We start from the raw sequence: 56694 nt of genomic DNA, 5'->3' as shown, positions 1-56694 counted from the left end.
CGTGACCACCGCTGAGACAAACGCAAACAGCGAAACACCGGCGATCAGTTGCGTGGCGTTCTCGGCGAAAACCTTCGGCAGCGCAAATTGGGCGACTGCACTGCGCGACCACACATAAACGCCGAACAGCGCAAACAGCAGGCCCAATTCCAACGGGTTTATCAGCGGCACGTAAGGCAGCGGTTCGGCGGTGCCGTCGCTGACGCCGTTCGCCAGCCAGAACCAACCGAGCATCAGCAATGCCAGCGGCGCGGCGGCATAGATCCGGTATTCGCGCGAATACGCCGACACCGGCCACGGCCAGTTGCGCGGCGCAGCGGCGAGCACCAGGTACAGGCTCGGCAGAATCGCCCAGCCCAACCAGCGCCAGGCGTTGTACTGCTCGGACAACAGCAGCAAGCCGTAACGCAATTCCAGGGCCAGCACCCCGATCAATAGCCAGCAGCCGAGCACATGGGCGGTGCTGAGGGCGCGGGCCGGCAACATCGACGCCAAACGCCGCAGGGAAATAAAGTGCACGACAAACACCGCCGCCCACACCAGCCAGCCGAAATCGGCCGCCGGGTGATAACGCGATTGCCACGCCGCGAGCAATATCAAGCCGGCCACCGGCATCAGGAAGGTACAGAGCAGGCCCAGCGCCGGCCATTTCAAGCGCAGCGCCAGCACCGACCACAACGCCACACTCAGCGCCGCGACGGCCAGCAGCAGGGTCGCTTGCAGGTTCGACGGGGCAAAGCGCAGCACTTCACTGAGCCACGCCAACGCCCACCAACCCGCGCCCCACACCAGCAGCAATTCGGACAGGCGATTCAGGCTCAGCGCGTCGAACGCCGATCCGTGATTGCCCAACTGCAAGCGCCAGGCACCGACCAGTGCGGCCACGCCAAGCACCAATGGCGTCCAGAAACCGCTATGGGCTAAAGGTTTCAGACCTTCGCTGGCCAACGGGCCCAGCAAATCCGGCCCGGCATACAGGAACGCCGCCCCACCGATCACTTGTAACAGCAGGCCAAAGACAAAACTCACGCGCTGCTTCAGGTACAGGCTCAACCAAATGATGAACAACCCGCTGGCCGCCCACACCGCGCTCGCGGTTGGCCACGGCAGCACGAACAGCACCGCGAGGTTGATCAGCACCAGCCCGGCCAGCAACACCACCGACAAGCCGCGCAGCAAGCGCACGTCGTTGCGCACCATCTCATCGCGGGCCGCCAGCAACATGCCGGCGATCAACGCCAGGCCAATCAGCGAGGCACTGAGCAAACCGCTCCAACCGGCGCTGAACACCGCCGCAGAATCGCCCCCCGCCCCTTTCAGCCGCAGCAGGAACAACGCGCCGCCGAGCAATTGCACGGCAAACGCGGTGAACAGGAACGTGCGTGATTGCAGGCGCAGGCCGACGAACAACGTCACCAACCCGGCCAGCGCCCAACTGATCGCCGTGCCGTGGGTGAAGAAGTGCAGCGGCGCCAGCAGATAAAGGAACGTCAGCCCCAGGCTGGCCAACACCGGCAGGCCTTTGCGCTCCCAAACCGAGGTCTGCTGCGGCGAGGCATTGCGCAATTGGTAGAAGCTGAACAGCAACGCCACGCCGAGCATCAACGCCCCCAGCAAAGAGCCGTCCAACAGGCTGCTTTCGCCGATGCGCAACTCGCTGAGAAACGCCAGCGCCGAACCCAGTTGCAGCAGCAAAGCGAAGGCACGGGCCAGCGGTCGTTGTTGACGCAAGCCGAGCCAGAAAATCCCCGCCCCTTCCACCGCCCAAGCGGCTGCGGTCCAGCGTGCATCGAGGCCCAACGGGATCGCCAGGCTGGCGAAAATCACTCCGAGGGCCAGGCAGGTTTCCGCCAGCAACAACGCGCGCCCGCCCATCAGCAACCGGGCCAGCCCCATGTAAATCATGCCCAGCGCCAATGCGCTGAACGCAGCGGCCAATTCCAGGTGCTGGACCAGCGCGAATTGCAACCCGAAACCCACCAGCGGCGGGCCGAACAGCATCGTGCCGTCAACGTAATCGCCCTTGCGCGCCGACCAGAGCAACAACGCCTGACGACTGTCGTCTGCCGGCGCGTCGGTCAACGCCAGCAACTTGCGCCGGGTAAACAGCAGGCCAATGCCCAGGTACATCAGGAAGAACAGAATCAGGAACGGCTCGGTGCTCCACAGCAATTCCGGCGTGTAGGAGCGCACGCCCCAGGCGAAACCGATGCCGAAGGTGCCGACAAACCCGATCAGGTTGAGCAGGCGCCAGGCCTTGAACCAGGCAATCGCGAGGATGCCGGTGTTGAGCAGGGCAAAGTAACTGAACAGCGCGACGTGATTACCGGCGCCGGTGGAGGTCAGGATCGGCGCGGCGAACCCGCCGAGTGCGGCGGCGCAGGCCAGCGCCAGGGAATCCTGGGTGATTGCCAGAATCGCCGAGAACACCGTCACCGCCACCAGCAAGCCCAGGGCCGCCGTCGGGTCGAGCAACGGGTGCAAACGCATCGCGGCGAACACCGTCAGGTACAACACGGCAATCCCGGTGCCTTGCAACATCAGCGCGTATTGCGGGTTGCGATGACGCAACCACCAGCCCAAGGCGAGCAGGCCCAAGGCACTGGCGGCGACCCCGGCGTAACGCATCTCGATCGGCACCACCATGCCTTCAGTGGCATAGCGCAGCAGGAACGCCAGGCCGAGGAACAACAGCACCACGCCGACTCGCAGCACAGTGTTGCCACCGAACAGCCAATTGCGCGCAGCGTTGACGGCGCGGTCGAACACGTTGGGTTCGCGCGGGGCTGCCGGCTCACGTGGTTCGCGGGCGACCGGCTCCGGTGTCCAGACATCGGCGGGCAGCGGACGGCTGGCTTCGGTGGCCGCCGCAGCGGTGATCGGCTCGAGCTCGGGCGGCAGGTCCCAGACCAGCTCCGGGGCGGCGACAGGGATTTCGTCGAGGATAAATTCGGGAACCACAACGGGTTCGCTGACTTCAGGTTGACTGGCCTCTGGCGCCTTGACGCCGGACGACTCCAGCGAAATCAGGCGTTGCAGCAAGGTATTGAGCGCCACCTGCGTCTGCTCAAGCAAACGGTGCTGCTCGTCCGCTTGCTTGCCCAAACGGGCAATGCGAATGGCCTGGCCAATACCCAACCCGAGCAGCGCGCCCAACAGCGCATCGCTGAACGACTCGTCGAGCACCCAGCCCAGCACCAGGCCAATCAGCACGAAAATCCATTGCATGGTCGATATCCCTAAGCGCAGTGGCCAATCCGAGAAGATTAGCGCAGCCCGTTGCGAAAAGATCGCAGCCTTCGGCAGCTCCTACAAAGGCGCGGTGTGACGCGGTCCTGTAGGAGCTGCCGAAGGCTGCGATCTTTTCCGGGGCGCTAGTATATCGATCCGATCAGAAAGTTACTCCAAAGCCTTCCAGATCTCCGTGGCGTACTCACGAATCGTCCGGTCCGAGGAGAACCAGCCCATCCGCGCCGTGTTCAGCACCGCCGAACGCCACCAGGCTTGCGAATCGTGCCAGTGCGCCTCGACCCGCATCTGCGCGTCCCAGTAGGAATCGAAATCGGCGCAGACCAGGAAGCGGTCGTAGTCGATCAGCGAATCGATCAGCCCGGTGTAGCGGGACGGATCATCCGGCGAGAACACCCCGCCGCGAATCGCTTGCAGCACGTCACCCAGCCGATGGGACGCGGCGATGTCCGGCGTCGCGTTGAACTCATGGTTTTGCTTACGCGCTTCCACCTGCTGCGCGCTGAGGCCGAAGATAAACATATGCTCGGCGCCGATGCGTTCGCACATTTCGACGTTGGCGCCATCGAGGGTGCCGATGGTCAACGCACCGTTGAGCCCGAATTTCATGTTGCTGGTGCCCGAGGCCTCGAAACCGGCGGTGGAAATCTGCTCCGACAAATCCGCCGCCGGAATAATGCTTTCCGCCAGGCTGACGTTGTAGTTGGGCAGGAACACCACCTTGAGCAAGCCACGCACCGTCGGGTCGTTGTTCACCACCCGGGCGATGTCGTTGGTCAACTTAATGATCAACTTGGCTTGGTGATAACTGGCCGCCGCCTTGCCCGCGAAGATCTTCACCCGTGGCACCCAGTCAATTTCCGGCTCGGCACGAATCGCCTGATACAGCGCGACGGTGTGCAGCAGGTTGAGCAACTGGCGTTTGTATTCGTGGATGCGTTTGACCTGCACGTCGAACATCGCCGCCGGGTTGACCGCGATGCCCAGTCGCTCGTGAATCAGGTACGCCAGGGCTTTCTTGCTGTGCAGTCGCTGATCGGCGAAAGCTTTGCGGAACGCAGGCTTCTCGGCGAACGGTTCCAGCTCAATGAGACGCTGCTCGGCGTTATCCAGCAGATCGGGGCCGAGGGCATCGACCATCATCGCCGTGAGTTCGGAGTTGGCCTGATAGAGCCAGCGGCGGAAGGTGATGCCGTTGGTTTTGTTGTTGATCCGCTCCGGATAGAGCTTGTGCAGTTCGGAGAACACGGTTTTGCGCATCAGTTGCGTGTGCAACCCGGACACGCCGTTGACGCTGTGGGAACCGAGGAATGCGAGGTTGCCCATGCGCACACGACGACCGTTGTCTTCTTCGATCAGCGACACCGCGCGCAGCACGTCAAAATCGTGAATACCTTTGGCCCGCAGCGAATCGATGTGCTGGGCGTTGATCAGGTAAATGATCTGCATGTGCCGGGGCAACATGCGTTCCATCAAACCGACCGGCCAGGTTTCCAGGGCTTCCGGCAGCAGCGTGTGGTTGGTGTACGACAGCGTGTCGACCGTCACCTGCCATGCGGCATCCCACGCCACGTCGTAGACATCGACCAACTGACGCATCAGCTCGGCCACGGCAATCGACGGGTGGGTGTCGTTGAGCTGGATGGCCGCGTGATCGCCCAGGGTCAGCACCGAGGTGTGCATGTTGCGATGCCGGCGCAGCAAATCCTGCAGGGACGCGGCGACGAAAAAGTATTCCTGACGCAGACGCAGTTCCTGGCCTGCTTCGGTGCTGTCCGCCGGATACAGGACGCGGGAAATGCTTTCGGCCCGGGCCACTTCGGCCACGGCGCCCAAGTGGTCGCCGGCGTTGAAGCGTTCCAGGTGCAAATCTTCGACGGCCCGGGCGCGCCACAGGCGCAAGGTGTTGACGCTCGCCCCGCGCCAGCCGACCACCGGGGTGTCATAGGCAATCGCCCGTACGGTTTCGGCCGGGGTCCAGACTTGTTTGGTCTTGCCAGTTTCGTCGGTGACGGTTTCGACGCTGCCGCCGAAGCCGATCGGGTAGACGACTTCCGGCCGTTCGAACTCCCACGGGTTGCCGAAATCCAGCCAGTGTTCGGTCTGCTCCTGCTGCCAACCGTCGACGATAGCCTGGCGGAACAAGCCGTGCTCATAACGAATGCCGTAACCATGGCCGGCGATGCCAAGTGTGGACATGCTTTCCATGAAGCACGCCGCCAGACGACCGAGGCCGCCGTTACCCAGCGCTGCGTCAGGCTCCAGCAGGCGAATGCGTTCCAGGTCGACACCGAGTTCGGTCAACGCTTCGCGGGCGACGTCCAGCAAGCCAAGGTTGCTCAGGCTGTCGTAGAGCAAGCGGCCGATGAGGAATTCCAGGGAGAGGTAGTAAACCCGTTTCTGGCCTTTGCGGTAGATCTGCCGCGTATGGTCCATCCAGTGCTCGACCATGTGATCGCGCGCGGCCAAGGCAATGGCTTCGAACCAGTCGTGGTCGAAGGCGTGATCCGGGTCTTTGCCCACCGCGTAGGTGAGTTTGGTCAAGACGGCGTCGCGGAATGCGGCCACCTCTGCTTCGCGAACAAGTGGTTCTTGAGTCATCGATAGGACCTCGAGCGAGCTTGGAGTTGTCTGAGCCTAGACGGTCTGACAGGCGGTATGGGCTCTGGTTCGGCAGTTTTTCCTGATAGTGCGAGATAGCTCGTTATTACGTTGGCGTGTGGCTGAATCAATGCAGGGGCCGTGCCGAAACACACGGGGGATTTGGTGAAATCGTAAAAAATCTGGCGAAAGGTTGTTCAAAAATCCACCAGTCCCGGTATGATCGCGCGCCCTGATGCACGCTGGTAACAACCGATGATGAAGTCCAACCTGATCGCCGCCGCGGAGATCGACCGCCTCGATACCTGGGCCAAGTACTCTGCCCCGATGTGCGGTTCCTGCGTGTCGAGCTGCTGCACCTTGCCGGTCGAGGTCAAGATCAAGGATCTGATCCGCATCGGCATCGTCGACGAGTTCGAGCGCGGCGAGCCGGCGAAGAACATCGCCAAGCGCTTGCAGAAGGAAGGGATCGTCGAGCGTTACAACCAGAAGTCCGAGATCTTCACCCTCCAGCGCATGAGCAACAACGATTGCCTGTACCTGGATCGTAAGAGCCGTCTGTGCACTATTTATGAAAAGCGTCCGGATACTTGCCGCAATCACCCGAAAATCGGCCCGCGACCGGGGTATTGCGCTTACAAGCCCAAAGAAGTGGCGCGTGAGAGCAGCGAGAGCCGGCGTACCCTCGAGAAGTTCTGATCCGGAATCTCGTTGCCTGACAGATCGCTTTCGCGGGCAAGCCTCGCTCCTACAGGGGAATTACGTCGTTCGCGGCAATCGCGTATCGCGCAATCCCGTAGGAGCGAGGCTTGCCCGCGAAGAGGCCAGTACAAACACCGCAGATCGCCCAAACCCCAGACAAACAAAAACGCCCCCGACCTTGCGGTCGGGGGCGTTTTTTTTGCCAGCTAACTAAATGACTTAGTTACCGGACTTCTTGGCAGCGCGGGTACGCTCGCTTTCGCCCAGGATCTTCTTACGAAGACGGATGGACTTAGGAGTGACTTCGCACAATTCGTCTTCCTGAACGAATTCCAGCGCTTGTTCCAGGGTGAAACGGATAGGCGGAACCAGAGCGATGGTTTCGTCTTTACCCGAGGCACGCATGTTGTCGAGCTTCTTGCCTTTGGTTGGGTTGACGCCCAGGTCGTTGTCGCGGCTGTTGATGCCGACGATTTGACCTTCGTACACGTCTTCGCCGTGACCCAGGAACAGTTTGCCGCGAGCTTGCAGGGTTTCCAGCGAGTAAGTCAGAGCCTTACCGGTAGCAACCGACACCAGCACGCCGTTCTGACGGCCGGACATGTCGCCGGACTTCATCACGTCGTAACGGTCGAAGATCGAGGTCAGGATGCCTGCACCGGAGGTCAGGGTCAGGAACTCGTTACGGAAACCGATCAAGCCACGAGCCGGGATGTTGTACTCAAGGCGCACACGGCCCTTGCCATCCGGAACCATGTTGGTCAGGTCGCCTTTACGGATACCGATCTGTTCCATGATCGAACCTTGGGATTCTTCCGGCAGGTCGATGGTCACGTTTTCGTACGGTTCGTGCTTGACGCCGTCAACCATGCGGATGATCACTTCCGGACGACCAACACCCATTTCGAAGCCTTCGCGACGCATGGTTTCGATCAGTACGGACAAGTGCAGCTCACCACGGCCAGACACTTTGAACTTGTCAGCGGTGTCGCCTTCTTCAACGCGCAGGGCAACGTTGTAGAGCAGTTCTTTGTCCAGACGTTCCTTGATGTTACGGCTGGTGACGAACTTGCCTTCACGGCCGCAGAACGGCGAGTCGTTAACCTGGAAGGTCATCGAAACGGTTGGTTCGTCAACGGTCAGCGGCTTCATCGCTTCAACGTTCTGTGGGTCGCACAGGGTGTCGGAGATGAACAGCGACTCGAAGCCGCTGATGCAGACGATGTCGCCGGCAGCTGCTTCTTCAACGTCAACGCGGTGCAGACCGTGGTGACCCATCAGCTTCAGGATACGGCCGTTGCGGCGCTTGCCGTCAGCGTCGATCGCAACAACCTGGGTGTTCGGCTTGACGCGACCACGAGCGATACGGCCAACGCCGATGATGCCCAGGAAGCTGTTGTAGTCCAGTGCCGAGATTTGCATCTGGAACGGGCCGTCACGGTCAACTTTCGGTGCTGGTACGTTGTCGACGATCGACTGGTACAGCGGGGTCATGTCTTCAGCCATGTCGGTGTGTTCCAGACCGGCAATGCCGTTCAGGGCCGAGGCGTAGACGACTTTGAAGTCCAGCTGTTCTTCGGTAGCACCGAGGTTGTCGAACAGGTCGAAGATCTGGTCCAGAACCCAGTCCGGACGCGCGCCTGGACGGTCAACCTTGTTGATCACCACGATTGGACGCAGGCCGGCTTCGAAAGCCTTCTTGGTCACGAAACGGGTTTGCGGCATAGGGCCGTCTTGAGCGTCAACCAGCAGCAGAACGGAGTCAACCATCGACATTACGCGTTCAACTTCGCCGCCGAAGTCGGCGTGGCCCGGGGTGTCCACGATGTTGATGTGGTAGCCGTTCCAGTTGATGGCGGTGTTTTTCGCCAGAATGGTAATACCGCGCTCTTTCTCCTGGTCGTTGGAGTCCATCACGCGCTCGTCGTTGAGCTCGTTGCGCTCCAGGGTGCCGGATTGACGCAAGAGTTTGTCTACCAGGGTGGTCTTACCATGGTCAACGTGAGCAATGATGGCGATGTTGCGTAGATTTTCGATCACTTGTGTATCTCGATCAGAGGATTCGGTGTGCTGACAAGTCTTGGCAGCGATTAACAGTAGAGTCCGGCAAAGCCGTTACAGCTTGACGGCGGCGTCGGGGGGCCGGTGACGCAGGCCACAGGCAAACAGCCCCGGGCACTTAGCTCGGTCGATAAACGCGCACATTGGCATGCCCCTCACTGAGCAAATGGTGGGCATGCAGGCGACTCATCACGCCTTTGTCGCAATACAGCAGGTACTGGCGAGTAGGGTCCAGTTCCTTGAAACGAGCGTTCAATGCATAAAACGGCATCGTCTGTACCTCAATGCCAGCAAGCTCCAGCGGCTCGTCTTCAGCGGCATCCGGGTGACGGATGTCGATGATGATCTGGCCCGCCAGAGCGTCACTGACTTCTTCGATCTGCAAGTCCTGGCCCAATTCGTCGATCACGCGATCGATCGGCACCAGTTTGGCGTTCTCAAGCGCACGCTCGAGGACTGCCATGTCGAACTGTTGTTCTTCGTACTCCACGCGGTTGCGCTTGGCGTGGGTCTTGGGGTTCACCGAGATGACCCCGCAGTATTCCGGCATGTGCTTGGCGAAGTCGGCGGTGCCGATTTCGTTGGCCAGGTCGATGATGTCCTGCTTGTGGCTGGCGATCAGCGGGCGCAAGACCAGCTTCTCGGTCACACAGTCGATCAACGACAGGTTCGGCAATGTCTGGCTCGATACCTGGGAGATCGCTTCACCGGTCACCAGCGCATCGATGTCGAGCCGATCGGCAATCTTCGACGCAGCGCGCAACATCATACGCTTCAAAACTACGCCCATATGACTGTTATCGACTTTCCCGAGAATTTCTCCCAGTACTTCCTCGAACGGCACACTGACAAATAACACGCGTTGGGAGCTGCCGTACTTCTTCCAGATGAAGTGCGCGACTTCCATGACGCCCAGTTCATGGGCCCTGCCGCCCAGATTAAAGAAGCAGAAATGGCTCATCAGGCCACGGCGCATGATCTGGTAGGCGGCGACTGTCGAGTCAAAGCCGCCGGACATCAATACGAGCGTCTGTTCCAGCGCTCCCAGCGGATAACCGCCGATGCTGTTGTGCTGGCTGTGGATCACATACAACCGTTGGTCGCGAATTTCGATGCGAACTTCGATTTCCGGCTCTTTCAGGGAAATCCCGGCGGCACCGCACTGACGACGCAACTGGCTGCCGACGTATTTCTCCACGTCCATGGACGTGAAGGTGTGATGCCCGCCGCGCTTGCAGCGCACCGAAAAGATCTTCCCGGCCAATGCATCGCCGTAGTGCTGTTTGCACTTGGCAACGATGTCGTCGAAGTCGCCCAACGGGTATTCATCGACCTGCAGGAAATGCGCGATGCCCGGCATGCAGCTCAGGCGCTCGGTCATCTCCTTCAGGGCTTTGGGCTCAGTGACGCGGGTTTCCAGCTCGAGGTTGTCCCACACACCGTTCACCACCACAGCCGGGTCCAGATCGCGGAGCACGGCACGGATGTTCTTGGCCAACTGGCGGATGAAACGCATCCGTACCGGGCGGCTCTTGATGGTGATCTCGGGAAAGACTTTTACGATTAGTTTCATGAAAACAGCGCGCGCAGGGCCAGCCGAAAAAGGGGGGCGCGGATTATAGCGGAAATTGCTCAAGGTTTAACCAGTTAATATGCAGAAGGTTTCGAACGCACCAAAACGGGTCATTTGTAGAAATTGACGCTACATTACAGGGCGGTATTTTCAGCTTTGCGGGGCGATAAGCCTTTATAAGCGTGATATTGGGGCAAAAAACCCATGGTGGGGCACTGGCATGCAATTTGCTCCCTTGTGAGGCAGGTTGCCTTGGCCGAGTATTCGCGCCGGCATCACCCACATTCTAAGGGCATCCACTACTAAGCCCGAAGCCACCCGGAGGACACTATGTCGAAGTCGGTTCAACTCATCAAAGATCATGACGTCAAGTGGATTGATCTGCGCTTCACGGACACCAAAGGCACTCAGCACCACGTGACCATGCCGGCTCGCGATGCGCTGGATGAAGCTTTCTTCGAAGAAGGCAAAATGTTCGACGGTTCCTCCATTGCTGGCTGGAAAGGCATCGAAGCTTCCGACATGATCCTGCTGCCGGACGACAGCACTGCCGTGCTCGACCCGTTCACCGAAGACCCAACGCTGATCATCGTCTGCGACGTCATCGAGCCTTCGACCATGCAAGGCTACGATCGCGACCCACGTGCGATCGCCAAGCGTGCCGAGGAATACCTGAAGTCGACCGGTATCGGCGACACCGTATTCGTAGGCCCGGAGCCTGAGTTCTTCATCTTCGATCAGGTTAAATTCAAGTCGGACATCTCCGGCTCGATGTTCAAGATCTTCTCCGAACAAGGTTCGTGGATGTCCGACCAGGACATCGAAGGCGGCAACCACGGTCACCGTCCAGGCATCAAAGGCGGCTACTTCCCGGTTCCTCCGTTCGACCACGACCACGAAATCCGTACCTCCATGTGCAACGCCATGGAAGAAATGGGCCTGGTCATCGAAGTTCACCACCACGAAGTGGCGACTGCCGGCCAGAACGAAATCGGTGTGAAGTTCAACACCCTGGTGGCCAAGGCTGACGAAGTTCAGACCCTGAAATACTGCGTGCACAACGTAGCTGTGGCTTACGGCCGCACCGCGACCTTCATGCCTAAGCCTCTGTACGGCGATAACGGTTCGGGTATGCACGTTCACTTGTCCATCGCCAAAGATGGAAAGAACACCTTCGCTGGCGAAGGCTATGCCGGCCTGTCCGACACCGCCCTGTACTTCATCGGCGGCATCATCAAGCACGGTAAGGCACTGAACGGCTTCACCAACCCGTCGACCAACTCCTACAAGCGTCTGGTCCCAGGTTTCGAAGCTCCGGTCATGCTGGCCTACTCGGCTCGCAACCGTTCCGCTTCGATCCGTATTCCTTACGTGTCCAGCCCTCGCGCTCGCCGTATCGAAGCACGCTTCCCGGACCCGGCAGCCAACCCGTACCTGGGCTTCGCTGCACTGTTGATGGCTGGCCTGGACGGCATCCAGAACAAGATCCACCCTGGCGACGCAGCTGACAAAAACCTGTACGACCTGCCGCCTGAAGAGGCGAAAGAGATCCCACAAGTTTGCGGCAGCCTGAAAGAAGCCCTGGAAGAGCTGGACAAAGGTCGCGCATTCCTGACTAAAGGCGGCGTGTTCTCCGACGACTTCATCGACGCTTACATCGCTCTGAAAAGCGAAGAAGAAATCAAGGTCCGCACCTTCGTACACCCACTGGAATACGAGCTGTACTACAGCTGCTGATCCGGTAGCGCCGCGCTACGCGGCGTGACAAAAAGAGGCCTCCTTCGGGAGGCCTTTTTTGTGGGCAAAGTCAAAAGATCGCAGCCTTCGGCAGCTCCTACGCTGGACCGCGTACACCCTGTAGGAGCTGCCGAAGGCTGCGATCTTTTGATCCCGCTTTTCAATACCAAAATGTTAACGACTTGGGTCTATCGCCAGCCCTGACCTATGCTGCAACCCAACCCCCTTCGCTACCGGTCGATTTTATGGGTCGTGGTTTTCTCCTGATGCTGCTGTTGATCGCCCTGCCCGCCGCCGCGCAGATCTATAAGTACACCGACGCCTCCGGCAACACCGCCTACAGCAATCAGCCGCCCGATGGCGTCAAGGCGCAGCCGGTGGAGTTGCCGCCGCTCAACAGTGTCGCGCCCTCGGCGCCTGTGACACCTCCCGCCGAAGCCAACAGCCGCGAACAATCCCACAGCGCCTACGAGGTGCTTGAACTCACCGGCCTGCCCACCACCGAAGCCCTGCGCGCCAACAACGGCACGTTCACCGTCAGCGTGTTGATCAAACCGCGCCTGCAAGGCCCGCATCTGTTCCGGTTGTTGCTGGACGAACAACCTTACGGCCAGCCGAGCAACGTGCCGATTCTGCAACTGGTGAACATTGATCGCGGCGAGCACAGCCTCGCCGTGCAGGTGATCAATGGGGAAAGCGTCGTGCAACAAAGCCCCAGCGTGACCTTCACCGTGCAACGGGTGCACACACCTTGAAGGCCTGGCTGCTGATCGCCTGCCTGATCGCTTTTCCGGCGATGGCGGACGTCTATACCTACGTCGATGCCCAGGGCAATCGTGTCTACACCGACCAACCGCGTCCCGGCAACGCCAAGCGCGTTCCGCTGGCCACCAGCAATCGCATGTCGGCCAACCCGACCAAGGCTGCGCCGATAATCGCCGCGCAAAAGCCGGAAGAACAACCGCTGTTTCACTACGACATGCTGCGGGTTCTGGTGCCGGAACCGGACGCCACCATCCGCAGCAGCGCCGGCGAGCTGATCGTCAGCGTTACCAGCGAACCCGGCCTGCAACGGGGCCACCGCTACCGTTTGTTACTCGATGGCCAGCCGACCGCCGAACCTGGCGTTAGCCCGGTGTTTGCGCTGACCAATATCGACCGTGGCAGCCACAACCTGTCGGTGGAGATCCTCGACGAACAGGGTCGCACCGTCGAGCGCACGGCCAATCAGCCGTTCCACATGCTGCGCATCTCCCTGGCGCAGAAGCGCCAGGTAAAGCCCTGCACCCTCACCGACTACGGCCAACGGCCGGAATGTCCGCTCAAAGACAAGCCACCCGAAGAAAAGAACCCCTTCTTCAAGTTCTTTTAACCTCGTTCAGGTTTGCGCACTATATTGGTGCAAACCCTTGCACCGTACCCACTTCAAAATCCATTTTGGTTCGAAAGTACCCGCGAAAGCTGGCAGAACGCCACGCGATCGAGCGTAAAACGCCCGTTTCAGGCCTTAAACGCTTCTTTTCGGAGCTTTGGTTTGTTTTTTGCATTTTCCCCGCATCGGCGCTTTATCCATGCGCACGCCCTGCTCCAAAAGAGGTCCTGATGACCATTAGCGACGCACTGCATCGACTGCTACTCGACAACCTGACCACCGCCACCATCCTGCTCGATGCCGAATTGCGCCTCGAGTACATGAACCCGGCGGCGGAAATGCTCCTGGCCATCAGCGGCCAGCGCAGCCATGGGCAGTTCATCAGTGAGTTGTTCACCGAATCCACCGAAGCGCTGAATTCCCTGCGCCAGGCTGTCGAGCAGGCGCATCCGTTCACCAAGCGCGAAGCGATGCTCACCGCCCTGACCGGCCAGACCCTGACCGTCGATTACGCGGTCACGCCAATCCTGAGCAATGGCGCAACCATGCTGCTGCTGGAAGTCCACCCCCGTGACCGCTTGCTGCGGATCACCAAGGAAGAGGCGCAGCTGTCCAAGCAGGAAACCAGCAAGATGCTGGTGCGCGGCCTCGCTCACGAAATCAAGAACCCCCTGGGCGGGATTCGCGGCGCGGCGCAATTGCTCGCCCGGGAATTGCCGGAAGAAAGCCTGCGCGATTACACCAACGTGATCATCGAAGAAGCCGATCGCCTGCGAAACCTGGTGGACCGGATGCTCGGCTCGAACAAACTGCCGTCCTTGGCCATGTGCAACGTCCACGAAGTGTTGGAGCGCGTCTGCCACCTGGTCGAAGCCGAAAGCCAGGGCTGCATCACCTTGGTGCGCGATTACGACCCAAGCATTCCCGACGTCCTGATCGATCGCGAACAGATGATCCAGGCCGTCCTTAATATTGTGCGCAATGCGATGCAGGCCATCAGCAGCCAGAACGAACTGCGCCTGGGCCGCATCAGTTTGCGCACCCGCGCCATGCGCCAGTTCACCATCGGCCACGTGCGCCATCGCCTGGTGACCAAGATCGAGATCATCGACAACGGCCCGGGCATCCCCACGGATTTGCAGGAAACCATCTTCTTTCCCATGGTCAGCGGCCGCCCGGACGGTACCGGGCTGGGCCTGGCCATTACCCAGAACATCATCAGCCAGCACCAGGGCCTGATCGAGTGTGACAGCCACCCAGGCCACACCACTTTCTCGATCTTTCTGCCACTGGAACAAGGAGCCACATCGACATGAGCCGTAGTGAAACCGTGTGGATCGTCGATGACGACCGTTCTATCCGTTGGGTCCTGGAAAAAGCCTTGCAGCAAGAAGGCATGACCACGCAAAGCTTCGACAGCGCCGATGGCGTGATGAGCCGCCTGGCGCGCCAGCAGCCGGACGTGATCATCTCCGACATCCGCATGCCCGGTGCCAGCGGCCTGGACCTTCTGGCGCGGATTCGCGAACAACACCCACGGCTGCCGGTCATCATCATGACCGCCCACTCCGACCTGGACAGCGCGGTTGCCTCCTATCAGGGCGGCGCGTTCGAATACCTGCCCAAGCCGTTCGATGTCGATGAAGCGGTGTCCCTGGTCAAGCGCGCCAACCAGCACGCCCAGGAACAGCAAGGCCTGGAAGTCCCGGTGGCCCTGACCCGCACCCCGGAAATCATCGGTGAAGCGCCGGCGATGCAGGAAGTGTTTCGCGCCATCGGGCGCTTGAGCCACTCCAACATCACCGTGCTGATCAACGGCGAATCCGGCACCGGTAAAGAACTGGTGGCCCACGCCCTGCACCGCCACAGCCCACGGGCGGCCTCGCCGTTCATTGCGTTGAACATGGCGGCGATCCCCAAAGACTTGATGGAATCCGAACTGTTCGGCCATGAGAAAGGTGCGTTCACCGGCGCGGCAAACCTGCGTCGCGGGCGTTTTGAACAAGCCGATGGCGGCACGTTGTTCCTCGATGAAATCGGCGACATGCCGGCGGACACCCAGACCCGTTTGCTGCGGGTGTTGGCGGACGGCGAGTTCTATCGCGTCGGCGGTCATACGCCGGTGAAGGTCGACGTGCGGATCATCGCCGCGACCCACCAGAACCTGGAAACCCTGGTGCATGCCGGGAAATTCCGTGAGGACTTGTTCCACCGCCTCAACGTGATCCGCATTCACATCCCACGCCTGTCGGACCGTCGCGAAGACATCCCGACCCTGGCCAAGCACTTCCTCAGCCGCGCCGCGCAAGAACTGGCGGTGGAGCCGAAGCTGCTGAAAAGCGAAACCGAGGAATACCTGAAGAACCTGCCGTGGGGCGGCAACGTGCGTCAGCTGGAGAACACCTGCCGCTGGATCACGGTGATGGCTTCGGGTCGCGAAGTGCACATCAGCGACCTTCCGCCGGAGCTGCTGAGCCTGCCGCAGGATTCCGCGCCAGTGACCAACTGGGAACAAGCGCTGCGTCAGTGGGCCGATCAGGCCTTGGCACGCGGTCAGTCGAGCCTGCTCGACAGCGCGGTGCCGGCGTTCGAACGGATCATGATCGAGACCGCCCTCAAACACACCGCCGGCCGCCGCCGCGATGCTGCAGTTTTGCTGGGTTGGGGGCGTAATACCCTGACGCGCAAGATCAAGGAATTGGGGATGAAGGTGGATGGTGGGGATGACGATGAGGGGGAAGAGGGTTAACGCTCTCAGATGATCGTTCCCGCGCTCCCGCGGGGGGAATGATCGAAAAGATCGCAGCCTTCGGCAGCTCCTACGGGTGTACGCAAACCCTGTAGGAGCTGCCGGAGGCTGCGATTTTTTTTCGGCTGGAAACAAAGATCATGCACCGCCGCAATGCACCGTGAACCGCAATCGCGCACGGAAATCGCTCCAGCGTTCGCAATCGAACGCCTATCGAACCTCTATCGAACAATCAGAAAAGCCCCGGATTACGGGGCTTTCAGCGCTTCACATCAACTTTCCTTAGCAAATTGTTAAAACCTGGCACGCCCCCTGCAATAGTCCATTCAGTGAATCAGTTCACTACCCGGTTTCGGGGACCTTGGTACAGGCAGGCCGGGGATTCCCCTCTTTACATCGGGCTCACACCGCACAAGCGACGAGCCCACCCCGTTTTGGGGCCCTTGATACAGGCAGGTCAGGGGTTCCTTCTTTACACCGGGACTGACGCCGCAAAGCGTGAGTCCCCCGCCGTTTTGGGAACCTTGGTACAGGCAGGCCGGGGATTCCTTCTTTACATCGGGACTTGCGACGCAACGCGTGAGTCCCTGCCGTTTTGGGAACCTTGGTACAGGCAGGCCGGGGATTCCCTCTTTTATTGCTCCCGGAGATGGATCTCCAGCCGCCAGCGGTCATCGACCTCGCGACCGGCCCAGTCGCCCAGCAGTGGCCGGGCCGCCACCACCGTCAGCAACAACCCCCCATCACTCAAACGCACGCGCCAGTTCAGGTCTTTACCGTTGAGCTTGAGCTGACCTTTCTGCGCCTTGCCCTCAGCCTCGAACAACAATGCCACGCTGCCGTCGACGATTTCGCCGTGGGTCTTGGGTTCGTTGTTGAACCACACCACCAGCCCATCGTTCGTGACCTCGACCTGCTGCAACTGGCTGGGGTCGGGCGTGGTCAGGCGACCGATCATCAGCCCCACCATCACGCCGAAAATCGCCAGCGAACCCATCACTCGCGGGAATAGTTTCGAACGGTTGTCCACGGGCGGCGTAGAATGCCGCTCATCTTTACCTTCGGAGCCGTGCATGTTTCACGTCATCCTCTTCCAACCAGAAATTCCGCCGAATACCGGCAACGTTATCAGGCTGTGCGCCAACAGTGGCTGCCACCTGCATTTGATCGAGCCGCTGGGCTTCGAGATGGACGACAAGCGCCTGCGCCGGGCCGGCCTCGATTACCACGAGTACGCCACCCTGCAACGCCACGCCGACCTCGCCAGTTGCCTGGAAAGCCTCGGTCATCCACGGCTGTTCGCCTTCACCACCAAGGGCTCGCGGCCGTTCCATGATGCCAGCTTCGCCGAGGGCGATGCGTTCCTGTTCGGCCCGGAAAGCCGAGGCCTGCCCGCCGAAGTGCTCGACGCCCTGCCCGGCGAACAACGCCTGCGCCTGCCGATGCGCGAAGGCTGCCGCAGCCTGAACCTGTCGAACACCGTGGCCGTCGCGGTATACGAAGGCTGGCGCCAGCTCGGCTTCAAGTAACCCCGAAATCCAATGTAGGAGCTGCCGAAGGCTGCGATCTTTTGATCTTGATTTTTTAAGATCAAAAGATCGCAGCCTTCGGCAGCTCCTACAGAGGTTGGCGAAATCAGCGCATATCCAGCCGTTTCGTTTGCTCCATGAAAAAAGCGCCTATGAAGGCGCTTTTTTCGTTACTGCATTGAACGCTTATTGCACAGTCGGGGTTTCGCCCGCGGCCTGCATGCGTTGCAGTTCTTGTGCGTACAGTGCGTCGAAGTTCACCGGAGCCAGCATCAGGGCCGGGAACGAACCGCGGGTCACCAGGCTGTCCAGGGTCTCGCGAGCGTACGGGAACAGGATGTTCGGGCAGAACGCGCCGAGGGTGTGGCTCATCGAAGCGTCGTCCAGGTTCTTGATCAGGAAGATCCCGGCTTGTTGCACTTCAGCGATGAATGCCACTTCGTCACCGTTTTTAACGGTAACGGACAAGGTCAGCACGACTTCGTGGAAGTCGCCTTCCAGGGCCTTTTGACGGGTATTCAGATCCAGACCGACGCTCGGTTCCCACTGCTGGCGGAAGATCGCCGGGCTTTTCGGGGCTTCGAAGGACAAGTCACGTACGTAGATGCGCTGCAAGGAGAATTGCGGTGCGGTTTCTTCTTCGCTAGCTGCAGTGTTCTGTTGGTCAGTCATCTCAGATCCTTTCTGATCTTTGGTCTTTTAGGGTTTGCTGTTCTTGGGTGCTTAAGTCAGGCCTTGAGCATGGCGTCGAGCTTACCGGCGCGCTCCAGGGCAAACAAATCATCACAACCGCCAATGTGGCGCTCGCCGATCCAGATCTGCGGCACGGACGTACGCCCGGCCTTCTGAGCCATGGCGGCGCGCACCTGCGGCTTGCCATCGACCTTGATCTCTTCGAAGGCCACACCTTTGTTCTCGAGCAGGTACTTGGCTCGCGAGCAGTAAGGGCAGTAATCGCTGGAATAGACGACGACGTTGCTCATATCACTTCACCAGCGGCAGGTTATCGCCCTTCCAGCTGGAAATCCCGCCGGAGAGCTTGGCGGCGGTGAAGCCGGACTTCATCAGTTCGCGAGCATGGGTGCCAGCGGTCTGGCCTTGGGCGTCGACCAGAATGATGGTCTTGGCCTTGTGCTTTTCCAGTTCGCCGACGCGAGCGGTCAGTTTGTCGTGAGGAATGTTCAACGCGCCAACGATGTGGCCAGCGGCGAAATCCTTGGTCGAACGAATGTCGATCACCACGCCTGCGTCCTTGTTGACCAGCCCGGTCAGCTCGGCAGTGCTCAGGCTACGGCCGCCGCCCTGCATCTCATGGGCGATCAGCAGAGCCAGCAGAACAACGAAAATACCGGCCAGCAAATAGTGGGTGGTGGCAAATGCAATCAGGTGATCAAGCATTTAAGGTGGTTCCAGGGCGTTAAAAGTGGGCCAGTATACACAGCCCCTAGGGTGGGCCAAACCCCGTCCGGCGGTGACGCGGTGTGAACTTCGCTTTAAACTGCCACTCCCTTTTCCATTGCCCTCTTTTTAACTCAGCCACGAGTGGAATCCATGACAACCACGCCTAAACCTTTGGTCCTGATTATTCTCGACGGCTTCGGTCACAGTGAGAGCCACGAAGCCAACGCCGTGTATTCGGCGAAGAAGCCGGTTCTGGACCGTCTGACCGCTACCGTACCGAACGGATTGATCTCGGGCAGTGGCATGGACGTTGGCCTGCCGGACGGCCAGATGGGCAACTCCGAGGTCGGCCACATGAACCTGGGGGCCGGCCGCGTGGTGTATCAGGACTTCACCCGCGTGACCAAATCGATCCGCGACGGAGAGTTCTTCGAGAACCCGACCATCTGCGCCGCCGTGGATAAAGCCGTGGCCGCCGGTAAAGCCGTGCACTTCATGGGCCTGCTGTCCGATGGCGGCGTGCACAGCCACCAGGATCATCTGGTCGCCATGGCCGAACTCGCGTTCAAGCGCGGCGCCGAAAAAATCTACCTGCACGCCTTCCTCGACGGTCGCGACACCCCGCCGAAAAGCGCCCAGTCGTCCATCGAACTGCTGGACGCGGCGTTCCAGGCCCTGGGTAAAGGCCGGATCGCCAGCCTCGTCGGCCGTTATTTCGCCATGGACCGTGACAACCGTTGGGACCGCGTGGCCCAGGCCTACAACCTGATCGTCGACGGCAAGGGCGAATTCAACGCCGCCACCGCCCAGGAAGGTCTGCAAGCCGCTTACGAGCGTGGCGAGAGCGACGAATTCGTCAAAGCCACCACCATCGGTGAGCCGGTGAAGGTCGAAGACGGCGACGCCGTGGTGTTCATGAACTTCCGCGCCGACCGCGCCCGTGAGCTGACTCGCGTGTTCGTCGAAGATGATTTCAAAGACTTCGAACGCGCACGCCAGCCAAAACTGGCCGGTTTCGTCATGCTGACCCAATACGCCGCCAGCATCCCCGCGCCTTCGGCCTTCGCCGCCGGCAGCCTGGAAAACGTGCTGGGCGACTATCTGGCGAAAAACGGCAAGACCCAACTGCGCATCGCCGAAACCGAAAAGTATGCCCACGTGACCTTCTTCTTCTCCGGCGGGCGCGAAGAACCGTTCCCGGGTGAAGAACGCATCCTGATCCCGTCGCCCAAAGTCGCCACCTACGACTTGCAGCCTGAGATGAGCGCCCCGGAAGTCACCGACCGTATCGTCGACGCGATCGACAACCAGCGTTACGACGTGATCGTGGTCAACTACGCCAACGGCGACATGGTCGGTCACAGCGGCAACCTTGAAGCCGCGATCAAAGCCGTCGAATGCCTGGACCTGTGCGTCGGCCGTATCGTCGAGGCCTTGGAAAAGGTCGGCGGCGAAGCGCTGATCACCGCTGACCACGGCAACTGCGAAAAAATGTCCGACGAAGAAACCCATCAGGCCCACACCGCTCACACCACCGAGCCGGTGCCGTTCATTTATGTCGGCAAGCGTGACTTCAAGGTTCGCCATGGCGGCGTGCTGGCGGACGTGGCGCCAACCATGCTGATGTTGATGGGCCTGGAGAAACCGAAAGAAATGACCGGCACTTCGATTCTGGTCTGATCAGATCCATCAAACACCGCAAAACCTTGTGGGAGCGAGCTTGCTCGCGATAGCAATCTGACAGCCAACATCACTGTTGAATGTCAGGTCGCCATCGCGAGCAAGCTCGCTCCCACATTGGTTTGGGGTGTTTTTCAGGCCAGTTATCACACAGCCCGAAAAGGGCGTTTTTTTTGCGGCGCTTGGCGGGCATACTAGGCCGTCCCTTTCCCTGGTATCACCCGCCTCTATGCTTCGCGTCCTGATAGCCCTCGCTCTGACTTGCCTGCTCCAACCGGCCTTTGCTGACGAGCGCGCGCAAACCCAACAACAGTTGGACGCCACGCGTCAGGACATTGCCGAGCTGAAAAAACTGCTGGGCAAGCTGCAGGAAGAAAAATCCGGTGTGCAAAAGGACCTCAAGGGCACCGAAACCGAGATGGGCAAGCTCGAGAAGCAGGTCGATGCCCTGCAAAAAGAGCTGAAGAAAAGCGAATCCGAGCTGCAGCGACTCGATGGTGAGAAAAAAAAACTCCAGAGCGCGCGCATTGAACAGCAACGACTGATCGCCATTCAGGCCCGCGCCGCCTATCAGAACGGCCGTCAGGAATACCTCAAGCTGCTGCTCAACCAGCAGAATCCGGAAAAATTCGCCCGCACCCTCACCTATTACGACTACCTGAGCCAGGCCCGCCTGGAGCAGTTGAAGAATTTCAACGAAACCCTGCGCCAACTGGCCAACGTCGAAAAAGACATTTCCATGCAACAGGCGCAGTTGCTGGTGCAAAAAAGCAGCCTCGACAGCCAGCGCGACGAACTCGACAAAGTCCGCCAGGAACGCCAGCAAGTCCTGGCCAAACTCAACGACGACGTAAAGGCGCGCGATCAGAAACTCGCCTCCCGCGAGCAGGATCAGGCAGACCTGTCTAAAGTCCTTAAAACCATCGAAGAAACCCTGGCTCGCCAGGCTCGTGAGGCAGAAGAAGCGCGGCAAAAAGCGCTGATTGCCCAGCAGGAAGCCGAAAAAAAGCGTTTACGTGAGGCCCAGGAACTGGCGGATGCCAACACCGACGCCCCACGCAAACCGGCCAAATCGACACCTGGCGCGCTGGTTTCCAGTTCAGGCGAGACCTTTGGCGGCGCATTTGCTTCTGCCCGCGGCAAACTTCCATGGCCGGTTGATGGTCGACTGTTGGCGCGCTTCGGCGAAAGTCGCGGCGACGACGCACGGACCAAGTGGGACGGCGTGATGATCAGCGCCTCCGCCGGCAGCCAGGTGCATGCCGTACACGGTGGCCGCGTGGTGTTTGCCGACTGGTTGCGCGGCGCCGGGCTGCTGGTGATTCTCGACCACGGCAACGGTTTCTTGAGTCTTTACGGTCACAACCAGACGCTGCTCAAGTCTGCGGGTGACGTGGTTAAAGCCGGTGAGTCCATCTCCACTGTCGGTAACAGTGGCGGGCAGGACACGCCAGCGTTGTATTTTGCAATTCGTCAGCAGGGTCACCCGAGTGATCCGGCCCAATGGTGCCACGCGCAAGGATAGGCGTTGAGTCACCTACATTAGGAGTTCGTTCGACATGCTGCATTTGTCCCGCCTTACCTCGCTGGCCCTGACGATCGCACTGGTGATCGGCGCGCCTCTGGCGTTTGCCGCTCAGCCTGCACCGGCGGCTGCGCCAGCTCCTGCACCTGCGGGCACTGCTGCGACCACCAAGGCACCATTGCCGCTCGAAGAGTTGCGCACCTTTGCCGAGGTCATGGACCGGATCAAAGCCGCTTATGTCGAACCGGTCGATGACAAGACCCTGCTGGAAAATGCCATCAAGGGCATGCTCAGCAACCTCGATCCGCACTCCGCCTACCTGGGCCCGGAAGACTTCGCTGAGCTGCAGGAAAGCACCAGCGGCGAATTCGGCGGCCTGGGCATCGAAGTCGGCGCCGAAGACGGCTTTATCAAAGTGGTGTCGCCGATCGACGACACCCCGGCCTCCAAGGCTGGCATCCAGGCCGGCGACTTCATCGTCAAGATCAACGGCGCGCCGACTCGCGGCCAGACCATGACCGAAGCCGTGGACAAGATGCGCGGCAAGCTCGGCCAGAAAATCACCCTGACCCTGGTTCGCGATGGCGGCACGCCGTTCGACGTGACCCTGGTGCGCGCCACCATTCAAGTGAAGAGCGTCAAGGCTCAGCTGCTGGAATCGGGCTACGGCTACATCCGCATCACCCAGTTCCAGGTCAAGACCGGCGAAGAGGTCTCCAAGGCCCTGGCCAAGTTGCGCAAGGACAACGGCAAGAAGCTCAACGGCATCGTCCTCGACCTGCGTAACAACCCGGGCGGCGTGCTGCAAGCGGCGGTGGAAGTGGTCGACCACTTCATCACCAAAGGCCTGATCGTCTACACCAAGGGCCGTATCGCCAACTCGGAACTGCGTTTCTCGGCCACCGGCAAAGACGAAAGCGAAGCCGTGCCAATGGTTGTGCTGATCAACGGCGGCAGCGCCTCGGCTTCGGAAATCGTCGCCGGCGCCTTGCAGGATCAGAAACGCGCGGTGCTGATGGGCACCACCAGTTTCGGCAAAGGCTCGGTTCAAACCGTGCTGCCGCTGAACAACGACCGCGCATTGAAGATCACCACCGCGCTGTACTTCACGCCGAACGGGCGCTCGATCCAGGCCCAGGGCATCGTCCCGGACATCGAAGTGCGCAAGGCCAAGATCACCAACGAGCAGGACGGCGAGTACTTCAAGGAAGCCGATCTGCAAGGTCACTTGGGCAATGGCAACGGCGGCGCCGACAAACCGACCGGTTCGGCCAGCAAAGCCAAGGCTATGCCGCAGGATGACGATTACCAGTTGGCCCAGGCCCTGAGCCTGCTCAAAGGGCTGAGCATTACCTCCGGCCGCTGAGATGCGCCTGCGGTTCATCCTCACGCTGTTGTGCTGCCTGGCGGGCGCTGCTCATGCAGACCCCGCCAAGGCACCGCCTCACAAGGCTTACCTGACACTGATCATCGACGACCTGGGGCAGAACCTGCCCCGGGATCGCCGTGTGCTCGCCCTCCCCGGCCCGGTGACCACGGCGATCATGCCCGACACACCCCACGCCGCCGAATTCGCCCGCGAAGCCCATCGCGCGGGCAAGATCGTGATCCTGCACATGCCCATGGACCCGGCCACCGGCCCGTTCGCCTGGCACCCTGACCTGCCAATCGAAGAACTGGAAAAACGCCTCGACGCGGCGTTCAAGGCTGTGCCGTACACCGCTGGCATCAACAACCACATGGGCAGTCGCATGACCGCCCAACCGGCGGCCATGGCCTGGTTGATGGCGGACTTGCAACGGCGGCACAAATTCTTCGTCGACAGCCGCACCAGCGCGCAAACCGTGGCGGCGGCCGAGGCGCAGAAAATTGGCCTGGCGCACGTCTCACGGGATGTATTCCTCGATGACGAACGCACCGAAGCGGCGATCTTCACGCAACTGCAAACGGCCATCAGCCTGGCGCACAAGCAGGGCTCGGCGGTGCTGATCGGGCATCCGTATCCGCAGACATTGGCGGTGCTGGAACGGGAATTACCGAAACTCAAGGCTCAGGGCGTTGAGTGGATCGATATCAAGTTGATGATCAGTGTGCGCGGCAATCGGGCGATGGCCGGGCATGGGAAGGACGGCGTGTACCGCTGAAAAGATCGCAGCCTTCGGCAGCTCCTACGCCGAACGCGCTCTCCTGTAGAAGCTGCCGAAGGCTGCGATCTTTTGATCCACGCTACAAATACTTCGCCATGATTTCATCGACCACGCCTTCCTTGCGCAGTTGATCCAGCGCTGCTTGCAGCTTGGCAACGGTTTCATCCGGCACGTCTTTGTTCAGCGCCAGGTACAACTCGGCGCTGTTGAAGCGCAGTACGGTCTTGAGGCCTGTCACGCCGTCCTGCCGCGCCAGGTAACGCCCCGCCGGATCACCGGTGGCCCAGAGGTCAATCTGGCCACCGACCAGTTTGCGGGCATTGTCCTGATCACGAAGCACCACAATCGGATTCAGCCCCTGCTTGGCCAGGGTCTCGGCAATCGCATCACCCTTGTAGGCGCCGATTTTGTACTTTCGCGCCTGATCCAGCGTCTCGAGGGTGATCTTGCTGTCAGCCTTGGCCAGCATGATCCAGTCATCCGGGCCGATAGGGCCGACCCACTTGAAGAGCTTCTCCCGGTCCGGCAGCCGCGCCATTACAAACACACCGTAACCGGGTTTCTCCAGGGCGAGTTTGTAGATGCGCTCCCAAGGGAAACGCAGGGTCAGGCTGTAGGAAATGTCGGTGCGCTTGAACATCTCGCGGACGATGTCCACGGCGATGCCGTTGATGTTCTCGTCCTGAGCGAAATTTTTGCCGTTCTTCGCCATGTTGTACGGCGGGAAGTTTTCCGTCAGCAACACCAGGTCGGGGGCGGATTTTTCTTCGGCGTGGGCTGCGTTGATCAGCAACACAGAAGCGCTGGCGAGGACAAGAAGAAGGCGTTTGAGCATGTCGGGCTACCGGAATCCATGGCGTGCCCAAGAGTGCCTTGAGCCCGCCATGCTGTCCACTGGCCTGTATCGGTTTGTTTACCGCATCACGATTCCGCGATGGGCCATGTAGGCCTTGGCTTCCTGCACGGTGTATTCGCCGAAGTGGAAAATACTCGCCGCCAGCACCGCGCTGGCGTGGCCTTCGAGGATGCCGTCGGCCAAATGTTGCAGGTTGCCGACACCGCCGGAAGCGATCACCGGAATGCCCAGCGCATCGCTGATGGCGCGGGTCACGCCCAGGTCGAAGCCGTTTTTCATGCCGTCCTGGTCCATGCTGGTCAGGAGGATTTCCCCGGCGCCCAGGCCTTCCATTTTCTTCGCCCACTCGACCGCGTCGAGACCGGTCGGCTTACGCCCGCCGTGGGTGAAGATTTCCCAGCGCGGGGTTTCGCCCGGCAGTGAAACCTTCTTCGCGTCAATGGCGACGACGATGCATTGCGAGCCGAAATGCTGCGCCGCTTCGCCGACGAATTCCGGGTTGAACACGGCAGCGGTGTTGATCGAGACCTTGTCCGCGCCGGCATTGAGCAAGTTGCGAATGTCCTGCACGGTGCGCACGCCACCGCCCACGGTCAGCGGGATAAACACCTGGCTGGCCATGCGCTCGACGGTATGCAGCGTGGTATCGCGACCATCGACGCTGGCGGTGATGTCGAGAAAGGTAATCTCATCGGCACCCTGCTCGTCGTAGCGACGGGCGATTTCCACCGGGTCGCCGGCATCGCGGATGTTTTCGAACTTCACACCTTTGACGACCCGGCCGTTGTCCACGTCCAGGCAAGGGATGATGCGTTTGGCCAGCGCCATGGTCAGTCCTCAGCCTTTGTACGAATCGCAGAAAGCTTGCGCTTCGGCGACGTCGAGGGTGCCTTCGTAGATCGCCCGGCCGGTGATCGCGCCGATGATGCCCGGCGCCTTGGCGTCGAGCAGCGACTTGATGTCACCGAGGTTGTGAATCCCGCCGGAAGCGATCACCGGAATGCGCGTGGCAGCGGCCAGCGCGGCGGTGTAGGAAACGTTGCAGCCCTGCATCATGCCGTCTTTGGCGATGTCGGTATAAACGATCGCAGACACGCCATCAGCTTCGAATTGCTTGGCCAGGTCGATGACCTGAATGGTGCTGATTTCAGCCCAGCCGTCGGTGGCGACGAAACCGTCCTTGGCGTCCAGGCCAACAATCACTTTGCCCGGAAACGCGCGGCAGGCTTCGGCAACGAAGGCCGGATCTTTCACGGCTTTGGTGCCGATGATCACGTAGCTCACGCCCGCTTTCACGTAGTGCTCGATGGTTTCCAGGGAACGGATACCGCCACCGATCTGGATCGGCAGGTTCGGGTAGCGCTTGGCAATCGCGGTGACCACTTCGCCGTTGACTGGCTGGCCTTCGAAGGCGCCGTTCAAATCGACCAGATGCAGACGACGGCAACCGCCCTCCACCCACTTGGCAGCCATGCTCACCGGGTCATCGGAGAACACCGTGGAATCTTCCATGCGGCCCTGGCGCAGACGAACACAGGCACCGTCCTTGAGATCGATAGCGGGAATAATCAGCATCTGGCAAACCTTCAAATTCGAGTGTTCAGCTTCGCTCGGAAATCAGTTTTTCTCGAGCGCCCACAGGTCGCTTTCGATGCTTTCGAACCTTTCTTTAAGGTGCGTCTGCACATCGAAAATCGCCCTGTTGTAATAGTGCGGCGCGATTTCGCGGGTAAACAGTTCAAGGATTTCGGCCGCTTCGAACGAACCCAGGTCCAGTTCGAAGCGATCCTCCATAAACCGCTTGATCTTGTGATTGGCCTCGTTCTCCTGTTCGGGAGTGAGGGTCAGGATCGGCGGCTTCTTCTTGACGGCCATTTACCAGCGACCATCCCACGCGGCGAAGTTCTGCAGCAATTGCAGGCCATGGGTATGGCTTTTCTCCGGGTGGAACTGCACGGCGAAACGCGAGCCATCAGCCAGCGCCGCGGCGAAATCGACACCGTAGTGACCGCCACCCACCACTTGCCGCGCATTGCCGGCAGCGATGTAGTAGCTGTGCACGAAGTAGAAACGCGCCAGGTCCGGAATGTTGTGCCACAGCGGGTGATCCACCGTTTGCTTCACTTCGTTCCAGCCCATGTGCGGGACTTTCAGGTGTTCGCCGTCTTCGTGCAGGTCTTTGCCGAAGAACTTCACCGCGCCCGGGAACAGGCCGATGCAGTCCACGCCGTCGTTTTCTTCACTGCTGTCGAGCAAGGCTTGCATGCCCACGCAGATGCCGAGAAACGGACGGTCCTGGCTGACTTCACGCACCAGCGAGTCGAAACCCAGGCGACGAATCTCCGCCATGCAATCGCGAATCGCGCCGACACCGGGGAAAACCACCCGGTCGGCTTCGCGAATCACATCGGCATCGCTGGTGATCAAGACCTTGCCGGCACCGACGTGCTCGAGGGCCTTGGCCACCGAGTGCAGGTTGCCCATGCCGTAATCGATAACCGCGACCGTCTGCATTACAGAACGCCTTTGGTCGATGGCATCTGACCGGCCATGCGGTCATCGAGCTCTACGGCCATGCGCAAGGCGCGGCCGAAAGCCTTGAACACGGTTTCGATCTGGTGGTGGGTGTTGGTGCCGCGCAGGTTGTCGATGTGCAGGCTGACCAGGGCGTGGTTGACGAAGCCCTGGAAGAATTCCTGGAACAGGTCAACGTCGAAGCCGCCCACGGTGGCGCGGGTATAGGGAACGTGCATCTGCAGGCCTGGGCGGCCGGAGAAGTCGATCACCACGCGCGACAGCGCTTCATCGAGCGGCACATAGGCGTGGCCGTAGCGACGGATGCCTTTCTTGTCGCCGATGGCTTTGGCAAAGGCCTGACCCAGGGTGATACCGACGTCTTCCACGGTGTGGTGGTCGTCGATATGCAGGTCGCCCTTGCTGACAATATCCAGGTCGATCAGCCCGTGACGGGCGATCTGGTCCAGCATGTGCTCAAGAAAAGGTACACCGATATCAAATCGGGCCTTTCCGGTGCCATCCAGGTTGATCGAGGCTTTGATCTGGGTTTCCAGAGTGTCGCGCTCGACAGACGCCTTACGTTCGGCCATCACCAGCTCCGCAAAATCATTGGGCGAAAAAGGCAGCCATTATAGGGGCGCGGGGCCGAAACAGAAACACGGGAGGTGATATCCCTGACGGATAGAACCCCGTGCTGTCGGGGATAGACATGTGCATACAAGCAAAAAGATCGCAGCCTTCGGCAGCGCCTACGGTCGGCGTACACATAACAATGTGTGGTCTCGGTCGGTGTAGGAGCTGCCGAAGGCTGCGATCTTTTCGGGCATAAACCACTGTGCCTGACACACCACATGCCAGGCACAACGCATTTCTTAGTGGAACAGAACCGCCGTTTTCTGCAGGGTCACCCAAACACCCCACGCCAACGGAATCCCCACCACCAGCCACGCCGCAATCGCCAACGGCTTGCTGCCCGGCGCCGCTTTCCACTCCAGCACGGTGCTGCTGTCAGCGCCCTTGTCGTGGCCCAGCGCCTGTTCGGCGGCCAGTTCGGCGTCGGTCATGAAGTACTTGTCGGCCACCGGACGCACCAGCAGGTTGCAGAGGAAACCCAGCACCAGCAGGCCCGCGAGGATGTACAAGGTGATGTCGTAAGCCGCAGCGCGTTCAACGCCGATGCTCAACTGATACTCACGCAGGTAGTTCACCAACACCGGACCCAACACGCCCGCCGCCGCCCATGCCGTCAGCAGACGACCGTGGATCGCGCCGACCATTTGCGTGCCAAACAGGTCCGCCAGGTACGCCGGCACCGTCGCAAAACCACCGCCGTACATCGACAGGATGATGCAGAACGCCGCCACGAACAGCGAAACGTTGCCCAGGTGACCGAGGTTCGGGATCAGCGCGTACAGGGCAAAGCCCAAGGCGAAGAACACGAAATAGGTATTTTTACGGCCCAGGTAGTCAGAGAACGACGCCCAGAAGAACCGCCCACCAATGTTGAACAGGCTCAGCAAACCGGTGAAACCGGCAGCAATTGCAGCGATCGAAGCCAGTTGCCCGGCGTCCAGTTGACCGAACGGCAGGTCAACACCGATCAATTTGCCACCAAACACTTCCTGCAACAGCGGCGACGCCATGCCGAGAATGCCGATACCGGCCGACACGTTCAGGCACAGCACCAGCCACACCAGACGGAATTGCGGAGTTTTCCACGCCACGTTCACATGGACGTGACGGTGAGTGATCATTGCGTTCGCGGATTTTTTTGCCGGCGGTGTCCAGCCCTCAGGCTTCCAGCCCGTTGGCGGCACGCGGTAGGACAGTGCGCCGCCGATCATGAACACGAAGTAGATCGCGGCCATCACCAGGAAGCTCTGCCATACGCCCACGCTGGTGGGTGAAGCGAAGTGGCCCATCAGGGCCGCAGCCAGTGGAGCACCCACCATCGCGCCGCCACCGAAACCCATGATCGCCATGCCCGTGGCCATGCCGCGCTTGTCCGGGAACCACTTGATCAGGGTCGAGACCGGCGAGATGTAACCCAGGCCCAGGCCGATACCGCCAATGACCCCGGAGCCGACCCACATCAGCCAGATCTGATGGGTATAAATGCCCAGCGCCGAAATCAGCAGACCGCCGCACCAGCACAGCGCCGATACCACGCCAGCCTTGCGCGGGCCCGCGCGTTCCAGCCAGCCACCCCAGATCGCTGCCGAGCAGCCGAGGAAGATGAAGAACAGGGTGTAGATCCAGCCGAGCATCGAGATCGGCCAGTCGCATTGGGACGAGAAGACTTGCGAGATGAAGCTCATGTCCGGCGCACAAGCCACTGGCGCGGTCACGCCCAAGGCCTTGGACAGCGGCAACCAGAACACCGAGAAGCCGTAGGCCATGCCGATGCACAGGTGAATGGCCAAAGCGGCCGGTGGTACCAGCCAACGGTTGAAACCGGGCTTGGCGATGATGCGTTCTTTGGACAGGAACGCAGGCTGGGCGGCTTTGACGCCGTCCGCCGTGATGCTCGTGTTCATGGTGTATCCCCCAATTATTAGTATGGTTCGCCAGCCACTCCTCACTCCTAGCCTTAATGCACGCAGGCATGACCTTTTTTTGGGTGAAGCTCCATTTGGGCGCGACGTTAAGTCGCAGAAGGACGGACGAACCGGGAGAGGTTACCATTTGCCCGTGACAGAAAAACCAAACTGATATCACCTTTTCTGTGTCATCTGTTCTCTTCCCCCGTAGGAGCTGCCGAAGACTGCGATCTTTTGATCTTGATCTTTAAAAACAAGATCAAAAGATCGCAGTCTTCGGCAGCTCCTACGGGAGTGATATCTGTAAAAATTTCTTACAGGAACCGCCATGCCGATCATTGTCGAGCCGCTGACCGAAGCCACTTATCAGGATCAGCAAGACCTGCAGAAAATCTACCGCGACGCCCCGGACTGGCTGTTTGCGCCGTTCGCCGGCGAGGTGCAGTTAATCGAAGGCTGCCTGCGGGACGGCTCGTTGATTGCCGGGCGCTTCAACGATCGGTTGCTGGGCGCTGGGCGCCTGCAACGTCATCAGGACGTTTGGCACTTATCCCAAATTTGCGTGCGAAAAATTACCCGTCGCCGTGGGGTGGCGGAGCGTCTGGTGAACCAAGCGCAGGAAATGGCGTCGCAGTCGGGCGCTACATTGCGCCTGTTGGCACCTGCCGGGCACCTGGAAGCCCAGGCATTGGCGGCCAAACTGAACGTGCCGCTGGATGTGCTGCCCATATGAACTGACCGGTCGTCAGTTTTGGGGCGCTATACTCCCCGGCTAAATTTCGAATTCGACTAACTACAAGGACTCGCCCATGAAAGCGTTCGGCAAAATCCTGGGTCTGGTACTTCTCGGGCTGTTGCTGATCATTGTGGCGCTGGGCTTTGCCCTGACCCACCTCTTCGATCCCAACGACTATAAAGACGAGATTCGCCAGATTGCCCGCGACAAGGCCCACATCGAGCTGACGCTCAATGGCGACATCGGCTGGAGCCTGTTCCCGTGGCTGGGCCTGGAATTGCACGACGCCAGCATCGCGACCCTGATCAAACCCACCGAGCCCTACGCCGATTTGCAGATGCTCGGCCTGTCGGTTCGCGTGCTGCCGCTGCTGCGCCGCGAAGTGCAGATGAGCGACGTGCGCGTCGAAGGGTTGAACCTGCGCCTGAACCGCGACAAGGATGGCCACGGCAACTGGGAAGACATCGGCAAGCTCCCACCCGATGCCAATGCCGTGCCGACTGGCACCCCGCCTGCCACTGCGGGCCAGCCTGCGCCGGACGCCCCCGTCGCCGTGGAAAAACCGCCTCAGCCCATCCGCCTGGACATCGACAGCCTGACCGTGAACAACGCGCGGGTTGAGTACAACGATGAAAAAACCGGCAAGAACTACAGCGCCGAAAGCATTCAGCTGAGCACTGGCGCGGTCCACGATTCGACCAATATTCCGTTGAAACTGACGGCGTTCCTGTCCGCCAACCAACCTGCGCTGCGGGTCCGGACCGAACTGAGCGGCGAAGTGCGCATCGCCCGCGCCCTCCAGCGTTACCAGTTCGAAGACATGAAACTGTCCGGCGAAGTGACCGGCGACCCACTGCAAGGCAAAACCATGACCTTCGCCGCACAGGGTCAGGTATTGCTGGATAAAGCAGCGAACATCGCCGAATGGACCGGCATCAAGATCTCCGCCAACCAGTTGCGCGCCTTGGGGGAACTGAAGGTCAATGACCTCGACAAGACCCCGCAAATCAGCGGCGGACTGTCGATTGCCCAGTTCGACCTGGCCAAATTCGTCGACAGCATCGGCCAGAAACTCCCGGCCATGGCCGAGGGCAGCCTGAGCAAAGTCGAGTTGGTCAGCCGTGTCGCGGGGACGCCCACCAGCCTGTCCCTGGACAACATCAACCTGAAAGTCGACGACAGCAGCTTCAGTGGCCGGATCGCCGTCGAGGATTTCGCCAAGCAATCGCTGCGCGCAATCCTCAAGGCTGACACCTTCAACGTCGATCGCTACCTGCCGCCAAAATCCGCCGAAGCCAACAGCGCCACGCAAGTGCGCCAGGCTGAAGTGGCCAGCACCGAGGCCGACGCCATGGCCGGCGCAGGCACCACGCCGTTGCCACCGTCGCCGACCAAAGGCGCCTGGAGCACCGAACGCCTGTTGCCGGTGGAACGCCTGGCCAAACTCGACGTGGATGCCGACCTGACCTTCGGCCAGTTGACCCTCGACAAACTGCCGATCCAGAACGCCGCGCTCAAGGCCAACGGCCAGGGCGGCCTGCTGACCCTGGAGAACCTGCGCGGCGACTTGTACAACGGCAACTTCGAAGCCAAGGGCACCCTCGATGTGCGCCAACAAGTGCCGGCGCTGAGCCTGCAAACCCACATCACCAAAGTACCAGTGGAAAAAATCCTTGAAAGCCAGGGCAAAAATCCACCGGTCAAAGGTCTGGTGACGCTCACCAGTGCACTGACCGGCACCGGCAACAGTCAGAAAGCCCTGATCGAAAGCCTCAACGGTAACGCCAGTTTCGTTATCAACAACGGCGTACTGCTCAATGCCAACCTCGAGCAGCAACTGTGCAAAGGCATCGCCACCCTGAATCGTAAAACCCTCAGCGGCGAGCCAAGGGGCAAGGACACGCCGTTCCAGGAACTCAAGGGCAACCTGACCTTGCGCAACGGCGTGGCCAGCAATCCGGACATGAAAGTGCGCATCCCGGGCATGACCGTCAACGGTGACGGCGACGTCGATCTGCGGGTGCTGGGCATGGACTATCGCGTCGGCATCATCGTCGAAGGCGACACCAGCGCCATACCGGACCCGGCCTGCCAGGTCGGCGACAAGTTCGTCGGCATCGAGTGGCCGCTGCGCTGCCGTGGCCCGCTGGAACTGGGCGCAAAGGCTTGCCGACTGGATAACGAACGCATGGGTCAGGTCGCGGCCAAACTGGCGGGCGACAAACTCAGTGACAAAATCGACGAGAAGCTCGGCGACAAAGTCAGCCCAGAACTGAAAAACGCATTGAAGGGGCTGTTCAAGCGATGAGAGCCGAGCAGTTTTCATCGGCGGTGCTGGACTGGTACGACCGCCACGGCCGCCACGACCTGCCTTGGCAACAAGGCATCACCCCGTATCGGGTGTGGGTCTCGGAAATCATGTTGCAGCAGACCCAGGTCAGCACCGTGCTGAACTACTTCGACCGTTTCATGGCTTCGCTGCCAACGGTCGAAGCCCTGGCCGCCGCGCCGGAAGACGAAGTGCTGCACTTGTGGACGGGTCTGGGTTATTACACCCGGGCACGCAATCTGCAGAAGACCGCGAAGATCGTCGTCACTGAATACGGCGGCGAGTTTCCACGGGATGTCGAGAAGCTGGTTGAACTGCCGGGCATCGGCTTGTCCACGGCCGGCGCCATCGCCAGCCTGAGCATGGGCCTGCGCGCGCCGATCCTCGACGGCAACGTTAAACGGGTGCTGGCGCGCTTTACCGCGCAAGAGGGTTATCCGGGCGAGCCGAAGGTCGCCAAACAGCTCTGGGCGAACGCTGAGCGCTTTACGCCGCATGACCGGGTCAACGCCTACACCCAGGCGATGATGGATCTGGGCGCCACGCTCTGCACCCGCAGCAAACCGAGCTGCCTGCTCTGCCCGCTGGAAAAGGGCTGCGAAGCGCACATGCTCGGCCTGGAAACCCGCTACCCGATCCCCAAGCCGCGCAAAGCCGTGCCCCAGAAGCGCACGCTGATGCCGATGCTCGCCAACGGCGAAGGCGCGATTCTGCTTTACCGTCGGCCATCCACGGGCCTGTGGGGCGGTTTGTGGAGCTTGCCGGAACTCGACGACCTCGAGGACCTGCAACACCTGGCCACGCAGCATTCGCTGGAACTGGGCAGCCAACAGGCGCTGCCGAGCCTGGTGCACACCTTCAGCCATTTTCAGTTGTCCATCGAACCCTGGCTGGTCCAGGTCCAGGAGGCCGGCCATCACGTGGCCGAGGCCGACTGGCTCTGGTATAACCTCGCCACCCCGCCGCGCCTGGGCCTTGCCGCCCCGGTCAAAACCTTGCTCGAACGCGCGGCTGCCGTATTGAACGCAGGAGAGTCGTCATGACCCGCACCATCATGTGCCGCAAGTACAAAGAAGAATTGCCCGCCCTGGAACGTGCCCCGTTCCCCGGCGCAAAAGGCCAGGACATTTTTGACCACGTCTCGGCCAAGGCCTGGGCCGACTGGCAGAAACACCAGACCCTGCTGATCAACGAAAAACGCCTGAACATGATGAACGCCGAAGATCGCAAATATCTGCAAGGCGAGATGGACAAGTTCTTTTCCGGCGAGGAATACGCCAAGGCTGACGGCTACGTTCCGCCAGCGGAATAATCCCGATTATTCGGGGGTCGGAACGTAAGCGACGGTAATAATTAAAATTTTTTTGAAAACTTTCTTGACGACCCCCTGAAAAACCAGTTTAATGCGCCCCGTTGCCCAGATAGCTCAGTCGGTAGAGCAGGGGATTGAAAATCCCCGTGTCGGCGGTTCGATTCCGTCTCTGGGCACCACTAATTGATTTCAGGTGGTGCCAAAACCACCCGAAAGCCCACAAGAAGCCCGCCCAGTGCGGGCTTTTTGTTGTCCATGATTTCCCAAACCAACCTTGCCAGCCCAGAGTTTTGGGGGCAGAGTTGGGGGCATGACCGGTTCGGTCATCTCGCATGCCCCCAAAATGGTGCTCCATGGCCCTGAAAGTCGCGCCCCTGACCGATTCCGCCCTCAAGGCTGCCAAGCCCCGGGAGAAGCCCTACAAGCTCGCTGACGGCGAAGGCTTGTATCTCGAAGTGATGCCCACCGGCTCAAAGCTCTGGCGCCTCAAGTACCGGCACCTCGGCAAAGAGAATCGCCTGGCGTTCGGCTCCTACCCGGAAGTGACATTGCTACAGGCTCGCCGTAAGCGATCTGAGGCGCGTCAGTTGATTTCCGAGGGCAAAGACCCCGCCCAGGAGCGCAAATCCACCAGGCAGGCGCAGAAGGTCGAAGGGCTGACGTTCGAGACGCTGGCGCGAGAGTGGTTCGCCTATAACGCACCGCGCTGGGCAGAGAGCACCACCTACAAGGCCAAGCTGTACCTGGAGAATGATTTGATCCCGGGCATTGGCTCGCGCACGCTCAAAGACATCACCCGGCCCGACCTGGTGGAGCTGGTGCGCAAGGTCGAGGCCCGAGGCACGCTCAACGCCGCCGGCAAGATCCGCCAATGGCTACACCAGATATTCCGCTATGGCCTGGCCAAGGGTGTCGTAGAGACGAATCCAGCCACTGACCTGGACGTGGTGGCCGCGCCCGCACGAGCGCCCCGCCATCACCCTCACGTCGCACTATCTGAACTGCCTGAGCTGCTGACCAAGTGCGACAGCGCCAACATCAACACACTGACCCGTTACGCCATCCGTCTGCTGGTGCTCACAGCGGTGCGGCCTGGGGAGCTGCGCGCGGCGCCCTGGTCCGAGTTCGATCTGGACGCTGCCACCTGGACAATCCCGAAAGAGCGGATGAAGGCTCGCCGGCCGCACGTCGTGCCACTGCCAAGCCAGGCCGTGGAGATCCTGCGCCAGATCATGCCGATCACCGGGGAATACCCGCTAGTCTTCGCTGGCCAGCAGAACCCAGATCGCCCGATGAGCGAGAACACCGTGAACAAGGCGCTGCGCATCATGGGCTACGAGAACCGCCAGACCGGCCACGGGTTCCGGCACCTTCTCTCAACCGAGCTGAACGGGCGTGGCTACAACAAGGACTGGATCGAGCGACAGCTCGCCCACGGCGACAGCGACGGCATCCGCGACACCTACAACCACGCCAACTACCTGGAGCAGCGCCGCGGGATGATGCAGGCATGGGCTGACTCAATCGACGCGCTGTGTTCCGGCGCGAATGTGGTTTCTATTCGGAGTGCGGCCAAGTGAGCAAGCTCAGCAAATTCAAGACCTATTTACCAATAGCTCAGTCGGCAAAACTGCTATCAGACTTAATTGGTGAGACCGTGGATGTAGGCCGCGTACTGTCTTTATATGAAGATGGGTGGCTGAGGTTATTCCGCCCGTGCCATGGGGAGTTAATAAAACTTAAGCCTGCTCTCGATGACGAACTTTTCGAGTTACATGCAAGTGATGGGCGTTATTTTATGGAAAGCGATGAAGTTGCCGGAGTTTGCCTTGGAATACATCTTCCTTGTGATACGGCTTACATATCGTCGCATGCTTGTTACGCTTTGCGTGATGAAAACGGAGGGCTGTATGCAATAAGGGATAGTGAAACAGATGAATACCTATCCCCTTTTGATGAGTTTGACGAAGAAAACACAAAGGTCCTGGCAGTCACTGCCGACATATACACACTTGCAAAACAAGCAAACACGGACTCAATACCAGAGAAACCCCCAATTGAAGTAATGGTAAATGAACACTGCATAGCCGTTGAGCACATCATTTACAACTTCGCGCCAAATGAAACACCTTCAATTACAAAACCCACAGTAGATATTGCCAAAGAGACACTACCACCATCACTAAGAATAACAGTTGCTGCACTCCTAGAGGCCGCCACAAGCCAGCGAAAAGTTCACACCCAGTCATCCCTTATAGAGTCGATACTTGAACGAAATAAGGGTATTCGCGGGCTTAGCGAGAGCTCACTGCAAAAGCACTTCAGTGACTCGAACTCCGAGCTTTCCAAGCTGCGTGCCGCATCCCAAGACTGAGCCAATAAATTGCAATTGCAAAACCGCTTTTTTCATTTGCAATGACTCTCTGCCCTCTCCCCTACAGCATTGCCATCGTCAGTTACCCATACCGCCCCAGGAGGCGCAGACGATGGCAAACGCTACCAACACCACCGCACCAGTCCGCCGGTTTATCAAGCGCCAGGAAGTAGAGTCGATCACCGGCCTTTCCTGCACCGAGATATACCGCCGTGTCGCCGCAGGCAAATTCCCCAAGCAGGTCACCCTCGGTCCCAAGAGCGTCGTTTGGATCGAATCCGAGGTGCTTACCTGGTGCGACGAGCGCATTGCTGAATGCCGCTCCGAGGTTGCGTGATGGATGCCCTCTCCTCCATTCGTGCCCTTTTTTCCCATTCGTGCCCTAGTTTTTTCTCCGGCACGAATGGGGCTCGAATGGGCATGAATGAAAAAAGAACCCTCAAGATTGGCGACAGACGGTCGATAGATTCGGTTGCAAGCAATCGTGGTCCTCGGTATGGTTTGCCCGTCGCTGCAAATTCAGCGACCGGGCTTGGTAACCCGTTGAACAATAGGCGCACAGGCGCCCCCATTACGATTGCAGGCGCTTTTTTTGTGCCCGCACGTCCAGTTTATGGTGGCTGTGCGCGGGAGACCTTCGGGTCTGCCGGGTTCCTATTGTCCCGGTTTACCAACCTGCGTACAGCTGCCACCCATTCGCTTGGTAACGAACGTGGCAGCTCCTCAACAATGGGAGCTACACCGATGACCACCCTCATTCCGTCCAAAATTCGCGCACTTGCTCACCGCCGTATGGCACTGAGCGCCCTCCGCGCGAACTCGTCCCTATCCGTCCGCTTGAAACGTTACAACCACCACATGGCCCAGGCCCGCACCCTTGAATGCCAAGGGGGTGACCAATGAACAACCTCCCGGCTATTTTGCTGCTTGAAGGCGACGTAGTACGCGAAGTACTCATCAGCCCCGAAGACATGGCTCGAATGAATGATGCTCGCGCCACATTCAAAGAGCTTTACTCAATCCTCATGGGTCACGTCATTCCGGAACTTGGCGGTTTCAATAATCCGGTAGCTACTGAGATTGAGCGTCGTCTTGAATCTATCATGTTCGACAGTCGTAACTTCCTCTGGCCACATCGTTACACGGGCGCTGCTCATGCTGCCGTAAACGTCGGGGGTGTCCAGTGAGCAAAGTTTATATTCCCGCCGCACGTCTTAGAAACGAAGCGGAGGCTATGCACGATTCCGGTTATTTCGTTTCAGCACTTGCGCAACTTATAACCACGATGGGCGCAGAAGAACCAGAGCTTCTGGAAAAAGCCTTTAATGGCTATGTCGTTTGCGGAATTATGTCGGGGCTTGGTCTGATCGGTAATGAACTTATGTGCCGTGCAGATGAATTAAACAAGCTTGTTGACCAGGCAGAAAAAACAGCCTCCACGAGGAACTGAATATGAATATTCAAAACGGCGCACTTGCGCCGGCGGGATCGGCTTGCCTGGATAAAGTGCTTAGTTGCCTCGACAAAGTTAAACCGGCTGGCGCCAACAAGTGGAAAGCGTGCTGTCCGGCGCATGACGACAAGAACCCGAGCTTGGCAATTACCGAAACTTCGAAGGGAACAGTTCTGCTCAAGTGCTGGGCCGGTTGCACCACGCAAAGCATTTTGACGGCCATAGGCCTGGAGTTCCGGGATCTGTTTCCAGGCTCTTCCACCGCCCGACGCGGGCCCAGTGCCGCCGCCGTTAAGCACGAGCGAGCCGTATACCTGATCGGGAAGGCCCTGCTCGACAAGGGAGCGCTGGAAGGCGACGACCTGCAGCGCTTCAACCTCGCCAAGCAGCGCCTGGGGGTCAAATGAACAAGGATCGATTTGCAGAGCAGTGGACCGATGCAACGGACCCACTCCAGGCGCTTGGGCTGAAGGCGGTGCCCACCACCCCAGCGGTTTGGAAGGTGAACGCTGTAAGCGCCGCAGACATCAAGCCTCTGGCCATTCGTTGGCTGTGGCCTGGCTGGTTGGCAAAGGGGAAGCTGCACATCCTCGCTGGCGCGGGCGGCACTGGGAAAACCACGCTACTCATCAGCCTTATCGCAACCATCACCACCGGCGGGCGGTGGCCAGACGGCGAACTCTGCCAGGAGCGCGGCAATGCGCTCATCTGGTCGAGCGAGGACGATCCGGCCGACACACTGGTACCGCGCCTGATCGCCGCCGGCGCCGATCTGTCCCGCGTCCACATCATCCAGGGTCGTATCAATGCCCAGGGCGAGGCCGATCCTTTCGACCCGTCAAACGATATTGGGTTGCTGCGCGACACGGTGCGCGAGCTGGGCGGCGTGTCGCTGCTGATGCTCGATCCCGTGGTCAGCGCTGTGAAGGGGGATATGCACAAGGCCAATGATGTTCGGCGCGGCCTGCAGGGCGTGGTGGACTTTGCCGAGGCCAATCTCTGCGCTGTCGTCGGTATCAGCCACTTTGCCAAGGGCGGGGCCGGTTCATCGCCGGCAGATCGGGTGATCGGCTCGCAAGCCTTCTCAGCGCTCGCCAGGACGGTACTGGTTGCCGCCAAGCAGCAAGACTCTGACGCCCGGGTGCTGGCGCGGGCGAAATCCAACATCGGCACCGACGAGGGCGGCGTCTCGTACACGATCGAGCCGTGCACCATTCCTGGGGAGATCGAGACGACGCATGTTGCCTGGGGCGATCTGATCGAGGGCTCAGCGCGAGAGATCCTAGGCGACGTGGAAGGCTCGGACGATGACACGCGCATGGATGACGATGATCCGTCAGAGGCCCTGAAGCGAATCCTCAAGGACGGGCCGATGACCGGCAAGCAAGTGAAAAGCTTGATGGCGGAAAACGGATACAGCGCGAAGCAGACCCGGACCGCTCGCGAAAAACTGTCAGTAGTGACAGCACGCGAGGGTTTCGGAAAGGAGATTAAAACCCTCTGGTCTCTGCCACAGGCAACCGGCCCTTACTCGGCATTTCCTCCACTCGTGCCCTCGTGCCCTGACTCGTGCCCAGCCTTGGACATGGGCACGAATGGAAAAAAAGGGCACGAATGGGAGAAATCTGGTGATGGGGCACCAATGCCAAGCTTTGCAGAAGACGACGCGGAGGAAGTCTGATGGCCGCCCTCGCCTACCTGCTCAACCTGGGGTTTGTCGCGAAATTGAGCGGGAAGCGTGTCCGAGTATCGCCGGCAAGCAAGCTCAATGACCAGGTGCGGGCCTACATCAAAAACCACCGCCTCGAGCTGCTGGCGGAACTGGCATCGAATGACGGTATTGAGCGGCGCTGCCACTGGCAGGTGATGCTCGACAGCAAGCCTCTCTGCACGATGATCGGGGAGCCGATGACACGCGCTGAGGCACTGGAGGTGGTGCGGTGGCGATGGCCTACCGCTGACCTGTCGTGACGGCTCAAATCTGAGCCAGATGCGGGGTGCAGATCATGCGGGGGTAGATGCATCCAAATTTGGACACATCTCGATGCTGGTGCCGGGTAACGAACAAGTAACGCCAGCACCGTTACTTCTCTGTTAGCGCGGCGGGGGTCGTTCCTGAAAACGACACCTCATCACGAGGAGATGTGAGCACATTCGCTCACATCTCGATGGAGCAGATCTGCGCCATTGCTGGATTGACCCGCTTTTGATGGGCGTGCAAGCGCTTATCGCTACAGGCCACGGGGCGTATGGCGTGCAGGCCGGGTAAGGATCCACCAGCCGCGAGGAATAGAAGTTAGACAGGAATGCCTTCTGACCTGATCCCGATCAGACGGGCGTTAGATTCCAAGATTCACGTATTCCGCTACAGGCCACGGGGTGCGGGTCCTGCACCCCGCATCCACAAATTGTGATTATGGAGGTTTGAAATGACAAAGAACGACTACAGCAGGCCGCCGCGTGCGCCATTCCCTCGTGCTCTTGCTGCAGGGATTGCCCGTAAGGCTTCGATCATGGCCAGCAGGCTTGAGGAGCAGGCGACCAGGACGATGGTGCGTGATGCTCAGCGTGCCCTCGATCGCGGCATCAAGGCTGACGTGATCGCCCAGGAGATGGGGTTGCCCGCAGCACCCGAACCACAGGGGGCGGTGCAAGAGTCTGGGCACTTCTCGACCTAGACCGCGCCCGAGGCGTTTTATCGCGCAGTCATTTGGGGAAAACCGTTTTTCCGCACCAGGAGATTTTATGAAAAGAGACATACCACAGCGTCGCGCTATGGAGCGCTACCTGCGATCAGCCGGCGTACCTCGATCCCTGTCCATGCAGTTCACCGGACTTGTTCCAGATCACGTAATTCGTCGCCTTCTGCCCTGGCGTCTCCGCTTTCGGCTTGCGCTCACCCGCTGGGCAGATAGAATTGGCTTGTCGGTAAGGCCCGTGGCCACCGAAGCGACAACTTTGAAATCATCGACGGCGCGAGGCTGCGCGATGACTGATGAGGCCAGATCCGGAGTGAGTCCGGCGGGACGCGAAAGCAAGCAACAGCGCAAGAGTCACGCACCCAGCGTGGACAAAGCGCGTCCTCCATTCCGGAAATAAAGGTCATCATTATGATTAACGCTATGAGCAACAACGCCCGCCGCGAACTCCGCACCAAAGCCGGCGGGAGCAACGATCAAGTTGGCGAGCTCCTCCTCAAAGAGCTCCAGGATCGCGACGTTGAAATCAAGAACTTCAGCGAGAACGCCGTCAAAGAAATCACCGCCCTGAAAGACCGCCTGCAGGACCTGGAGCAGAAAGGCCAGCGCCGCGGCGGTGACGCCCCCGCGGGTGGCACTGACGCGGTGGGCAAGATGGCTGAGGAGTTCACCAAGTCCAGCCAGTTCGCCGCTTTGAAATCGGGCGGCCCAACCACCGGCCGAGTAACGGTTGACAGCATCAGCATCAAAGCCCTTACCAACGCAGGCCAGGGCATCACCGGCTCCACCAGCTACTCGGCTACGGCCCAACGCCAACCCGGCCTGCACAACGATCCACGCCGAGACCTATCCCTGCTGGACTACCTGCCATCCCTCCCGGCAACCTCCAGCACCTTCGAGTACATGCAGCTCAAGGATTACACCAACAACGCGACGGAGCAGGAGGAGGAAGGTCAGCAGAAGGCACAGAGCAACATCGATGCTGAGCTGGAAACCGCCAACATCGCCACGGTTGCCCACTTCACCAGGGCTTCCAAGCAAGTGCTGGACGACACCCCGGCCCTGGGCCAGCAGATCGGCAACCTGCTGAACTATGGCCTGCTCGAAAAGCTGGAGGCTCGCTTGATCGCCGGCCCAGGCGGCAAAGGCAAGATCAAAGGCCTGATTGGCTACGCAGTACCTCATGTCGTCGTCGGCACCTTGTTGCCGGTCGACGCAATAGGCCAGGCGGTGACGGCCATGAAGACCAGCGGCTGGCAAGCACGTCTGATCATCATGAACCCGAACGACTGGTTCAACATCTCCAGCGAGCGCGATGCTGACGGTCAGTACGTCCTGGGCTCCCCGCGCGATCCAGCGCCACCGGTGTTGTGGGGCGCTCCCCTGATAACCTCCGGCTCGATGCCGGCCGGCACCGTCCTCCTCCTGGACACCTCGCAGGTGGCTATGCTCGACCGCGAACAGCCCACGCTGATGCTCAGCCGCGAGGACGCCAACAACTTCACCAGCAACATGGTCACCCTGCTGGCCGAGCTGAGGGCCGGCCTGGCTGTGTTCTCCACTGGTGCTGTGCGGTCCGTGGATATCACACCACCGGCCGGCGGCTGATAGGTCAGAGGACACGACAAGGCTCGCCCGATCAATCGGTGCGGGCCTTTTTTTCAACAGTCAGCGACGGGACGACCAGACGCTCGATGCACGCTTGGCCGGTTCAACACCACCACAAACGAGAACGAATCTCACCGAAGGCACCGGAATGGTGCATATAGGCAGGCTCAATGGGTGGGGGCGGGTCAATAGTCTGGGGCTTTACGCTTCTAGACCGCGCCCGAGCCGTTTTTTTGCACCGTCAAAATTAGATTTTGAAAATTGGAGTCGAATATGACCCATCAAGAAAGATTCGCCGAAGCCTGCAGGTCCACTGATTTCGAAGACCACCCGGGCACGGTGGGCGGTTACAAAGTTTGGGGTGTCAGCGACATCGTGAAGGGCGGCCGGGAGATTTTTGACGGCCCATATTTCACAGAAGACGAGGCAAGAATTGCCGCCGATCTTTGGAAGGCAACGCCCGAGCGCAAGTGCGCCCGCGTCGACGCATCAATCCACTGTGCAGCCTGGAACCCAAACCCAAATCGCGAGCTAGATATTCGAAGGGACGCGGTAGCCGCTCGCACCATCCTGGCCGAACTGATCGGCGCCGAACCTCCTAAACCCACCGCATCGAGGGCCTGACCATGGCAGCCACAGCAGCGCACTACTCGCCAATGACTCGGATCTACTTGTCAGGCTCTCTGGCGCGCAAATTCTTTCGCTTCAAGGATTACCAGCTCGACAGCGGGTGTGCCTGGGAAGGATTTAAGGCACTCAAAAACACGGTCGATGGCTTCGCCGAGGAGATCGCACGCCTTGGTAGACTTGGACTGCGTTTCGCCATTTTTCGAAACAGAAAGAACTCAGGCGAAGACGATTGGGCAAAAGGCGGTACCCGGGAAATCAGAATCGTGCCGGTGATCTCCGGCGCTAAGCGGGCGGGCATCCTACAAACCGTACTTGGAGTAGTGCTGATCGCCATGAGCTCGATCACGAACGGCGCAACCCTTGCACCTGGTATCGCTCTAACCGCCGGCGGCGTGATTCAAATGCTCAGCCCACAAGTGCCAGGCCTGAAACAGAGCTCCGCCCCTGAAAACGCCGCTTCATATGCTTTCGGAAGCGCCAAGAACACCACGGCCAGCGGGAACATAATCCCGATCTGCATTGGCCACCGTGCATGGGGTGGCGTAATCATTTCGGCATCGATCTACGCCGAAGACCGGTCATGAACGATTCGTTTTTATTAAACGCCGCAGAAGTTGCCGAACTGACCGGCTATCAAAAACCAAAAGCCCAACTCAGATGGCTTGAAAGGGAGGGGTTCCCCTTTTTAGTCGGCGGCGATGGCCGCCCGAAGGTCCTTCGGGACATAGTGGTGCGCCGCCTGGGAGGCGTAACGCATGAGAAGCCAAGGCCCTTGCCGCAGTTGAGGTTAACTTAACGTTTGGGGGCAGATTTGGGGGCATATGCGAGATTCAAACCGGATAGAACCATAGCCTGCAAGCCTCATAGGCATTGGTTCGATTCTGTCTCTGGCACCAAAATACCGAGAAACCCCAAGGAACAATGTGTCCTTGGGGTTTTTTATTGCCTGCGATTTTATGGTCGCTGGACCATTTCTGGACCAAGACGCTTCGGCAGTGTGATTGAAAGCAGTCCAACGGACTTTCGGTACCGACCCCAGAACTGAATAGTTTTAATCTGATTTAAATTGTCAGATTGAGAGCCTCCCTCAGACAAGCTGAGGCGTCGGCAATACAGTCCGTCCCAACGCAGCCCTTTCGCTCTCCCAGGCACGCCACAGGGCCTCCAAGCGCTCTCTACCGCCCCGCACTCCAGATACTTAGAAGTCACGCGGTATGCGCGGACCGCCTGACGCTCGGTCGCAAAAAATGCGAAAACTTTCCCTGAGAGAGGGTGAAAGAAGGCAAAATTCCGTTGCGACTTAGAAGCCGACTCGTAGCAGACCACTCTCTCTCTTTACGTAGAAAACGATGCCAATCACCCAGTTTGCACACCAAAATGGAAAAGCCTTTGTCTCGTCTCTTAGCAAAGATGGGCAGAAGAGCCTGGGGCAGTTCATGACCCCTCCTCCTATAGCTACGTTCATGGCGCAGCGGGCAACTACCGGGATTTTCTCTGATGTCGTTAGCGCGTCGCAACGACGGTGTACTTGCCGGCGGGCAACTGGACGTAAACCAGAGGCCCCGCCTGACTCAGGGTCAGCACCGTTTGCCCCTGGGCATTCTGGATAACCACCTCCACATCGGGAATGTATTTGTTATCCACGCCGACAGAGAACGTCATGTGCAGGTTGTAACCCTTGGCTTGCTGAATGGCTTTTGACTCGTCCTCGCCGACACCACCGGAAAGGTAGGTGATCCCGTTCTGCTGTTGCGGCTGGACTTGCACGCCCGAGCTGTCGATCGGATCAAGGCTGGCGGCATGCAACAGGACCGGGAACATCAATACGCCGAGGGCGGCGAGTGGCAATAAGAGTGAATGGATGCGTTTCATGAGGGCGACTCCCGGGCTCCGGAGAGCCCAATCGTTACCCTCATTAGATTTCTGGAGGCGTGCCCGAGTTTTAGATTGATTGGGACTTGAGGTCACTGCGAATCGGACTACAGGCTGTATTCCGAATACCTCAGGAGGCATCGGCTCGATCCCTCAAAACAAATCTGGTATTTCCTTCCGATCTGTCAGCCGCGCCCGGCATCGCTGAACAACGCATCGTTGGCATTCTTTTCCGTCAGTTCATCCAACTGCGGAAGATTTCATGAGCGACCTCAAACCCGACAACACTCAAGACCCCCAACTCGCTTCACTGCTTGGAAACCTCGGCGAGCTGATTCGCCAGGCGCGGCAGAAAGTATTGAGAGCGGTTGATACGGCTCAGGTACAAACCTGTTGGCAGATTGGGCGGCATATTGTGGAGTTCGAGCAGGAAGGCGCTCGAAGGGCGGTGTATGGCAAGCAATTGCTGGCCACGCTGGCCAAGGATCTGACTGCGAAATTTGGGAAAGGCTTTGATGACCGTAATTTGAGATATATGCGGGACTTTTATCAGACGTTTCCAAATTGGAACGCACTGCGTTCCGAATTGAGCTGGACCCACTACCGCCGACTGCTACGCGTCGACAGCGACAACGCCCGCCAGTGGTACATGGACGAAGCCGCCAGCCAGAACTGGTCAAGCCGCGCCCTGGAACGCCAGATCAACACCCTCTACTACCAGCGCCTGCTGATGAGTCGGGACAAGTCCGTCGTCATGGCCGAAGCCGCCACCAACATCCATGCAATGCTCGAAAGCCCTCGGGAATTCATCCGCGATCCCGTGATGCTGGAATTCCTCGGCCTGCCCAATGCAGGCCTCGTTCTGGAAACCGAACTTGAACAAGCACTCATCGAGCAACTCCAGGGCTTCCTGCTTGAACTGGGCAAAGGCTTTGCCTTTGTCGCCCGTCAGCAACGCATAAGCACAGAGGGCAGAGACTTCTACATCGATCTGGTGTTCTACAACTACCTGCTCAAATGCTTTGTCATCTTCGATCTCAAGCGCGGGGAACTGACCCATCAGGATGTCGGGCAAATGGACATGTATGTGCGCATGTATGACGACCTCAAGCGCAGCGATGAGGACGGGCCGACCGTTGGCATCATTCTTTGCGCACAAAAAAATGAGTCAGTGGTGCGCTACTCGGTGCTGCAAGACAACGAACAACTGTTCGCCAGCAAGTACAAACTGGTGCTGCCGAGCGAGGAGGAGTTGCGAGCGGAGCTGGATCGAGAGCAGGCAGCACTTGAGGAGCGATTACTCACACAGCAAACACAGGATTGTTCATGAGCTGCGCGAAGACTATCGTTGGCGGCCACCCGCAAAGGTTCGAAGTCGATGAATTTGCAGGACACGCCTTCACCGGCATCCACTCAAATTGAACTGCCACCGGGAACCTCCGTGTCCGGCGAACCGTTCAAGGAACCCGCCGCAGACGGCTTCATCCTCGGCGGCTTCACTTGGCGGCATGCCCAACCGGACGCGAACCGCCCGGTGGTGATCATCAACGCCGCCACCTCGGTCCGGTGTCGCCACTATTCGCGCTTCGCGGATTACCTGTCCGCAAACAACTTCGACGTCATCACCTTCGACTACCGCGGCATCGGCGAATCACGGCCCGCCTCACTGAAAGGACTCGACGCTACATGGTCCGACTGGGGCGCTCTAGACTTTGAGGCGATGCTCAAGCGCGCTCAGCGTGATTTCCCCGGCCAGCCGATCGACGTGGTCGGTCACAGCTTCGGCGGCTGTGCGGCGGGGCTGGGAGCCTCTGGGCACCTGATCCGGCATCTGGTGACCGTCGGGGCGCAATTCGCTTACTGGCGCGACTACGCGCCGGCCCACCGCTGGCGGATGTTTGGCAAGTGGCATCTGGTGATGCCGTTGGTGACGATGTTCTGCGGTTACTTCCCCGGCAAACGTCTTGGCTGGCTGGAGGACACACCCGCCGGCGTCGTTCGCGACTGGAGCACGCCCACCGACCGTTACGAGAAGCGCCCCAGCGGCCGCCTGCTCCACGCCAAGCACGGCCGGCTACCGTTCGCCAACGTCAGCGCGAAAATCCTGGCCATCAGCATCAGCGACGATCCTTACGGCACCCTCCCGGCCATCGAACGGCTGCTCGGCTACTTCACTGGCGGCACGACCACCCATCTGCGAATCGAGCCGAAAGACATCGGCGAAGCAGAAGTCGGACATTTCGCCTTTTTTCGTAGCCCATACCAAGCCACACTATGGCCCATTGCATTGTCCTGGCTGCAAACCGGCGAACTGGCCCCCGATACCCCCGGGCGGCGAGTGCCCCGCAGCTGAGCGACCTGCCCTCTCAACGAAATACGGAACGACGCTCATGGCCTCCGCCAACAAGCAGCAAAAACGCGCCACCCGCGCCAAAGCCAAGGCCAAGCAGAACCGCACCCAACGGGCCGCTGCGCCGGTCGAGCTGGACCCGAACGATGACCGCATCGACTTTGAATCGGTGGACCTGACCGAGCTGTTCAAGACCATGATCGACGCCGAAAAAATCAGTCAGCAAGCCATGTGCGCGGCCTTCCTCGAAGACCCGTTGCTGACCCTGGTGTACGAACAGGAAGGCGAAGAAGGTGCGATGGACTTCATCCTCGCGGCGTTGATTGAATACCGTCAGTGGTCCACCGAAGCGGACGAAGCCGGCGCCCTGGCGTGGATCGAATCCCCGGCCTTCCAGGCTGACTACGTGGCGGCGTCCGACGCCATCGCGGCCCAAACACAACCGAAAGCGAACTGAAATTAATGGCCTCCCTGAACAAGCAACAGAAACGCGCCAAACGCGCCAAGCTCAAAGCCAGGCAAATCAACATCCACGGCCGCAAACCCGCCGAACTGGACGATGACCTGGGCGACATCGGCGAGCCGATCCCGGAATACACCCTGGCGATGTTCAGCAAAATGCGCGACGCCGAAGCCATCGGCCGCAACGACATGCTGCTGACCCTGCTGACGAACCTCGCCGACATCATCAGCGACCATCCAGAACTGCTGGACATGGAAAACGCCGACAACGAAGCCATGGCCGCCACCCACCTGGCCGCCGACATGCTGATCGACTACCGCATGTGGGCCGACGGCATGGACCGCGACACCGCCCAGGCCTGGCTGACCGATCCGCAATTCATCACCGACTTCGGCACCGCGCTGGACAGCTATCGCGAATCCCTGGATGCGCAGGAAGAAAAGGCCGAATAATCAGCTTTTGAGTGGAAACAAAAACGGCCGCTTGTCATCACTGACAGCGGCCGTTTTGCATGACGCGGTGTGAATCAGCTCAGCACCACCGCACCCAGCTTCTGCTGCTTGCGACGACGGGCGACGAACAAGCCGACCGCCACCACCAGCAAACTCAGGAACCCGGTCGCGAGGATTTCCACGCGGTGGGCTTCCTGGAACAGCATGATGGTCAGGGCCGCGACGATGAAGACGATCACCGCGTAGGTCAGGCCCGGGAACAGCCACATGCTGAAGGCGATTTTCTCGCCGCGTGCCATGCGCTGCTTGCGCATACGCAGTTGCGAGATCGCGATCACCAGGTACACCAGCAGCGCGATGGCGCCGGAGGTGGCCAGCAGGAAGTCGAACACCGCAGCCGGCGCGACATAGTTGGCGAACACGGCCAGGAATGCAGCGGCGGTGGACAGGATCACGGCCCAGTAAGGCGTGCCGCTCTTGTTGGTGCGCTGGGAAACGGCCGGTGCATCACCGCGTTTGCCCAGGGAGAACATCATCCGCGACGCGGTGTACAGCGCCGAGTTCAGGCAACTGGTTACAGCAACCAGAACCACGATGTCGACGATCAACTTGGCGTTCGGGATGCCCATGCGTTCAAGCACGGTCTGGTAGGAACCGACAGCGGCCAGCACCGGGTCATTCCATGGCACCAGGGCCACGACGATGAAGATCGACACAAGGTAGAACAAGCCGATCCGCCAGATCACCGAGTTGGTGGCCTTGGAGATTTGCTGGCCAGGGTTCTTCGATTCGGCGGCCGCGATGGTCACGATCTCGGTGCCCATGAAGGAGAACATGGTCGTCAAGATCGCGCCCAATACGGCGCCCATACCGTTTGGCAGGAAGCCCTGGGTGTCGAACAGGTGCGAAACGCCGCTGACCTGGCTGGTCGGCAAGAAGCCGAAAATCGCCAGAATACCGAGGCCGATGAAACCGATGATCGCCACGACTTTAACCAGGGCGAACCAGAACTCGAACTCACCGTAGTTCTTCACGCTGAACAGGTTGGTCACCGTCAGCAGCAAAGTAATCACCAGGGTGAAGGCCCAGATCGCCACGTTCGGGAACCAGGCATGCAGGATGGTGGCGGCGGCGTTGGCCTCCAGCGGGATCACCAGTACCCAGAACCACCAGTACAACCAACCGATGGTGAAACCGGCCCAGTGACCGATCGCGCGATCGGCGTAGGTCGAGAAGGAACCGGTGTCCGGCGAAGCGACGGCCATTTCGCCGAGCATGCGCATCACCAGCACGACCAGCGCACCGGCGGCGGCGTAGGCCAACAGCACGGCTGGACCGGCCGCCGCGATCGCGTGGCCCGAGCCAACAAACAGGCCGGCGCCGATAACCCCGGCGATCGACAACATAGTCACATGACGCGGTTTTAGCCCCTGTTCGAGGCCATTGGAGCTTTGGGTACTGCTCATTGAAACTACCTTTGCAAGGAAAGCGATTCAGTCCACCGCGTCTGGCATTTCTTTCTCGTAAAAAGAAACCAACGGGGCGTTCCTTATTCTGCACGCAATAATTGCGCCAAAATGTTTCACAATCCCGGTTTACGCGGGCTACAGGCTGACCGGGCGGTCATCGCAAGTCATTGAGATTAATGGTAATTCGCCAGAGCGTTACCCAGCGACCCACTTAAAGAACGAATCTGCGCACCAGAAACACACTTAGAAAGTGCTGGGCGCACTTAAAAAGTGCAGAACCGGAACGTTTGTCCGGTTAGCGCTTCCAACACCCCACCAAAGCTGGCAACATCGCGCCTTTTTTTACGCGACACCCTCCGAATGCCGGGTTCAAACGGCTGTTCGGTTGATAGCAGCGCGACAGTCTGCTGTACCGATGCGACAACCTGCCACATGCCATCCGTTTACCGCCCGTGGGGCTGTTGGCTGCCATTCGAACGCTATGCTAGCTTGGCCGCCTCGCCAGGAAGGCCACCAACAGCAGGAGCGAAATACTATGAGGAACGCACATGGCTGAGGCCACGCCCGCGCTTGAAATCCGCAACTTGCACAAACGCTACGGACAGCTTGAGGTGCTCAAAGGCATCTCGCTGACCGCCCGCGACGGCGACGTGATCTCGATCCTGGGCTCCTCCGGTTCCGGCAAGTCCACGTTCCTGCGTTGCATCAACCTGCTGGAAAACCCGCACCAGGGCCAGATCCTGGTGGCCGGCGAAGAACTCAAGCTCAAAGCCGCGAAGAACGGCGAACTGGTTGCCGCCGACGGCAAACAGATCAATCGCCTGCGCAGCGAGATTGGTTTTGTGTTTCAAAACTTTAATCTGTGGCCGCACATGAGCGTGCTCGACAACATCATCGAAGCCCCGCGCCGTGTGCTCGGCCAAAGCAAAGCCGAAGCCATCGAAGTCGCCGAAGCCTTGCTGGCCAAGGTCGGCATCGCCGACAAGCGTCATGCCTACCCGGCGCAACTGTCCGGCGGCCAGCAACAACGGGCGGCAATTGCCCGCACGCTGGCGATGCAGCCCAAAGTGATCCTGTTCGACGAGCCCACTTCTGCCCTTGACCCGGAAATGGTCCAGGAAGTACTTAATGTCATCCGCGCACTGGCCGAAGAAGGCCGCACCATGTTGCTCGTGACCCACGAAATGGGTTTTGCCCGTCAGGTCTCCAGCGAAGTGGTGTTCCTCCACCAGGGCCTGGTCGAAGAGCAAGGATCGCCACAGCAGGTGTTCGACAACCCGCTTTCGGCGCGCTGCAAACAATTCATGTCCAGCAACCGCTAACGGAGCTACCCGCATGCAGAACTACAAAAAAATCTTCCTGGCTGCTGCCGTCACCCTGGCGTTCAGCGCCGGTGCCGCCGCCGAGACCTTGAAGATGGGCATCGAAGCGGCCTACCCGCCGTTCAACAATAAAGATGCCAGTGGCAATGTCGTCGGCTTCGACAAAGAAATCGGCGACGCCCTGTGCGCCAAGATGAAAGTCGAATGCACCGTGGTCACGTCCGACTGGGACGGCATCATCCCGGCCCTGAACGCCAAGAAGTTCGACTTCCTGATCTCCTCGATGTCGATCACCGACGAGCGCAAGCAAGCGGTGGACTTCACCGACCCGTACTACTCCAACAAGCTGCAATTCATCGCCAAGAAAGACGTCGACTTCAAAACCGACAAGGATTCGCTGAAAGGCAAAGTGATCGGCGCACAACGTGCGACCCTCGCCGGCACCTGGATGGAAGACCACATGGAAGGCGTTGAAACCAAACTCTACGACACCCAGGAAAACGCCTACCTCGACCTGACCTCCGGTCGTCTGGACGGCATCCTGGCGGACAAATACGTCAACTACGAGTGGCTGAAAAGCGACGCTGGCAAGCCTTATGAATTCAAAGGTGACCCGGTGGAAGAGAGCGACAAAATCGGTATCGCTGTACGAAAAGGCGACCCGATCCGCGCGAAGCTGAACCTTGCACTGAAAGAAATCGTTGAAGACGGCACCTACAAGAAAATCAACGACAAGTACTTCCCGTTCAGCATCTATTGATTCTGACCTGCCTGACGGGCGCCGTTCGCTGACGGCGTTCGTCCTTGGCATTGCCTGCCGCGATTGAAAAGAAATCCATGATTATCGACCTCTACGGATTCGGCCCGGCGCTCGCCGCTGGCGCGCTGATGACTGTGAAACTGGCACTCTCGGCCCTGTGCCTGGGGCTGGTACTCGGTCTGCTCGGCGCCTTGGCCAAGACTTCCCCGCACAAGCCGCTGCAATGGCTGGGCGGTACGTATTCGACGCTGGTTCGCGGCATCCCGGAATTGCTCTGGGTGCTGTTGATCTACTTCGGCACCGTCAACTTGATGCGTGCGCTGGGCGAGTTTTTCGGCAATCCCGATCTCGCTCTCAATGCCTTCGCCGCTGGCGTCATCGCTTTGGGCCTGTGCTTCGGCGCCTACGCCACGGAAGTGTTTCGCGGCGCGATTCTGGCAATCCCCAAAGGTCACCGTGAAGCCGGTGTGGCGTTGGGCATGTCGAAATTTCGCATCTTCACCAAACTGATCATGCCGCAGATGTGGCGCATCGCCCTGCCGGGCCTGGGCAACCTGTTCATGATCCTGATGAAAGACACCGCACTGGTCTCGGTGATCGGCCTGGAAGAAATCATGCGCCACGCGCAAATCGGCGTGACCGTGTCCAAACAGCCGTTCACCTTCTTTATGGTGGCGGCGTTCATGTACCTGGGCCTGACCATCCTCGCCATGACCGGCATGTACTTTCTGGAACGACGCGCCGCTCGCGGCTTCGCGAGGAGCGCCTCATGAATTGGGAAGTCATCATCAAGTGGCTGCCGAAACTGGCCCAAGGCGCGACGCTGACCCTGGAACTAGTGGCCATTGCCGTGATTGCCGGGTTGCTGCTGGCGATTCCGCTGGGCATCGCGCGCTCGTCACGGCTCTGGTATGTGCGCTCGCTGCCCTACGCCTACATCTTCTTTTTCCGCGGCACGCCGTTGCTGGTTCAGCTGTTCCTCGTCTACTACGGCCTGGCGCAGTTCGACGCGGTGCGTAACAGCTCGATGTGGCCGTACCTGCGCGATCCGTTCTGGTGCGCCACGGCGACCATGACATTGCACACGGCGGCTTACATCGCCGAGATTTTGCGGGGTGCGATCCAGGCGATTCCGCCGGGTGAAATCGAAGCGGCACGGGCCCTGGGCATGTCCAGGCCCAAAGCGCTGTTCTACATCATCCTGCCCCGCGCCGCGCGCATCGGCCTGCCCGCCTACAGCAACGAAGTGATCCTGATGCTCAAGGCCAGCGCCCTGGCCAGTACCGTGACCTTGCTGGAACTGACCGGCATGGCCCGCACCATCATTGCCCGGACCTACTTGCCGGTGGAGATCTTCTTCGCTGCAGGCATGTTCTATCTATTGATGGCTTACGTGCTGGTTCGCGGCTTCAAGCTGCTGGAGCGCTGGCTGCGCGTCGATGCCTGCCAAGGGCGTTGATTTTTCCCACGTGCTGACGGGCGAGGCCCTACTCGCCCGTTTCGCGGCGCTGGATGCTTTTCTGATAGAGCATCAGGCGTTGTGGAAGCCACGACCGTTTACTCATCGGCAACTTCCCTGGGAAACGTCCTACCCGGCATTGGCGTTATGGCTACGCGGGCGGTCGCTGGAGGATGCGGAAAACAGTCATAACCAACCTTGCTTGCTCGATGCGCCGCAGCCGTTTGCTGCATTGGCGGCGTTGTCACTTGAGCTGAGTTCGGTGGGCGAATTGCCGGGGCATGCGCTGGAAGCGGCCGGTCATCGCTTGAATGTGGATGTGCCGGGGCGCAAGTGGCAACAGATCGAGGCGTTTGCCAGTCGGTTGGCGTTTGCCGAAGCACCGAAGCATTGGCTGGATTGGTGTTCGGGTAAAGGTCACTTGGGCCGGCGCCTGCTGCAAACCGGGCAACAACTGACGTGTCTGGAATACGACCCTTCGTTGGTGTTGAGCGGTCAGATACTCAGTCAGCGTCATCAGTTGCATGCGCTGCATGTTGAGCAAGACGTGCTCGCGGACAACGCCGCTTTTCTATTAAAGAACGATCACACCCCAGTAGCGCTGCACGCCTGTGGTGATCTGCATGTGCGATTGATCCAGCTCGCCAGCGCCGTCGGCTGCAAACAATTGGCGATCGCGCCCTGCTGTTATAACCGGACTCGTCTGGCGAGCTATGAGGCGCTTTCCTCGGCGGGTTTGCGATCCAGCCTACAACTTTCCCTCGACGATCTCGCGTTACCCATGAGCGAAACCGTCACCGCCGGTGCCCGCGTCCGACGTCAACGGGACACCTCCATGGCCCGACGCCTGGGCTTCGACCTGCTGCAACGGCAACTGCGCGGCATCGACGAATACCTGCCAACGCCCTCCCTGCCCAGTGCCTGGCTGGATAAATCCTTCGCCGACTACTGCCATCATTTGGCCGCGCTGAAAGAGTTATCCACAATCGGCCCGCAGAATTGGCCAGCCCTCGAAGCCGCCGGATGGCAGCGACTCGCCGAAGTACGCAATCTGGAGCTGTTGCGCGGACTTTTCCGACGCCCGTTGGAGCTGTGGCTGGTACTTGACCGGGCACTTTTCCTGTCCGAGCAGGGTTACACCGTTCGCCTCGGCACCTTCTGCGAAACCCCGCTCACACCGCGTAATTTCCTGCTCCTGGCTGAACGTCCTTAAACAGTCGCCGCCTGTGGATAACTCTGTTGATGAAATTCTCGTGGATCCAATAAACAGGCTGTTTCTCCACTGAAACACAACTGTTCACTTTTCGTACACACCAATAAAAAAACCCTAAAAACAGGGATTTGCGAACAAATGAGAACGAGTCCACAAAAACACCGCTGAGCCCGCTTATCAGCCTCCCCGTTGTGCATAAGCATTCAACCGAAAGGACATAACCGCCGAATCCCGGACGCGATCGGCGGAAAATTGCACCCGCCATCCGCCCTTGATATACAAGTAGCCAGTGCGCCGACAGCGCGACCACGAACAAGAAAAATCTGACCGACAGGAAGCCACAGTGACCTTCATTTCTTATGCGCAGAATTTCGAAGACATCCGCCTGTGGCGCGCCCTCAAAATCGTGGAGAACGGCTTCTACATCGACGTCGGCGCCAACGACCCCACCCATGACTCCGTCACCAAAGCCTTCTACGACCACGGCTGGAGCGGCATCAACGTCGAACCGATGCCCAACTACTTCGACGCCCTGTGCCAACAACGCCCCAACGACACCAACCTGCAATGCGTGGCCGGCGAAACCGCCGACGACCTGACCTTCTACGCCATCGCGGGCACCGGCCTCTCGACGCTCGAACCCGCCCTCGCCCAAATGCACAAAGACGCCGGCATGGACGTGCGCAGCCAAACGGTCAAATCCCGCACCCTGAGCTCAATCTGCGAAGAACACGCTCAGGACCGCCCGATTCATTTCCTCAAAATCGACGTCGAAGGCCACGAAGAAACCGTGCTGCGCGGCATGGACTTCAGCCGTTGGCGGCCATGGATCATCCTGATCGAAACCCCATGGAACCGCGATCAGACCTGGGAACACCTCGTCATCGACGCCGGCTACCAATCCATCCTGTTCGACGGCATCAACACCTACTACCTCGCCGAAGAACACCTGAACCTCAAACCCGCCTTCGACATCCCGCCGTGCAACCTGGACGAATTCCAGTTCTGCAAAGGCCACAACTTCAGCCACCCCCTCAGCGACGCCGAACAACAACTCGCCGCCGCCCTGCAACGGGCCGAACACGCCGAAGCGCAGCTGCGCGCGATGCAAAACAGCCGGGCCTAGAAAGCGATTCAGAAACTCAAGAAAGCACTGGTTCGCGGGTAACCTGAGGGTCGAGTAAAAATAGTCTGAATTCAGGGGTTTACAGAACCAACGCAATCGCTATAATCGTCGCCCTAACACGCCGGTATAGCTCAGTTGGTAGAGCAACTGACTTGTAATCAGTAGGTCCCGGGTTCGACTCCTGGTGCCGGCACCATATCTCAAAGCCCCGCAATGCGGGGCTTTGTCATTTCTGGGGTTTGGAAAGGGAATCACGTCAAACGTGAGAACGTCCACAAAACGTCCACACTCAAATTTTGAAGCAGTCTTGCCTAGGGTGCTGCCTTCGGCTCACTGCTCTACGTAGTAGTTCGATATCGCTTTTTCAGTACGGGTCGAATTTTTAACGAGTCCGCTAAATCCCACTCCCACACGCTTTCGAGCTCATCAGTCACCTCCTTTACAGCTATCCCAGGGTACAGATCCACAAACGTTTTCTTCCCAACGTCGCTCAGCCTGACATTGGATAGCTCTTGCCCCCTGCCAACTTTATTTTGGACTTGCTCATAATTCACAAGGGCATCCTCCACCGTGTCGAAAGTTTTTTCGAACGTATCCAGATTTTTGAAAGATAGAACGTAGGGCATCAGAAGAGTCCTTTCTTATGAATAAGGCGGCATGCCGTAGGGAGGTATTTTTTAACAAAATACGCTAGGGCAATCTGTAGGACGCGTCTTGATCTTCGTGAGTCGAAGCACTTCGATGGGGAAGGAAAAAACCTGAGATCTGATAATTTCTGGACTTTTCTGCAGGCAAAAAAAGCCGCCCTGCCCAAGCGTTTTTTATGTC

At 59.5% G+C, this 56694-nt stretch carries 55 protein-coding genes and 2 tRNA genes (1 of these 57 only partly in view); 40 read left to right on the top strand and 17 right to left on the bottom strand.

Going from position 1 to position 56694, the window contains the following annotated elements; translation table 11 throughout:
• Positions 1 to 3228, bottom strand: partial view of a DUF2339 domain-containing protein gene (locus tag V5E99_RS13060; RefSeq protein ID WP_499802794.1) — the 5' portion only. 363 nt of this gene lie to the left of the window's left edge; only the first 3228 of its 3591 coding nucleotides appear in the window; the start codon lies at positions 3226 to 3228; its stop codon lies beyond the left edge, outside the window.
• A gap of 171 nt (positions 3229 to 3399) precedes the next feature.
• The gene (locus tag V5E99_RS13055; protein WP_499802793.1) at positions 3400 to 5850 is read right to left on the bottom strand and encodes a glycogen/starch/alpha-glucan phosphorylase; all 2451 of its coding nucleotides are present in this window, start codon (positions 5848 to 5850) and stop codon (positions 3400 to 3402) included.
• 255 nt (positions 5851 to 6105) lie between these two features.
• Between V5E99_RS13055 and V5E99_RS13050 the strand changes: the two genes are divergently transcribed.
• Positions 6106 to 6549, top strand: coding sequence for a YkgJ family cysteine cluster protein (locus tag V5E99_RS13050; RefSeq protein ID WP_166656021.1), 444 nt, complete (start codon positions 6106 to 6108; stop codon positions 6547 to 6549).
• 222 nt (positions 6550 to 6771) lie between these two features.
• Here V5E99_RS13050 and typA read toward each other — a convergent pair whose 3' ends face one another.
• Positions 6772 to 8592, bottom strand: a complete 1821-nt coding sequence (gene typA, locus V5E99_RS13045; RefSeq protein WP_169357454.1) for a translational GTPase TypA — start codon at positions 8590 to 8592, stop codon at positions 6772 to 6774.
• Positions 8593 to 8731: 139 nt separating this feature from the next.
• The gene (gene thiI / locus V5E99_RS13040) at positions 8732 to 10186 is read right to left on the bottom strand and encodes a tRNA uracil 4-sulfurtransferase ThiI (protein WP_123511187.1); all 1455 of its coding nucleotides are present in this window, start codon (positions 10184 to 10186) and stop codon (positions 8732 to 8734) included.
• Positions 10187 to 10516: 330 nt separating this feature from the next.
• Between thiI and glnA the strand changes: the two genes are divergently transcribed.
• From glnA to ntrC, 5 genes are all read left to right on the top strand, one after another.
• Entirely contained in the window at positions 10517 to 11923 is a 1407-nt protein-coding gene (glnA, locus tag V5E99_RS13035) for a glutamate--ammonia ligase (protein ID WP_149659114.1), read from the top strand.
• Positions 11924 to 12189: 266 nt separating this feature from the next.
• The gene (locus V5E99_RS13030) at positions 12190 to 12678 is read left to right on the top strand and encodes a DUF4124 domain-containing protein (protein WP_499802792.1); all 489 of its coding nucleotides are present in this window, start codon (positions 12190 to 12192) and stop codon (positions 12676 to 12678) included.
• Positions 12675 to 13295, top strand: a complete 621-nt coding sequence (locus V5E99_RS13025; RefSeq protein ID WP_499802791.1) for a DUF4124 domain-containing protein — start codon at positions 12675 to 12677, stop codon at positions 13293 to 13295. Before V5E99_RS13030 ends, V5E99_RS13025 begins: the two co-directional genes overlap by 4 nt.
• Before the next feature lie 230 nt (positions 13296 to 13525).
• Positions 13526 to 14611, top strand: coding sequence for a nitrogen regulation protein NR(II) (gene glnL / locus V5E99_RS13020; protein WP_499802790.1), 1086 nt, complete (start codon positions 13526 to 13528; stop codon positions 14609 to 14611).
• Positions 14608 to 16044, top strand: a complete 1437-nt coding sequence (gene ntrC, locus V5E99_RS13015) for a nitrogen regulation protein NR(I) (RefSeq protein ID WP_010464563.1) — start codon at positions 14608 to 14610, stop codon at positions 16042 to 16044. The genes glnL and ntrC overlap by 4 nt, the downstream gene beginning before the upstream one ends.
• 634 nt (positions 16045 to 16678) lie before the next feature.
• On the opposite strand, the gene V5E99_RS13010 is transcribed toward ntrC, so the two are convergent.
• Complete coding sequence (locus tag V5E99_RS13010; RefSeq protein ID WP_499802789.1) at positions 16679 to 17119, bottom strand: hypothetical protein; 441 nt, start codon at positions 17117 to 17119, stop codon at positions 16679 to 16681.
• Here V5E99_RS13010 and V5E99_RS13005 point away from each other — a divergent pair.
• Positions 17118 to 17573: a tRNA (cytidine(34)-2'-O)-methyltransferase gene (locus tag V5E99_RS13005; RefSeq protein ID WP_007949025.1), complete on the top strand. Its 456-nt coding sequence runs from the start codon at positions 17118 to 17120 to the stop codon at positions 17571 to 17573. The two genes, V5E99_RS13010 and V5E99_RS13005, sit on opposite strands and share 2 nt — an antisense overlap.
• A gap of 186 nt (positions 17574 to 17759) precedes the next feature.
• On the opposite strand, the gene secB is transcribed toward V5E99_RS13005, so the two are convergent.
• Genes secB through V5E99_RS12990 form a run of 3 tightly spaced genes read right to left on the bottom strand, consistent with a single transcriptional unit; the run spans position 17760 to position 18971 of the window.
• Positions 17760 to 18245, bottom strand: coding sequence for a protein-export chaperone SecB (secB, locus tag V5E99_RS13000; protein WP_007949026.1), 486 nt, complete (start codon positions 18243 to 18245; stop codon positions 17760 to 17762).
• A gap of 56 nt (positions 18246 to 18301) precedes the next feature.
• A complete protein-coding gene (gene grxC / locus V5E99_RS12995; protein ID WP_010464569.1) occupies positions 18302 to 18556 on the bottom strand; it encodes a glutaredoxin 3 in 255 nt (84 codons plus the stop codon).
• A 1-nt stretch (position 18557) separates the two neighbouring features.
• The gene (locus tag V5E99_RS12990) at positions 18558 to 18971 is read right to left on the bottom strand and encodes a rhodanese-like domain-containing protein (RefSeq protein WP_499802788.1); all 414 of its coding nucleotides are present in this window, start codon (positions 18969 to 18971) and stop codon (positions 18558 to 18560) included.
• A gap of 153 nt (positions 18972 to 19124) precedes the next feature.
• Here V5E99_RS12990 and gpmI point away from each other — a divergent pair, with 153 nt between their 5' ends.
• The 4 genes from gpmI to V5E99_RS12970 all read left to right on the top strand — a co-directional run bounded on the left by gpmI (position 19125) and on the right by V5E99_RS12970 (position 24323).
• On the top strand, positions 19125 to 20654 hold the full coding sequence (gene gpmI, locus V5E99_RS12985) for a 2,3-bisphosphoglycerate-independent phosphoglycerate mutase (protein ID WP_499802787.1): 1530 nt from the start codon (positions 19125 to 19127) through the stop codon (positions 20652 to 20654).
• 229 nt (positions 20655 to 20883) lie between these two features.
• Positions 20884 to 22179, top strand: a complete 1296-nt coding sequence (locus V5E99_RS12980; RefSeq protein WP_499802786.1) for a murein hydrolase activator EnvC family protein — start codon at positions 20884 to 20886, stop codon at positions 22177 to 22179.
• A 34-nt stretch (positions 22180 to 22213) separates the two neighbouring features.
• Positions 22214 to 23545 carry a S41 family peptidase gene (locus tag V5E99_RS12975; RefSeq protein WP_499802785.1) on the top strand — a complete coding sequence of 444 codons (1332 nt, stop codon included), beginning with the start codon at positions 22214 to 22216 and terminating at the stop codon, positions 23543 to 23545.
• A 1-nt stretch (position 23546) separates the two neighbouring features.
• The gene (locus V5E99_RS12970; protein ID WP_499802784.1) at positions 23547 to 24323 is read left to right on the top strand and encodes a divergent polysaccharide deacetylase family protein; all 777 of its coding nucleotides are present in this window, start codon (positions 23547 to 23549) and stop codon (positions 24321 to 24323) included.
• A gap of 82 nt (positions 24324 to 24405) precedes the next feature.
• Here the strand turns inward: V5E99_RS12970 and V5E99_RS12965 are convergent, their stop codons facing one another.
• From V5E99_RS12965 to V5E99_RS12935, 7 genes are all read right to left on the bottom strand, one after another.
• Positions 24406 to 25161 (bottom strand): substrate-binding periplasmic protein, encoded by a 756-nt coding sequence (locus tag V5E99_RS12965; RefSeq protein WP_499802783.1) that lies wholly within the window; start codon positions 25159 to 25161, stop codon positions 24406 to 24408.
• Positions 25162 to 25239: 78 nt separating this feature from the next.
• On the bottom strand, positions 25240 to 26010 hold the full coding sequence (gene hisF, locus V5E99_RS12960) for an imidazole glycerol phosphate synthase subunit HisF (protein WP_007949037.1): 771 nt from the start codon (positions 26008 to 26010) through the stop codon (positions 25240 to 25242).
• A 9-nt stretch (positions 26011 to 26019) separates the two neighbouring features.
• Positions 26020 to 26757 carry a 1-(5-phosphoribosyl)-5-[(5-phosphoribosylamino)methylideneamino]imidazole-4-carboxamide isomerase gene (gene hisA / locus V5E99_RS12955; RefSeq protein ID WP_201199840.1) on the bottom strand — a complete coding sequence of 246 codons (738 nt, stop codon included), beginning with the start codon at positions 26755 to 26757 and terminating at the stop codon, positions 26020 to 26022.
• Between the two features lie 42 nt (positions 26758 to 26799).
• A complete protein-coding gene (locus V5E99_RS12950) occupies positions 26800 to 27057 on the bottom strand; it encodes a DUF2164 domain-containing protein (protein ID WP_008024930.1) in 258 nt (85 codons plus the stop codon).
• Complete coding sequence (hisH, locus tag V5E99_RS12945) at positions 27058 to 27696, bottom strand: imidazole glycerol phosphate synthase subunit HisH (protein WP_123511214.1); 639 nt, start codon at positions 27694 to 27696, stop codon at positions 27058 to 27060.
• Positions 27696 to 28289, bottom strand: coding sequence for an imidazoleglycerol-phosphate dehydratase HisB (gene hisB, locus V5E99_RS12940; protein WP_003218037.1), 594 nt, complete (start codon positions 28287 to 28289; stop codon positions 27696 to 27698). Before hisB ends, hisH begins: the two co-directional genes overlap by 1 nt.
• A gap of 282 nt (positions 28290 to 28571) precedes the next feature.
• Positions 28572 to 30236 carry an OFA family MFS transporter gene (locus tag V5E99_RS12935; protein WP_499802782.1) on the bottom strand — a complete coding sequence of 555 codons (1665 nt, stop codon included), beginning with the start codon at positions 30234 to 30236 and terminating at the stop codon, positions 28572 to 28574.
• 331 nt (positions 30237 to 30567) lie between these two features.
• On the opposite strand from V5E99_RS12935, the gene V5E99_RS12930 reads away from it, so the two are divergent.
• From V5E99_RS12930 to V5E99_RS12845, 18 genes are all read left to right on the top strand, one after another.
• Positions 30568 to 30972: an acetyl-CoA sensor PanZ family protein gene (locus V5E99_RS12930; RefSeq protein ID WP_499802781.1), complete on the top strand. Its 405-nt coding sequence runs from the start codon at positions 30568 to 30570 to the stop codon at positions 30970 to 30972.
• 76 nt (positions 30973 to 31048) lie between these two features.
• Complete coding sequence (locus V5E99_RS12925) at positions 31049 to 33283, top strand: AsmA family protein (RefSeq protein WP_499802780.1); 2235 nt, start codon at positions 31049 to 31051, stop codon at positions 33281 to 33283.
• A complete protein-coding gene (mutY, locus tag V5E99_RS12920; RefSeq protein ID WP_499802779.1) occupies positions 33280 to 34347 on the top strand; it encodes an A/G-specific adenine glycosylase in 1068 nt (355 codons plus the stop codon). The genes V5E99_RS12925 and mutY overlap by 4 nt, the downstream gene beginning before the upstream one ends.
• On the top strand, positions 34344 to 34616 hold the full coding sequence (locus V5E99_RS12915; protein ID WP_008149405.1) for an oxidative damage protection protein: 273 nt from the start codon (positions 34344 to 34346) through the stop codon (positions 34614 to 34616). The genes mutY and V5E99_RS12915 overlap by 4 nt, the downstream gene beginning before the upstream one ends.
• A gap of 103 nt (positions 34617 to 34719) precedes the next feature.
• Positions 34720 to 34795: transfer RNA gene (locus V5E99_RS12910), tRNA-Phe, on the top strand.
• A gap of 174 nt (positions 34796 to 34969) precedes the next feature.
• Complete coding sequence (locus V5E99_RS12905; RefSeq protein ID WP_499802778.1) at positions 34970 to 36196, top strand: tyrosine-type recombinase/integrase; 1227 nt, start codon at positions 34970 to 34972, stop codon at positions 36194 to 36196.
• A complete protein-coding gene (locus V5E99_RS12900) occupies positions 36193 to 36990 on the top strand; it encodes a hypothetical protein (RefSeq protein WP_499802777.1) in 798 nt (265 codons plus the stop codon). Before V5E99_RS12905 ends, V5E99_RS12900 begins: the two co-directional genes overlap by 4 nt.
• Before the next feature lie 112 nt (positions 36991 to 37102).
• Entirely contained in the window at positions 37103 to 37327 is a 225-nt protein-coding gene (locus tag V5E99_RS12895; protein WP_044270633.1) for a helix-turn-helix transcriptional regulator, read from the top strand.
• A 562-nt stretch (positions 37328 to 37889) separates the two neighbouring features.
• On the top strand, positions 37890 to 38177 hold the full coding sequence (locus V5E99_RS12890; RefSeq protein ID WP_198861738.1) for a hypothetical protein: 288 nt from the start codon (positions 37890 to 37892) through the stop codon (positions 38175 to 38177).
• On the top strand, positions 38174 to 38440 hold the full coding sequence (locus tag V5E99_RS12885; protein ID WP_499802776.1) for a hypothetical protein: 267 nt from the start codon (positions 38174 to 38176) through the stop codon (positions 38438 to 38440). Before V5E99_RS12890 ends, V5E99_RS12885 begins: the two co-directional genes overlap by 4 nt.
• A 2-nt stretch (positions 38441 to 38442) precedes the next feature.
• Positions 38443 to 38850, top strand: coding sequence for a hypothetical protein (locus tag V5E99_RS12880; RefSeq protein ID WP_499802775.1), 408 nt, complete (start codon positions 38443 to 38445; stop codon positions 38848 to 38850).
• A complete protein-coding gene (locus V5E99_RS12875) occupies positions 38847 to 40124 on the top strand; it encodes an AAA family ATPase (RefSeq protein WP_499802774.1) in 1278 nt (425 codons plus the stop codon). The genes V5E99_RS12880 and V5E99_RS12875 overlap by 4 nt, the downstream gene beginning before the upstream one ends.
• Complete coding sequence (locus V5E99_RS12870; protein ID WP_044270625.1) at positions 40124 to 40414, top strand: hypothetical protein; 291 nt, start codon at positions 40124 to 40126, stop codon at positions 40412 to 40414. The genes V5E99_RS12875 and V5E99_RS12870 overlap by 1 nt, the downstream gene beginning before the upstream one ends.
• Before the next feature lie 458 nt (positions 40415 to 40872).
• Entirely contained in the window at positions 40873 to 41121 is a 249-nt protein-coding gene (locus V5E99_RS12865) for a hypothetical protein (RefSeq protein WP_499802773.1), read from the top strand.
• 444 nt (positions 41122 to 41565) lie between these two features.
• Complete coding sequence (locus tag V5E99_RS12860) at positions 41566 to 42750, top strand: phage major capsid protein (RefSeq protein ID WP_499802772.1); 1185 nt, start codon at positions 41566 to 41568, stop codon at positions 42748 to 42750.
• A gap of 273 nt (positions 42751 to 43023) precedes the next feature.
• Positions 43024 to 43374 carry a hypothetical protein gene (locus tag V5E99_RS12855; protein ID WP_499802771.1) on the top strand — a complete coding sequence of 117 codons (351 nt, stop codon included), beginning with the start codon at positions 43024 to 43026 and terminating at the stop codon, positions 43372 to 43374.
• A gap of 2 nt (positions 43375 to 43376) precedes the next feature.
• Positions 43377 to 43964, top strand: coding sequence for a tail assembly protein (locus V5E99_RS12850; protein ID WP_499802770.1), 588 nt, complete (start codon positions 43377 to 43379; stop codon positions 43962 to 43964).
• Positions 43961 to 44176, top strand: a complete 216-nt coding sequence (locus V5E99_RS12845) for a DUF4224 domain-containing protein (protein WP_499802769.1) — start codon at positions 43961 to 43963, stop codon at positions 44174 to 44176. The genes V5E99_RS12850 and V5E99_RS12845 overlap by 4 nt, the downstream gene beginning before the upstream one ends.
• 707 nt (positions 44177 to 44883) lie before the next feature.
• Here the strand turns inward: V5E99_RS12845 and V5E99_RS12840 are convergent.
• Positions 44884 to 45252, bottom strand: a complete 369-nt coding sequence (locus tag V5E99_RS12840; RefSeq protein ID WP_499802768.1) for a hypothetical protein — start codon at positions 45250 to 45252, stop codon at positions 44884 to 44886.
• A gap of 262 nt (positions 45253 to 45514) precedes the next feature.
• On the opposite strand from V5E99_RS12840, the gene V5E99_RS12835 reads away from it, so the two are divergent.
• The 4 genes from V5E99_RS12835 to V5E99_RS12820 are packed head-to-tail and all read left to right on the top strand — an operon-like array spanning position 45515 to position 48517.
• Complete coding sequence (locus V5E99_RS12835) at positions 45515 to 46582, top strand: PDDEXK nuclease domain-containing protein (protein WP_499802767.1); 1068 nt, start codon at positions 45515 to 45517, stop codon at positions 46580 to 46582.
• Between the two features lie 48 nt (positions 46583 to 46630).
• Positions 46631 to 47605, top strand: a complete 975-nt coding sequence (locus tag V5E99_RS12830) for an alpha/beta hydrolase family protein (RefSeq protein WP_499802766.1) — start codon at positions 46631 to 46633, stop codon at positions 47603 to 47605.
• Between the two features lie 37 nt (positions 47606 to 47642).
• Positions 47643 to 48059, top strand: coding sequence for a hypothetical protein (locus V5E99_RS12825; RefSeq protein WP_499802765.1), 417 nt, complete (start codon positions 47643 to 47645; stop codon positions 48057 to 48059).
• Positions 48060 to 48064: 5 nt separating this feature from the next.
• Entirely contained in the window at positions 48065 to 48517 is a 453-nt protein-coding gene (locus tag V5E99_RS12820; RefSeq protein ID WP_499802764.1) for a hypothetical protein, read from the top strand.
• 74 nt (positions 48518 to 48591) lie between these two features.
• Here V5E99_RS12820 and gabP read toward each other — a convergent pair whose 3' ends face one another.
• Complete coding sequence (gene gabP, locus V5E99_RS12815; RefSeq protein ID WP_499802763.1) at positions 48592 to 49983, bottom strand: GABA permease; 1392 nt, start codon at positions 49981 to 49983, stop codon at positions 48592 to 48594.
• A 551-nt stretch (positions 49984 to 50534) separates the two neighbouring features.
• Between gabP and V5E99_RS12810 the strand changes: the two genes are divergently transcribed.
• The 7 genes from V5E99_RS12810 to V5E99_RS12780 all read left to right on the top strand — a co-directional run bounded on the left by V5E99_RS12810 (position 50535) and on the right by V5E99_RS12780 (position 56062).
• On the top strand, positions 50535 to 51308 hold the full coding sequence (locus V5E99_RS12810; RefSeq protein ID WP_027922189.1) for an ABC transporter ATP-binding protein: 774 nt from the start codon (positions 50535 to 50537) through the stop codon (positions 51306 to 51308).
• Positions 51309 to 51321: 13 nt separating this feature from the next.
• A complete protein-coding gene (locus V5E99_RS12805; RefSeq protein ID WP_499802762.1) occupies positions 51322 to 52068 on the top strand; it encodes an ABC transporter substrate-binding protein in 747 nt (248 codons plus the stop codon).
• 77 nt (positions 52069 to 52145) lie between these two features.
• Positions 52146 to 52841 (top strand): ABC transporter permease, encoded by a 696-nt coding sequence (locus V5E99_RS12800; protein ID WP_201192248.1) that lies wholly within the window; start codon positions 52146 to 52148, stop codon positions 52839 to 52841.
• A complete protein-coding gene (locus V5E99_RS12795; protein WP_201199770.1) occupies positions 52838 to 53527 on the top strand; it encodes an ABC transporter permease in 690 nt (229 codons plus the stop codon). Before V5E99_RS12800 ends, V5E99_RS12795 begins: the two co-directional genes overlap by 4 nt.
• Positions 53508 to 54740 carry a methyltransferase gene (locus tag V5E99_RS12790; RefSeq protein WP_499802761.1) on the top strand — a complete coding sequence of 411 codons (1233 nt, stop codon included), beginning with the start codon at positions 53508 to 53510 and terminating at the stop codon, positions 54738 to 54740. The genes V5E99_RS12795 and V5E99_RS12790 overlap by 20 nt, the downstream gene beginning before the upstream one ends.
• 343 nt (positions 54741 to 55083) lie before the next feature.
• Positions 55084 to 55866: an FkbM family methyltransferase gene (locus V5E99_RS12785; protein WP_499802760.1), complete on the top strand. Its 783-nt coding sequence runs from the start codon at positions 55084 to 55086 to the stop codon at positions 55864 to 55866.
• A 120-nt stretch (positions 55867 to 55986) separates the two neighbouring features.
• A tRNA-Thr gene (locus tag V5E99_RS12780) sits at positions 55987 to 56062 on the top strand.
• Positions 56063 to 56694 lie beyond the last annotated feature (632 nt).

Source organism: Janthinobacterium sp. LPB2021202312-11-4 (assembly GCF_037049705.1).
GTDB lineage: Bacteria > Pseudomonadota > Gammaproteobacteria > Pseudomonadales > Pseudomonadaceae > Aquipseudomonas.
This window is presented reverse-complemented; position numbering and strand designations above follow the sequence as displayed.

Excerpts from the sequence above, each read along its gene's own strand:
- ntrC (WP_010464563.1), top strand. The coding sequence starts at position 14,608 with ATGAGCCGTAGTGAAACCGTGTGGATCGTCGATGACGACCGTTCTATC.
- V5E99_RS12845 (WP_499802769.1), top strand. The coding sequence starts at position 43,961 with ATGAACGATTCGTTTTTATTAAACGCCGCAGAAGTTGCCGAACTGACC.
- V5E99_RS12850 (WP_499802770.1), top strand. The coding sequence starts at position 43,377 with ATGGCAGCCACAGCAGCGCACTACTCGCCAATGACTCGGATCTACTTG.
- V5E99_RS12970 (WP_499802784.1), top strand. The coding sequence starts at position 23,547 with ATGCGCCTGCGGTTCATCCTCACGCTGTTGTGCTGCCTGGCGGGCGCT.
- V5E99_RS12860 (WP_499802772.1), top strand. The coding sequence starts at position 41,566 with ATGAGCAACAACGCCCGCCGCGAACTCCGCACCAAAGCCGGCGGGAGC.
- V5E99_RS12965 (WP_499802783.1), bottom strand. The coding sequence starts at position 25,161 with ATGCTCAAACGCCTTCTTCTTGTCCTCGCCAGCGCTTCTGTGTTGCTG.
- hisB (WP_003218037.1), bottom strand. The coding sequence starts at position 28,289 with ATGGCCGAACGTAAGGCGTCTGTCGAGCGCGACACTCTGGAAACCCAG.
- glnA (WP_149659114.1), top strand. The coding sequence starts at position 10,517 with ATGTCGAAGTCGGTTCAACTCATCAAAGATCATGACGTCAAGTGGATT.
- V5E99_RS12950 (WP_008024930.1), bottom strand. The coding sequence starts at position 27,057 with ATGGCCGTCAAGAAGAAGCCGCCGATCCTGACCCTCACTCCCGAACAG.
- V5E99_RS13005 (WP_007949025.1), top strand. The coding sequence starts at position 17,118 with ATGTTTCACGTCATCCTCTTCCAACCAGAAATTCCGCCGAATACCGGC.
- V5E99_RS12935 (WP_499802782.1), bottom strand. The coding sequence starts at position 30,236 with ATGAACACGAGCATCACGGCGGACGGCGTCAAAGCCGCCCAGCCTGCG.
- V5E99_RS12840 (WP_499802768.1), bottom strand. The coding sequence starts at position 45,252 with ATGAAACGCATCCATTCACTCTTATTGCCACTCGCCGCCCTCGGCGTA.
- V5E99_RS12880 (WP_499802775.1), top strand. The coding sequence starts at position 38,443 with ATGAATATTCAAAACGGCGCACTTGCGCCGGCGGGATCGGCTTGCCTG.
- V5E99_RS12830 (WP_499802766.1), top strand. The coding sequence starts at position 46,631 with ATGAATTTGCAGGACACGCCTTCACCGGCATCCACTCAAATTGAACTG.
- mutY (WP_499802779.1), top strand. The coding sequence starts at position 33,280 with ATGAGAGCCGAGCAGTTTTCATCGGCGGTGCTGGACTGGTACGACCGC.
- V5E99_RS12820 (WP_499802764.1), top strand. The coding sequence starts at position 48,065 with ATGGCCTCCCTGAACAAGCAACAGAAACGCGCCAAACGCGCCAAGCTC.
- V5E99_RS12810 (WP_027922189.1), top strand. The coding sequence starts at position 50,535 with ATGGCTGAGGCCACGCCCGCGCTTGAAATCCGCAACTTGCACAAACGC.
- secB (WP_007949026.1), bottom strand. The coding sequence starts at position 18,245 with ATGACTGACCAACAGAACACTGCAGCTAGCGAAGAAGAAACCGCACCG.
- V5E99_RS12795 (WP_201199770.1), top strand. The coding sequence starts at position 52,838 with ATGAATTGGGAAGTCATCATCAAGTGGCTGCCGAAACTGGCCCAAGGC.
- V5E99_RS12855 (WP_499802771.1), top strand. The coding sequence starts at position 43,024 with ATGACCCATCAAGAAAGATTCGCCGAAGCCTGCAGGTCCACTGATTTC.
- V5E99_RS12895 (WP_044270633.1), top strand. The coding sequence starts at position 37,103 with ATGGCAAACGCTACCAACACCACCGCACCAGTCCGCCGGTTTATCAAG.
- V5E99_RS13010 (WP_499802789.1), bottom strand. The coding sequence starts at position 17,119 with ATGCACGGCTCCGAAGGTAAAGATGAGCGGCATTCTACGCCGCCCGTG.
- hisA (WP_201199840.1), bottom strand. The coding sequence starts at position 26,757 with ATGCTGATTATTCCCGCTATCGATCTCAAGGACGGTGCCTGTGTTCGT.
- glnL (WP_499802790.1), top strand. The coding sequence starts at position 13,526 with ATGACCATTAGCGACGCACTGCATCGACTGCTACTCGACAACCTGACC.
- V5E99_RS12975 (WP_499802785.1), top strand. The coding sequence starts at position 22,214 with ATGCTGCATTTGTCCCGCCTTACCTCGCTGGCCCTGACGATCGCACTG.
- V5E99_RS12990 (WP_499802788.1), bottom strand. The coding sequence starts at position 18,971 with ATGCTTGATCACCTGATTGCATTTGCCACCACCCACTATTTGCTGGCC.
- hisF (WP_007949037.1), bottom strand. The coding sequence starts at position 26,010 with ATGGCGCTGGCCAAACGCATCATCCCTTGCCTGGACGTGGACAACGGC.
- V5E99_RS12835 (WP_499802767.1), top strand. The coding sequence starts at position 45,515 with ATGAGCGACCTCAAACCCGACAACACTCAAGACCCCCAACTCGCTTCA.
- V5E99_RS13055 (WP_499802793.1), bottom strand. The coding sequence starts at position 5,850 with ATGACTCAAGAACCACTTGTTCGCGAAGCAGAGGTGGCCGCATTCCGC.
- V5E99_RS12925 (WP_499802780.1), top strand. The coding sequence starts at position 31,049 with ATGAAAGCGTTCGGCAAAATCCTGGGTCTGGTACTTCTCGGGCTGTTG.
- hisH (WP_123511214.1), bottom strand. The coding sequence starts at position 27,696 with ATGCAGACGGTCGCGGTTATCGATTACGGCATGGGCAACCTGCACTCG.
- V5E99_RS12980 (WP_499802786.1), top strand. The coding sequence starts at position 20,884 with ATGCTTCGCGTCCTGATAGCCCTCGCTCTGACTTGCCTGCTCCAACCG.
- V5E99_RS13050 (WP_166656021.1), top strand. The coding sequence starts at position 6,106 with ATGATGAAGTCCAACCTGATCGCCGCCGCGGAGATCGACCGCCTCGAT.
- V5E99_RS13030 (WP_499802792.1), top strand. The coding sequence starts at position 12,190 with ATGCTGCTGTTGATCGCCCTGCCCGCCGCCGCGCAGATCTATAAGTAC.
- V5E99_RS12805 (WP_499802762.1), top strand. The coding sequence starts at position 51,322 with ATGCAGAACTACAAAAAAATCTTCCTGGCTGCTGCCGTCACCCTGGCG.
- grxC (WP_010464569.1), bottom strand. The coding sequence starts at position 18,556 with ATGAGCAACGTCGTCGTCTATTCCAGCGATTACTGCCCTTACTGCTCG.
- V5E99_RS12865 (WP_499802773.1), top strand. The coding sequence starts at position 40,873 with ATGACAAAGAACGACTACAGCAGGCCGCCGCGTGCGCCATTCCCTCGT.
- V5E99_RS12870 (WP_044270625.1), top strand. The coding sequence starts at position 40,124 with ATGGCCGCCCTCGCCTACCTGCTCAACCTGGGGTTTGTCGCGAAATTG.
- V5E99_RS12905 (WP_499802778.1), top strand. The coding sequence starts at position 34,970 with ATGGCCCTGAAAGTCGCGCCCCTGACCGATTCCGCCCTCAAGGCTGCC.
- V5E99_RS12875 (WP_499802774.1), top strand. The coding sequence starts at position 38,847 with ATGAACAAGGATCGATTTGCAGAGCAGTGGACCGATGCAACGGACCCA.
- V5E99_RS12915 (WP_008149405.1), top strand. The coding sequence starts at position 34,344 with ATGACCCGCACCATCATGTGCCGCAAGTACAAAGAAGAATTGCCCGCC.
- thiI (WP_123511187.1), bottom strand. The coding sequence starts at position 10,186 with ATGAAACTAATCGTAAAAGTCTTTCCCGAGATCACCATCAAGAGCCGC.
- V5E99_RS12800 (WP_201192248.1), top strand. The coding sequence starts at position 52,146 with ATGATTATCGACCTCTACGGATTCGGCCCGGCGCTCGCCGCTGGCGCG.
- gpmI (WP_499802787.1), top strand. The coding sequence starts at position 19,125 with ATGACAACCACGCCTAAACCTTTGGTCCTGATTATTCTCGACGGCTTC.
- V5E99_RS12890 (WP_198861738.1), top strand. The coding sequence starts at position 37,890 with ATGAACAACCTCCCGGCTATTTTGCTGCTTGAAGGCGACGTAGTACGC.
- V5E99_RS12930 (WP_499802781.1), top strand. The coding sequence starts at position 30,568 with ATGCCGATCATTGTCGAGCCGCTGACCGAAGCCACTTATCAGGATCAG.
- gabP (WP_499802763.1), bottom strand. The coding sequence starts at position 49,983 with ATGAGCAGTACCCAAAGCTCCAATGGCCTCGAACAGGGGCTAAAACCG.
- V5E99_RS12790 (WP_499802761.1), top strand. The coding sequence starts at position 53,508 with ATGCCTGCCAAGGGCGTTGATTTTTCCCACGTGCTGACGGGCGAGGCC.
- V5E99_RS12825 (WP_499802765.1), top strand. The coding sequence starts at position 47,643 with ATGGCCTCCGCCAACAAGCAGCAAAAACGCGCCACCCGCGCCAAAGCC.